Genomic DNA, 57,671 nt, shown 5'->3' with positions numbered 1-57,671 from the left:
CGTGGCGCGCTGACCTGCTGGAGCACCCCGCCGCGCATCACCGCCACCCGGTCTCCGAGCGACATCGCCTCGGCCTGATCATGTGTCACATAGACGGTGGTGACGCCCAGTTCGGCGGTGAGCTGGGCTATCTCGGCGCGCAGATGGCTGCGCAGCTTGGCGTCCAGATTGGAGAGCGGCTCGTCCATCAGAAAGGCGGAGGGCCGCCGGGAGATGGCGCGCCCCATCGCGACGCGCTGGCGTTCACCGCCGGAGAGCTGGCTCGGATAGCGGTCGAGCACACTCTCGATACCGAGCATCCTCGCGGTGGCCCGGACCCGCTCGGCGGTGTCCGCGCGGGGGTTCTCCAGCCGGAGCGGAAAGCCGATGTTGTCGCGGTTGGTCATATTCGGGTAGAGAGCGAAGTTCTGGAAAACCATCGCCATGCCCCGCTCCCGGGTCGGCATCAGATTGGAGTACTCGCCGTCGAGCAGCAGGTCGCCCTCGGTGATGTCCTCCAGTCCCGCGATCATGCGGAGCACGGTCGACTTGCCGCAGCCCGAGGGGCCGAGAAGCACCACGAACTCGCCGGGGGAGATATCGAGGGAGAAGCGGTCGACGGCACGCGTGGACCGGCCGTACACCTTGCTGACGCTGTTCAGGGAGATGGCGCGAGTCATGGGGTTCCGCCCGGGAGGGAGAGAGGGAGCGGCTGCGACGCCTGAAGTTAGCCGACTACGCGCGGTCAGGGAACGATTCTCACGAAGTCCCGGAGCGGAGGTACGGAACGGGCATCAGGTACGACGCGCGAAGAACCGGTTCGGCAACCGGTTTCCGTCTAGGGGGGACCGGCGGCGCCCCCGCGGCCCGCCGCCCGGACTCCGCGCACCGAGCCCGGCCGCCGCCAGCAGCAGCGCGCCGAGCATCACGAACGGCGCGGCCGTTCCGGCGACCCCCGCCACCAGACCGGCGGAGGCGGGCGCGGCGACCTGCCCGAGGCGGTTGCCGGTGAGCCGCAGCGCCAGGGCGGTGGAGCGGGCCTCGTCGGGAGCGGCCCGTACGACGGTGGTCATCGACAGCGGCTGGCCGGCCCCCAGACAGAACCCGAGCGCGCCGAGCACCAGGGCGAGGCCCCACACCGGCAGGGGCAGGGCGATGCCCGCGCACAGCGCTCCGCCGAGGGCGCAGGTGACGGTGAGCAGGACCGTACGGCCCAGCAGCCGCAGCATCGGCGGCATCACCAGCCGGCAGGCGATGGTGGCGGCGGCGCGCAGGCTGAGCAGCAGACCGATCGTGGCGGGCGCGATCCCGCGCCGCTCACCGATCACCGGCAGATAGGCGGTGAGGACGTCGGTCGTGGAGAGCACGGCCAGACTGATGAACATGCCCGCGGGCACGCCCCTGGTCCGCAGTATGCGGCGGACGGAGACCTTGGCGGAGGGCCCGGGATCGGCGGCGGAGGGCCCGGCATTGGCGGAGGGCCCGGGAGCCGTGGACCGCGCTCCCGCCGGGCGGGAAGGGCCACGGGGCTCTATCCCCCGGAGCGAGGTGAGGGCGACGGCGGCGGCCACCGCGGAGACGAGCAGGGCGAGGGCGCTCGTACGGGCCATGCCGTCGCCCTGTCCGGAGACCAGCAGTCCGGCGGCGACCGGTCCCGCGAGCTGGCCGAGGGAGGCGCCTATGGTGAAGTGGCCGAAGTCGCGGTCCTGTTCGGCCGGGACGCTGCGGCGGGCGACGACCGACTGGGCGCCGATGACGAAGCAGAGATGGCCGATGCCCATCAGCGCGCTCCAGACGCCCAGGGCGGTGAGCGAGCCGGCCGTACCGCTGAGGGCGCAGCCGGCCGAGATGAGGATCACCCCGGCCACCAGCAGCGGGACACACCGCCCCTGGTCGGTCCTGCGGCCCAGCGGTACGGCGGCGAAGAGCGGGAGCAGCGCGTAGACCGCGGTGATCACACCGATCGCGCGCTCGTCCGCGCCCATGGAGAGCGCCCGGTAGGAGACGGCCGGACGCGCCATCGACACCGCGCCCTGCGCGAAGGCGAACGCGATGACGAGACGCAGGAGCCAGCCCCGCCCGTCGGACACCGGGGCCGCGCGCGGTGCGGGCGCTCCTGGGGCGGGCGCTCCTGGGACCGGCGTTCGTGGCGCGGGTACGTCGGGTACGTCGGAGGCGGGCACCATCAGATGATGCCGGAGAGGATTCCGGCGCCGGGCACCGCCCGCGATGACGGCCGAGCGCCGCCGGTGACGACGCCAGGACCCGTTTCCGGGGGGCGGCCACCGGTCTCATCTCCAGGGGGCGGCCACCGGTCTCAGTCGAGTGTCCTGGCCAGATACGCGCGGAGCAGTTCCCGGGTCTCGGCCACGATGGCGGGGTCACCGGCCGGGTCCGTACGGAAGGCGAGCTGGAGCAGCGCGTCGGCGGCCTCGACGGCGACCAGGACCGTACGGCGCAGCGCCTCGGTGGGCGTCCGGCCGAGATGGGCGGCGAGCAGTCCGGTGAGACGGTCCACGACCCGGAGCCCGGGATCGGACTCCGGATCGGCCGGAGCGGTGTCCGGGCCCCGGGCCGCCGCCCGTGTCCCCAGCGGGAGTTGGGCGCCGAAGTCTACGAGCGCGAAGCCGGGCACGGTGCGCCTCATCGCGAGATATTCGTCCAGTACGGCGTCGATGGCGCCCCGCCAGTCGCGCGCGTCCAGCGAGGCCAGCCGCTCGGTGATCCGCGCGGCGTAGCTGTCGAGATTGCGCCGGGCGAGGGCGTCGGCCATCGCCCGCTTGTTGCCGAAGAAGCGGTAGACGGAGCCGATGGGGACGCCCGCGCGGGCGGCGACGGCCCGGGTGGAGAGCAGCTCGTATCCCGTCTCGTCGAGGAGTTCGGCGCAGGCGTCGAGGATCCGGGCGAGCCGCTCCGTACTGCGCCGCTGGACGGGGGCCCTGCGCAGTCCGCCGGCCGGTTCCGGGTGCGGGTTCGCTCGCGCTGTCGCGTCCGTGCGGTCGTGTGACACGGACTCCATGATGCCGCGTGGCCCCGTTGACGTGCCGCTGCGACAATCCTACGGTTGTCCATAGGATTACCGGGATCGCCTGAGCAGGGAGCGGACGCGGACGATGAGCGGCATCGAGCGGGCACGGAAGACGGCCGAGGACCTGGAGCACTCCCCCGGTTTCGGCAATGAACACACCTCGGAGGCCGTGCCCGGCGCGCTGCCGCTCGGCCGCAACGCGCCCCAGCGGGCGCCGCTCGGTCTCTACGCGGAGCAGCTCAGCGGCAGCGCCTTCACCGAGCCCCGCGCGCACAACCGGCGGTCCTGGCTGTACCGCATCCGTCCGTCGGCCGCGCATCCGCCGTTCGTCCGTATCGGCAACGGCTCGGTCAGAGGCGGCCCGTTCACCGAGACCGTCCCCGATCCCAACCGGCTGCGCTGGAACCCGCTGCCGGACCCGGCCCCGGGCACGGACTTCCTGGCCGGGCTCTGGACGCTGGGCGGCAACGGCGACGCGGCCCTGCGTACGGGTATGGCGGTCCACCTGTACCACGCCAACGCCGCCATGACCGACCGGGTGTTCAGCGACGCGGACGGCGAGCTGCTGATCGTCCCCGAGCGCGGCGGGCTGCTGATCCGTACGGAACTGGGCCTGCTCGCCGCCCGTCCGGGCGAGGTGGCGCTGATCCCGCGCGGGATCCGCTTCCGGGTCGAGCTGCTGGACGAGACGGCGCGCGGCTATGTCTGCGAGAACTACGGCAGGCCGTTCGTCCTCCCCGACCTCGGTCCGATCGGCGCCAACGGCCTGGCCAACGCCCGTGACTTCCTGGCCCCCGTCGCCGCCTACGAGGACATCGAGCGGCCGGTCCAGGTCGTCAGCAAGTACTGCGGCAACCTCTGGGCCGCCACCTACGGCCACTCGCCGCTCGATGTCGTCGCCTGGCACGGCAATCATGTGCCGTACGTCTACGATCTGCGGCGCTTCAATGTGATCGGCTCCATCAGCTACGACCACCCCGATCCGTCGATCTTCACGGTGCTGACCTCGCCCTCGGACACCCCGGGGCTCGCCGGGGTCGACTTCGTGGTCTTCGCACCGCGCTGGCTGGTCGGCGAGAACACGTTCCGGCCGCCGTACTTCCACCGCAACGTGATGAGCGAGTACATGGGCCTGATCGAGGGGGCCTACGACGCGAAGACGGCGGGCGAGGGGGGTTTCGTCCCCGGCGGCGGCTCGCTGCACAACATGATGTCGGCGCACGGACCCGACCGGGAGACCTTCGACCGGGCGAGCGCCGCCGAGCTGCGGCCGCAGAAGATCGAGGACGGTCTCGCCTTCATGTTCGAGACGCGCTGGCCGGTGACGGCGACCGCGCAGGCGGCGGAAGCCACCCATCTCCAGCGGGACTACGACCGGGTGTGGCAGGGTCTTGAGCGCCACTTCCGGCCCTGACCTCCGGGCCCCGCCCCGAGATTCCCAGTTGTGGAGTAGCCGGTGACCGCCTTCGCCCCCGACTCGCTGGTCCTGAATCGCAAGCTGCCGCTCTGGTACCAGGTCTCGCAGTCGCTGCGTGCCTCGATACTGGGCCGGCGCCCGCACGATCCGCTGCGGCTGCCGACCGAGGAGCAGCTCGCCGCGCACTACGGGGTCAGCGTGCTGACGATGCGTCAGGCCCTCAAGGAGCTGGAGGAGGAGGGGCTGATCAGCAGGCACCGCAGACGCGGCACCTTCATCGAGCCGGGTGCGCGGCGCGGTGCCCCGCGCCGGCTGCTCGGCTCGATCGACGCGGTCGTGGCACAGCAGTCGGGCGAGCGGACGACGGTCCTCGGCCATGGGCCCGCGCCCGTGCCCGGTGAACTCGCCGAGTACTTCCCGGGGCTGGACGAGATCGTCGCCTATCGGCGGCTGCGCTGCGACGGCGAGAGCGGTGAGCCGGTCAACTGGGCGGAGAACGCGGTCCGTCCGGAGATCGCGGCGGGTCTCGATGTGACCGATCTGGAGCGCTGGCCGATGACCAAGGTGCTGCGCGACGCCCTCGGTGTCCGGATCAGCCGGATCACGGACACCGTGGAGGCCCGGCTCGCGGACCCGGCCACGGCGGAACTGCTCCGGGTGCCGCTGCTCAGCCCGATCCTCCACTACACGGGCGTGACCTACGACGACCGGGGCCGGGTCGTGGACGTGGCCCGTATCCGTTACCGGGGCGACCGCTTCTCGTTCTCGGTGACGGTGGAGACGGACCTGGCGGGTGAACCGCGCGCACCCGGGCACGATTAGGGTCTTTCCGGGACGGGACAAGCCGGCCCTTTTCGGGATGGGACAAGCCGGCCCTTTCCGGATCGAACCGGCGCCGGACGCCTTCGCGGGGGCGGCGGATACGATGCCGCCGAGAGCGCACAGACCGACGGGAGGGGCGGTCCGCATGACGGCGACGCGGTCCGGGGCGACGGGCGGCAGCCCGCTGCTGGGCGATCTCCTGCCATGGTCGACGGCTCCGCTGCGGCTCGGCAGAGCCTGGATCCTGGCCCCGGACCAGTCGTCCCTCACCGCCCGCTGGGACCGGCTCATGGCAGCCGGGGGCGCTGAGCGCGAGGAGCTGTTCGGGCCGAGCCGGGCCCGTACCCCGTACAGCGCGGTCGCCGCGCTGCCGGGCGGGGCCGGCGGGACGGGCCGGTTCGTACGGGAGTCGGGGCGCTGTCCGGCGCCGCGCCGGGTGCTGCACGGACCGTTCGACGAGCAGTGGCTGATCCCGGACCACCGGCTGATCGACGCGGCACGCCCCGAGCTGTGGCGGGTCGCGGACGCCCCTCAGCTCTTCGCCGTCGAGCAGGGGTATGTGCCCCAGGCCGGGGGACCCGCGCTGCTGGTGAGCGCGCTGCTCCCGGACGGGCGTCCGCCGGCGGGCCGGCCGGGGCGCGTCCGGCCGCTCTACCGCCGCCCCGGCGGCGCCGAGCCCAATGTCACCCCCGGGCTGCTCGCCCTTCTCTCCGCACGTCTCGGCCATGAGGTCACCGCCGGGGAGCTGCTGGCCTGGGCCATGGCCGCGGCCGTCCCCTCCCCCGAGGGCCCGGTGGTCCCGCTGAGCGCCGATCCGGGCGTCTGGGCCGCCGGAACCGCGCTCGGGCGGCGGATGACCACGATCCAGCTCCGTGGGGCGCACGGCGGCGAGCGGCCCCGGCTGCCCGGCGGCCGGCGGCCCTATGTGCGCGCCGCGGTCCCCGACCGGCCGGAGACGATCGCATACGATCCGCGGGACGAGGCCCTGCTGCTCGGTACGGGCCGGATCTCGCCCGTACCCGCCGGGGCATGGGACTTCACGGTGGGCGGCGTGCGGACGCTGGAGCTGTGGTTCGAGGCCCGTACCGCGCCCGCGGCCCCCGGCACCCTTGAGGCGATCCGCCCGGCCGCGTGGCCCCAGGAGTGGACCTCCGACCTGCTCGAACTGATCACGGTCCTGGCGCTCCTCGCGGAACTGCGCCCGCTCCAGGAGGAGTTGCGCGCAGGCCCGGAGATCGGCAGGGAAGAGCTGTACGCGGCGGACATCCTCCCGGTCCCGCCGGCGGCGCGGCGCCCCGCCTCGGTGCTCGACCACCACGAGGAGGGCCCGGAAGGCCAGTTCGCCCTGATCTGAGCCGCGCCGATGGGGCCGACGCGGCGGGCCGGGGCCGGTGACGGGGAGTGGACACCGGCGGGGCCGCCGCGCGACGAGCGGGAATCGGGGAGGATTCTCCGTACGGGAAAATCACCGACGCGGTGCCGCGGGCCGTGGAGTGACGGGCGAGCGGAGGCGGCACCGCGACCGGATATCATGATCGTCCGGACGCGTTCCGGAACGTCGGGGCGTGCGACGTCCGGGCACCGGCCGGGCCGTATGGGTCAGCCGCGGCTGCCGAACAGCGAGCGGCGCAGACGTCGCAGCGGCGCGAAGAGTGAGACCCGCGCGCTCTTGCTGGTATGCGTCTCGGAGGCGTCCCGCGAGGTCAGCTCGCGCATCAGCAGCGTCGCCTCGGCCGTCTCCCTCTGTGGTACGGCGGGGCCGCCGAGCACCGAGAGATGGCGGTCGAGACGCGAACTGGTCGCGCTGCTCCCGCAGGTGATCGCAGGGACTCGTGCCCTGTTGTGTACCGTTATCTGCTTCATTTCACTCCCCACCCGTACGAGGGCACCCGACCCGGGCAGGGTAACCCTATCGCCCCCTCCCGACACTCGTGTATCCCGCCTTGGCAATGAACCGCACCCGTACGGGGATTGACGACCATGGCTCGATCCATCTTATTTCAGGGCGAGTTGGACAGTTCGCCACTCCGGTCACCCCGGACCCCGAAGCCCTCCGGCCCTGGACCGGCACGAGACCGACAGCGGCTCCGGGGCCCTTCGGAAGCGGCCCTGGACCCGGCGCCGGTCTCGTACGCGTCACGCCGCGGAGGTGAAGGCCGGCAGATAGCCGCCCGACTGACCGCCGGCGGTGGGGTGGTACGACTCGCCGATGTTGAGCCAGTTCACGCTGTGCAGCCAGGCCGAACCCGAGCAGATCTCATGCCCCGTGAAGGCTCCGGCGACATCGGCGAAGGCGAAGCCGTGATCGGCGGCCCGCTTGGAGGTCACCAGATTGAGATGGTCGGCGGCGGCGTTGATCGCGGCACGCTCGTTGTCGCTCAGCCCCACCACGCAGTTCCCGTTGAGCTGGTAGAAGCGCGGATATCCGAGGACGACCACCCGGGCGGAGGGCGCCTTCGATCTGATCGCCGTGTACACCGAGTTGAGGTTTCCGGGCAGCGTGTTGTCGACGAAACTACGGGCCTGCGCGACCCGGTTGAGACAGGTGGCCTCGGACTGGAGGACACAGGTCGTCATCACATCGACGAAGCCCGCGTCATTGCCGCCGATGCTGATGCTGACAAGGTCCGTGCCCGAGGTGAGCGGGCCGAGCTGACCGGCGGTCACATCACCCGTACGGGCGCCGGAGCACGCCGTGAACGCGAACGTCGAGGGCGAGTGCGCGGCCGCCCAGAGGGCCGGATAGGCCCTCGGGGTGCGCTTGCAGCTGCCGCTGGAGCTGTCGTAGCCGCCGGCACCGACGCCGGAGGAGTACGAGTCGCCCAGCGCCACATAGTCAACGGCGGCGACCGGTTCCGCGGCCTGGGCGGAGGCCGCTCCGGTGAGAGCGAGCACCGCGCCCAGAAGGAGCGAGGACGAGAACGCCGTGATGCGGGACAGTTTCATAGGACCTCCCTGAGCAGGATCTCTGCGTCAACTTTGTTACCAGGCGGTTCAGTTGACTGGAAGTGTCCATGCCAAAAAGATTTCACCGAGGTTTCCGGACACATCACCGGATCCCCCACAGTTCGTAAGAGATCGAATGGACCTGATCAGGGAGGTTACGGATGTGACTGTCGAAGTACGGCCAAAGAAGCCAAAAAGTGAGACGACGTCTCAGGTCTTGCCATACAGTCCGATTCATCAATACCGTCGTACATCCACCCGCATCGGTCCATCGGCATGGCGGCTCAAGGGGAGGGCTCAAGCGTCGCGATGGGTCCCGGGGCGGGGCGCGGTAGGGGGGTGCCGTGCTCGGTGACCTCACCAGGAGCTGTCCGACGCGTCACGCCGTCCGCCCACGGGTCAGGCGGGACGTACCGGACAGGACCTGGTGCCGAGTCGCGTGCCGCGCGGCCAGTACCGCAGCTCACCCGCTCAGCACGGAGTTCCGTACCGTCATGTCCGGGGTGAGAACCAACCCCCCTTTCGAACCGGAAACTCAGCCGGACCGCCCGGGGGCGGGCGGTCCACCGGACGAGAGGGAACGAGATCGTGAGCGCTTTTCTGCGCCCGGCGGTGCCGGGCGAGGATCCCTTGATCGGCGAACCGGAACGCGTCACGGCACAGCACTACCGGCCTGTCTCCTCGCATCTCGCCATCGCTCCGCCCGTGAGCGTGGTGATTCCCGCGATGAACGAGGCACGGAACCTTCCGTATGTCTTCAGAACACTGCCCGACTGGATCCATGAAGTCGTCCTGGTGGACGGCGATTCGAGCGACGACACCGTCCGGGTGGCCCGTGAGCTGTGGCCGGGGGTCAAGGTCGTCGCACAGCGCGGCAAGGGCAAGGGCGATGCCCTGATCAGCGGATTCGCCGCGTGCACCGGCGACATCATCGTGATGGTCGACGCGGACGGCTCGGCCGACGGCCAGGAGATCGTCTCCTATGTCTCGGCCCTGGTCTCCGGTGCCGACTTCGCCAAGGGCTCGCGCTTCGCCAACGGCGGCGGCACGGACGACATGACGGCGATACGCAAGCTCGGCAACCGCGTCCTGTGCGCCGTCGTCAACGCCAAGTTCGGCGCCCGCTACACCGATCTCTGCTACGGCTACAACGCCTTCTGGCGGCACTGCCTGGACGACATCACGCTGGACTGCACCGGATTCGAGGTCGAGACCCTGATGAACATCCGGGTCGTCAAGGCCGGGCTGAAGGTGCAGGAGATACCGAGCCACGAGTACGACCGGATCCACGGGGTCAGCAATCTGAGAGCCGTACGGGACGGTCTCCGGGTCCTGCGGGTGATCCTCCGGGAGAGGGGCGTTCCCCGGTCCGCCCGCGCGGCGCGGGCGACCCGGGTGACCCTCGCGGCACGTGCGGCACGGGCCGTGAGCGGCGGTCCGGTCGCGATGCGCGTCACGATTCCCCGGGGAGAGGTGTCTTGAACCACCGTCACCGGCCCTTCTCCGTGGTGATCTGCGTCTACACCGAGGAGCGCTGGGAGGACATCCTCGCGGCCGTCGACTCGGTACGGACCCAGTCGCTGCCGGCCCTGGAGACCCTGCTCGTGGTCGACCACAACACCGCGCTGCTGGAGCGGCTCGGCCGGGAGTACCAGGAGCACACGGCGCGCGGGGAGGTGCGGGTGCTCGCCAACGCGGGCCCCCGCGGCCTCTCCGCGGGCCGCAACACCGGGATCGCCGCCGCCCGCGGTGAGCTGGTCGCGTTCCTCGACGACGACGCCGTGGCCGAACACGACTGGCTGCGCTTCTTCGACGAGGCGTACGAGGACCCGCGGGTGCTGGCCGTCGGCGGACGGACGGAGCCCGCCTGGGCGTCGGGGCGCAGACCCGACTGGTTCCCCGAGGAGTTCGACTGGGTCGTCGGCTGTACGTACCGGGGGCTGCCCGCCGGAAAGGTACGGGTCCGCAATGTGCTCGGCGGGAACGCCTCGTTCCGGCGGACCGCGTTCGACGCCGCCGGGGGGTTCGCGACGGGGATCGGACGCGACGGCGACAAGCGTCCGCTGGGCTGCGAGGAGACGGAGCTGTGCATCCGGCTCACCCGGGCCGTACCGGGCGCGGTGATCCTGATCGACGACCGGTCGGTCATCCATCACAAGGTCCCGGCGGGGCGCCGCCGGTTCGGCTACTTCCGTACCCGTACCTACGCCGAAGGGCTCTCCAAGGCGCTGGTCGCCCGGAGCGTGGGGGCGGAGAAGGGGCTCGAATCCGAGCGCCGCTACACCACCCGCGTACTGCCGGCCGGGGTTGCGCGCGGGCTGCGTGACGCGGCGCTGGGACGCAGGGGCGGCGCGGGCCGCGCCGGGGCGATCGTGGCGGGTGTGACATCGGCGGCGGCCGGCTATCTGGTGGGCCGCTTCCGTACCCGTGGCGGGGGGATCACCTTCTCGTCGGGCCCGGTCGAACCGGGCCCGGCGGCGCGCACCGCCGTGACGGACCGGTGGACCGCACCGGACACGCTCACTCCGGTGGGCCGGGGCGCTCCGGCGGGCACGCCGTCTCAGGGCGCGCCCCATCCGGACCCGGTCACTCCGGACCCGGTCACTCCGCCGGGCGCGGCGGACCCGGTCACTCCGGCGGGCGCCACCGGCGAGAGCGTCCGCGACCCCCGGGGAGCCGCCGTATGACGAACGCTCCGACGGGCCCGGCGGCAGAGCGTCCGCCGGGCCCGTCCGGGCCACCGGCGGCCGTACCGATCCTCATGTACCACGCCGTCGGACACCGGCCCGCCCCCGCGACCCGCACCCTGTCCGTCTCGCCCGGCGCCTTCACCGAGCAGATGGAGCTGCTCCACGCACGCGGATTCACCCCGGTCACCACCGCACGGCTGGCCGGGGCCTGGCGGACCGGTGGACCGGTGCCGCCCCGGCCCCTGCCGCCCCGGCCGGTGCTGATCACCTTCGACGACGGTTACGAGGGTGTGCACCGGCACGCCCTGCCCGTTCTCTCCTCGTACTCCTTCGCCGCCACCGTGTTCGTCTCGACCGGGTGGCTGCGCGGACCGTACGACCTGGGCGGCGCACCGGACACCATGCTCGACTGGGACCAGACCCGGGAACTGGCCGCCGCGGGAGTGGAGATCGGCGGCCACAGCCACACCCATCCCGAGCTGGACCAGCTCGACGACGAGCGGCTCGGGTCCGAGGTCCTGCGCTGCCGGGAGATCGTCGCCGACGAGCTGGGCACGGCGCCCGGCTCGTTCGCCTATCCGTACGGCTACTCCAGCCGGCGGGTACGGCGTACGGTCCGCGCGGCCGGGTTCGCCCAGTCGGTCGCGGTGGGCAACGCGCTGGCCCGGCGCGGCCAGGGCCCGTACGCCCTGGAGCGGGTGACCGTACGGCGCGCCACCGGGATCGAGGAGTTCGGACGGCTGGTCGAGGGACGGGCGGTCGCCCGTACCTTCGCCGGCGACCGGGCGCTGACCAAGGGGTACGCCCTGGTGCGCCGCGCCCGCCGGGCGGTCGCGCTGGGCCGTACGGTGACCGCCGGCCGTCCATGACAAGGCAGGATCAACTGCCCTCCGACGTCCCGGCCGTACGGCGGCCACCGGCCGGGACCGGGCCCGGCGCGTCCGGCGCGGCCCGCCGCCGGAGTCAAAACACCGTGCATCGGCCGTCCCTGTGCCGGATCATGGGCGGCATGTCTGCCAAGCCTCAGGACGCACTGCCGATCCGGCTCACCGTCGACGACAGCGACTCGCCGTCGGATGTGGTCGACGCGCTGTTCCTCGGCCGCTTCGCGACGGGCGAGCAGCCGTACTCGCACAGTTCGACGATCGACCGGGTCAGGTCGGGCGTCACCCTGCTGCCGCCCGGCGCCGCCGTGCTGCGCTCCGCGCGCGACGACGACCGCAGCGCGACCCTCGCGGAGGGCGACGGATGGACGCTGCTCGTCTCCCGCTGGAACCGCGGCGCGGATGTCACCGTGACGGCCGTCACCCGTGAACTCGCCGAGAAGATCCATCAGCAGGCGACGGACGGCGCGCAGGACGAGCCGGAGCCCCAGCCCGAGAATGTGACGATGGGCTTCTGGTACGTGTCGCCCCGGCGCGGCCCGCACCGCACCACCCGGCAGATCGCCGCCGGTACCTGGGACGAGGTCAGGCCCAACTACACCGCGCCGGTGGCCGACGCGATGGACCGGCTGATGAAGGTGACCCCGGACGACATCGCGGGCCGGCTGCTCCTGCTGCACGGCCCGCCCGGCACCGGGAAGACCTCGGCGCTGCGTACGCTGGCCCGCTCCTGGCGCGACTGGTGCCAGGTCGACTGCGTACTGGACCCGGAGCGGCTCTTCAACGACGTCGGCTATCTGATGGACATCGCGATCGGCGAGGACGACGGCTCGGCCAAGGGCCGCTGGCGGCTGCTGCTCCTGGAGGACTGCGACGAGCTGATCCGGGGCGAGGCCAAGCACACGGCGGGCCAGGCGCTGTCGCGGCTGCTGAATCTCACCGACGGTCTGCTGGGGCAGGGCAGGAACGTTCTGGTGGGGGTGACGACCAATGAGGATCTGGAGCGGCTGCATCCGGCGGTGGTCCGGCCCGGCCGCTGTCTGGCCCGGATCGAGGTCGGTTCGCTGACCCGGTCGGAGGCGCTGTCCTGGCTCAGCAGGGAGGACGGCGACTGGGAGGCGTCGGTCGGCCGGGAGGGCGCGACGCTGGCCGAGCTGTACGCGCTGCGCCGGGGCAGCGGTCCGGCCTCGGTCCCGGCCCAGCAGGCGGGCTCGGACGCGGGGCTCTACCTCTGACGCCCCGAAGGCACCGGCGCTCCGACAGCGACCGACGCCCGGACAGTCTCCGACCGGCGCCGGGCTCTGCCGCCGGTCCCGGGACGGACGGCGCCGGGGGCGGGTCAGTCCGCGTAGACGGCGCGCACCGCCTCCTCGGCGGCGGCCAGCGCGGCGGCGCGGTCGAGCCCGAGGCGCCGCGCGCGCTCCGCGTACGCCAGCGCGGCGCTCGCGCTCTCGCGCTCGGCGGCGTCACCGGCGGCGGCGACGAAGGTGCCGTTCCTGCCCCGTGTCTCGATCACCCCGTCGGACTCCAGCGCGCGATAGGCCTTGGCGACGGTGTTGGCGGCCAGCCCCAGTTCCTCGGCGAGCCCCCGTACGGTCGGGAGCCGGTATCCCACGGGCAGCGCGCCGGAGCGCGCCCGCGCCGAGATCTGGGTACGGAGCTGCTCGTACGGAGCGGTCGCGGCGGCCGGGTCGATCACGATCTTCAAGGTCACGGACCGATTCTCCCCCACCGGAAACGGGCCGTGGAGAGCGGACTTCACGGATGCCCCCCGGCGGCCCGCGCACCGGCCCGGACATCCGTGGCGGGCAGCACGACCGCCCGGTCGGCGCCGTCCGGCACATGGCCGACCGGATCGCCGTCCTCGTGCCAGTGGATGACGAAGCGTTCACCCGCGCGGTAGGCCTCCAGACCGGCCCGGCAGTAGGCGACGATGTCGTCCGGCAGGGCGGACAGGGGGTGCCAGGAGAGACCGGAGCACTTGTCCGGCTCGCGGTTGTACGGCACACGGCCGGGCCGTCCGCCTTCCGGAGTCTGCCCGGCCGGCGTATCCGCCCTCGTGTCCGCCCCCGTTTCCGCCTCCGTTTCCGCGTCTGCTTCCGCCCCGGTCTCCGTCTCCACCTCCGCCTCGAAGAACCAGCCGATCCTGGCTCCGCCACCCGGTCCGCGGTGCTGCATGACCAGCGCGACCCGCAGCTCGTCGGGGGCCAGCTCGACGCCGATCTCCTCGTACGCCTCACGGATCATGGCCGTACGGACGTCCTCGCCGTCCTCCACATGCCCCGAGGGGCCGTTCAGCAGGCCGTCCCCGTATCCCGTGCCGGAGCGGCGGGCGAGCAGCACCTCGTCCCCCCTGCGCAGGATCAGATGGACATCGACCACCTCGGTGTGGCGGCGGATCCCGGACGGCCGGGCGATCAGCGCGTACCTCTCGTCGTCGACGGGGCGGCCCCAGAGCGCGGAGTCGGCCGAGAGCCGCTCATGGTGGACGCGCTCGGTGAGCGGGGCCAGGGCGGCGATGAGCCGGGACGCCGGCAGACCCGTGCCGGACCAGACGCCCTCGACCAGCACCAGCCGACCGTCCGGTCTCAGCAGCGAGGCCCAGTGCCGCAGCGTCTGCTCGGGATCCGGCAGCGTCCACAGCACATGCCGGGCGAGCACCACATCGAAGCTCCGCGGCGCCACCGGCGGCCGGTCCGCGTCCCCGACGAGCACCTCGGCGTCCGTGCCCGCCAGCTTCTCCCGGGCCAGCGCGGCCATGCGCGGTGAGAGATCGACGGCCGTCACCCGGTGCCCCCGCTCGGCGGCGAGCAGGGCCAGACTGCCCGTACCGCACCCGAGATCCAGCACCCGGGAGGGCTCGGGCGGCAGCCAGTGCGCCATCCGGCGGGCCCAGGCCGCGCGGACGGCAGGGTCCCGCAGTCCGTGATCGGGCTCCTGGTCGAAGGAGTCGGCGCGGGAATCCCAGTCGGTCGTGGTCATACCGCGATGGTGCCAGCCGCCACTGACAACGGCGGACGGGGGCGGAACGGGCGAGGGCGGCGCGGACGGCGGAACGGGCGAGCCGGATGCCTCGCCCCCATGGGGGAAGGGCGGGACATCCGGCTCGGGTCGGGCGGATACGAGGCCCTGGCGGATACGCGGGTCAGACCGACGCGGTGGGGCGACGGCGGGCGGCGATCAGTTTCCTCACCCCCGGCCAGACCAGCAGCAGCACGATCACCGCGTACACCGTCACCGAGAAGGGTGTGTTGACCAGACCGCTCACGCTGCCGCCGCTGATCTGGAGGGCGCGCCGCAACTGCTGTTCCGCGGCCGGGCCGAGGATGACACCGATCACGGCGGGCAGCACCGGCAGCCCGTACCGCCGCATCCCGAACCCGATCAGACCGATGATCAGCAGGATCACCAGGTCCAGCGCCTCGCCGCCGACCGCGTACGCGCCGACGGCCGCGAAGAAGAGGATTCCCGCGTAGAGATACGGCCTCGGGACGCGCAGCAGCTTCGCCCAGACCGGCGCGAGCGGCAGATTGAGCGCGAGCAGCAGCACCATGCCGACGAAGAGCGAGGCGATCAGACCCCAGACCAGGTCGGGTTCGCGTTCGAAGAGCAGCGGTCCCGGCTGGATGCCGTACTGCTGGAAGGCGGCCAGCATCACGGCGGCGACGGCCGTCGTGGGCAGTCCGAGGGTCAGCATCGAGACCAGCGTCCCGGCCGCCGAGGCGGAGGCCGCGGACTCGGGTCCCGCGACGCCCTCGATGGCGCCCTTGCCGAACTCGTCCTTGTGCTTGGAGAGCCGCTTCTCGGTGACATACGAGAGGAAGGTCGGGATCTCCGCGCCGCCGGCCGGGATCGCGCCGAACGGGAAGCCGATGACCGGGCCGCGCAGCCAGGGCAGCCAGGTGCGCCGGATGTCGTTCCGGCCGAGCCAGGGGCGGCCGACCGGGATCGCCTCACCGGTGGAGCGGCGCAGATGGGCGGCGACCCAGAGGGCCTCGCCGATCGCGAAGAGACCGACCGCGACGATCACCACATCGATGCCGTCGGCGAGTTGGAGCGTGCCGAAGGTCAGCCGCTGCTGACCGGTCATCTGGTCGAGGCCGACCAGACCGAGGGTGAGACCGATGAGCAGCGAGGCGAGACCGCGGATACGGGACGAGCCGAGCACAGAGGTGACGGCGATGAACGCCAGCACCATGATCGCGAAGTAGTCGGGGGCGCCGATGTCCACGGCGAGCGACGCCACGGTCGGGGCGAGGACCACCAGCAGGATCGTGCCGATCATGCCGCCGGCGAAATGCCCGCCCGCGGCGGCAGCCAGCGCCTGGGCGCCGCGGCCCGCCTTGGCCATCGGATTGCCCTCGATCGCGGCCACGACCGCCGCGCTCTCGCCCGGGGTGTTGAGCAGGATCGAGGTGGTGGAGCCGCCGAACATCGCGCCGTAGTAGATACCGGCGAACATGATGAACGCGCCGGTCGGTTCGAGTCCGTAGGTCACCGGGAGCAGCAGGGCGACCGCCATCGCGGGCCCGATACCGGGCAGTACGCCGATCGCCGTGCCGAGCAGCACACCGATCGCGGCCCAGAGCAGATTCATCGGCGTCAGCGCCGTGCCGAAGCCGTCCAGGAGGGAGTTGAGGGAGTCCATCGGTTACAGCACCCCCATCAGCGGGCCACCGGGAAGGGGGACACCGAGCAGGTTGTCGAAGACGAAGTAGGTGACGAGCGAGAGGCCCGCGGCGATCAGCGGGTCACGGTCGTAGTGGCGGCTGCCGAGCGCGTACGCCGAGCCCCAGAAGAGCAGGGCGCCGGAGACGGGGAAGCCGAGCGGTCCGATGAGCACGGCGTTCACGAGGAAGACCCCGGCGAGGAGCAGTACGGTCCGCCAGTCGGCGGGCTCGCTCAGATCGATGTCCTCGCCGCCCTCCGCCTCGCCCCGGCCGCCGCGCAGGATGTCGAGGGTGAGCAGTACGGCGACGGCGAGCAGGCCGATGCCGACGACGACCGGGACGGTCCTGGGGCCGACCGGGCCGCGCTGGGTGATGTCGACGTCCATGGTGAGCGCGTCGGTGAGGACGAGTACGCCGAGGACGAGCAGCAGCAGGCTGACACCGAGCTCGGAGTGCTCGCGCAGCCACGTTCCGCGCGAAGGGGCCGGTGTCTGCGGGGCTTTCGATGTCCCCGGGGTGCCCGCCGCACCGGCGGTTCCGGGTGCACCGGCGGTTCCGAGTGCACCGGCGGTTCCGGGTGTACCGGCGCTTTCGGGTGTACCGGACGTACCTGTCTCGGCGTTCACAGTCCCAGCTCCTTCAGGACGGAGTCCACACGCCTGTCCTCCTCGGCGAGGAACTCGCCGAACTCGTCGCCGGGGAGATAGGCGTCGTCCCAGCCGTTCTTCTCCAGGGAGTCCCGCCACTGGGGCGATCCGTGCAGCGATTCGAAGAAGGCGAGCAGCTTGTCGCGCTCGGCGTCGGAGAGGCCGGGCGGCGCCACGATGCCGCGCCAGTTGGTGAAGTCGGTGTCGAGACCGGACTCACGGAGGGTGGGGGCGTCGAGGCCGGGGATCCGCTCGGGCCCGGTGACCGCGAGGAGCCGCAGCTCACCGGCCTTGATCTGGTCGAGGTACTCGCCGAGGCCGGAGACCCCGAAGGCGACCTTGTTGCCGAGGATCGACGCGAGGAGTTCGCCGCCGCCGTCGAACGGGACGTAGTTGACGGTCTTCGGCGCGATCCCGGCGGCCTTCGCCATCAGCATGGGGGCGAGATGGTCGGGTCCGCCGGGCGAGGAGCCGCCGCCGACGGGCACCTTGGCGGGGTCGGCCCGCCAGGCTTCGAGCAGATCACCGATGGTCCGGTACGGGGAGTCCTTGCCGACGACGACGATGTCGGACTCCTCGGTGATCCGGGCGATCGGGGTGGTGTCGGCGAGCGTCTTGGGCGTCTTGTTGGTGTGGACGGCACCGACCACACCGAGCCCCATCGACATGGCGAGCTTGCCGTTGCCGTGCTCACCGACGAGCCGGGTGAGACCGACGGTGCCGCCGGCGCCCGGCAGGTTGAACACCTCGATGTTGTGGGTGAGTTCCCCGTCCTCGGCGTTCTTCGCCATGGTGCGGGCCGTGATGTCGTAACCGCCGCCGGGGGTGTTGGGGACCATGAACCGCAGGCCGGGAATCTGCGTGCCGGTGTCCGCGCCAGTGCCCGACGAGAGCAACGGCGGCCCCACCAGCACCAGTAGCGCCGACCCGAGCAGGGCCAGAGGGGTGCGCAATTGCACGTCTGCCGCCTTTCGGAAAGCTTGTGAAGTGGGCCACATGTTGCCTGTGCGTTAACAAGCTGTCTCGCTTCCGGAATCAACGGACGTTGTGGTCATTGAGGTCGCGGCTTAGCGTGTCGGCGTGACGAAAGTGCTGGTGGTGGACGACGACTTCATGGTCGCGAAACTGCACAGCCGCTATGTGTCCGCGCTGGACGGTTTCACGGTCGTCGGAGTCGCGCACAGCGGTGCCGAGGCGCTGCGCGCGGCCGAGCGGCTGAGGCCCGATCTTGTCCTGCTCGATATCTATCTGCCCGATATGGACGGTATCGCCGTACTGCGCGCGCTACGGGCGGCCGAGGAGCGGGACAGAAGCCGTCTCAGCGTCGACGCGCTGTTCATCACGGCGGCGCGGGACGCGGGGGTGATCCGCGCGGCGCTGCGCGCGGGTGCGCTCCACTATCTGATCAAGCCCTTCAACCAGGGCGCGCTCCAGGAGCAGTTGCGCCACATCGCCTCGCTGCGCACCCGTCTGGCGGGCCTGGGCGAGGCCCGCCAGGAGGACGTCGACCATATCTTCGGCACCCGCCCGCCCGGCAGCCGCTCCCTGCCCAAGGGCCTGGCGGCCCACACGGCCGACCTGGTGGAAGGCATCCTGCGCGAACACAAGGACGGCCTCTCGGCGACGGAGTGCGCGGACGCGGGGGCGCTGTCCCGGGTGAGCGCCCGGCGCTATCTGGAGTACTTCGCGGAGACGGGCCGGGCGGAGATCTCCCTCCGCTACGGCGGCACGGGCCGCCCGGAGCGCCGCTACCGCTGGACGGGCTGAGCCGTTCCCGTACCGGCCGCCGGTCTGGTGCCGGTGACCACCGTGGCGTACAGCTCCTCCGAGCGGGCCACGCGGGGGATCAGTCCGCTCTCCGCGAAGACCGCCACCGCCAGGGGGGCCTGGCGTTCGCTCGTCTCGACCAGCAGGGAGCCGCCCGGGGCCAGCCAGCCGGGCGCCGCCGCCGTCACCCGGCGCAGGACGTCGAGGCCGTCCGCGCCCCCGTCGAGGGCGACCCGCGCCTCATGTATCCGGGCCTCCGGGGGCAGCAGTCCGACCTCCTCGGTCGGTACGTACGGCACATTGGCGAGCAGTACGTCCACCCGGCCCCGCAGCGCGCCCGGCAGCGGGGCGTAGAGATCGCCCTCGTACACCCGGCCGCCGACGGCGGTGACATTGCGCCGGGCGCACCGCACCGCGGCGGGGTCGATGTCGGTGGCGTACAGCTCGGCCCGCTCCAGGGCCGCGACCAGCGCCGCGCCCAGGGCGCCGGAGCCGCAGCACAGATCGACCACGACGGCGCGCGGCGGGGCGAGGGCGGCGGCTTCCAGGACAAGGAACTCGGTACGGCGGCGCGGCACGAACACCCCGGGGTCCACGGCGATCCGCAGACCGCTGAACTCCGCCCAGCCGAGCACATGCTCAAGGGGCAGACCGGCGACCCGGCGGTCCACCATCGCGGTGAGTTCGGCCGTGGTTCCCGCGGTGGAGACGAGCAGACGCGCCTCGTCCTCGGCGAAGACACACCCCGCGGCCCGGAGCCTGCCGACGACGGTGGCGACGACGTCGGACGGAGCGGAAGAGGAAGAGGAAGAGGAAGAAGGGGAAGCTGACATGGGGAGCCTTTCGGAATGCCGATGGGCACTCCTGGCGGTCACCTATGTCCGATGGACCGCACGGCCGTGGGAGGGGAGCACCCGACCTGATACAGCGGTGATGGGTCTCGCCTCCTTCGGCAGGTCCGTTGACTGACGACAACGGCCCACCCTACCCGAGTCCGTACCGGCCCGGCCTGGCCCGACCGGGCGGCCGGCGACAAGCGGCGGGGCGCGAGCGGGCGGGGCGCGAGCGAGCGGCTTCCCCTGAGCGGCCCTGGCTAGGATCAGGGAGAGAAGTGGCGGAAGCGGGGGGAGCCACGCGTGAACGCGGGAATGTGGGACACGTTAAAACGGATCGGGCTGTTCCTGCTGTCCGGCGCACTGGCGGGCGGGGTGTTCGTCCTGTCGATAGTCGCCGATGACGCGAGCGGCGCCGCCAAATGGCGGTGGACCGCCGTGGGCACGCTCGTGGCCTTCTCCGTCGTGGCGGTGGCGGCGTACGAGAACCGTCGCGCCGAGATGGCCCGGCAGAAGACACACCGGCTGGCAGTGAAGGCCACCACGGATCTGGCCCTCGCCTACAACCTCGTCCTGGTCCCGACCACCGAGCGGCTCCGCGATCTGGTGGCCTCGTACGCGGCGGGCCACCCCATACCCGCCGGAGCCGGCCCCTCTCCGGCGGAGGACCAGTACCGCACGATGATCCTCCGGTCGGTACTGGAAAGCGCCGTGGTCCTCACGGCGGATCCCACCGCGTCCGGTCTGCCGAGGGCCCGCAGCGCCTACTACGAGAGGGACCCCACGACGGGCGACTTCAATCTGAAGGACCGGGACGGCAGGATGCCGCCTCCGCGCGTCAAGATCCCGGCCGTCGACATGGGCGGTGCCCATATGAATCTGCTTCTGACCAGCGGCACTTCGTTCCGGGCCGACGGTACGCCCGGGAAGGTGAGCCATCTCAACCCCGGCGGCGTCGAGTACAAGGCCGTCATCGCCGTGCCGGTCCGTGCCAACGGCCGGATGTTCGGTGTGCTGACCGTGGACGCCCCCGAGTACGAGGACTTCGTCCCCGCGCATGTCGACCTGATGACCACGCTGGGCAATGTACTCGCGGCCTCGCTCGCCCTGGGCGGGCCGTGATGAGCGCGCCTCCGCCCCCTCGACCGCGGCGCGTCCGCTGGCCCCTGCTCCGGCGCCGGCGCCGGCCGGAACCGGACCCCGAGCCCCGCTACGACCCGCGGCGGATCGAATCCTTCATGGCCGCCCAGGAGCTGCGGGCCCGTCTGCGGGACGAGGCCTCGCGGATCCTGGACGACCGGCTCGATCTCGCCAGGGAGGCCGCGCCCTGGAACGTGGCGACGTTCGGCACACTGACCGTGGCCTCCGTCGCCACCGCGGCCGTCCTGGCGCTGACCGGACTCACCTGGTGGATCGCCGCGCCTCTGGCCCTGGCCGCCGTGTGTCTCCGGTTCGTCGTGACCGCCGTGCGCGAACTGCGGGGCACGAGGCCCCGACGCGTATACCGCCCGGAGGAGTGACGGAGTCCGGCCGCGCCCCGGACCGTAACTCCGGCCGGGCCCCGGACCGTAACTCGGGCCGCGCACCGCGGGGGCCGGTCGCGCACCGCGGTGTGCCGGGAGCCGGTGGTCTTCCTGAGCCCACTCTTAGTCTCACCTTAAGTGCGGCATAAGGATCACCCTCACCTCGTCCGAGCAGCCGATTCCGGGGTGCTCAGGGGCTAGCTTGCTGATCGCCGGGGCGGCGTTCGACGGGGAGGTCGTCTGTCGCTCCGGCGCGTTCCCCAGCGCCGTTCCCAAGGAGAACCCGCATATGACCGCTCGCCGTACGGCCGCCGGAATCGTCGTCCTCGGTCTCGTCCCGCTCGCGCTGACCGGGCTCACCGCCGCTCCGGCCGTCGCTCATGGGTCGCTGACGGATCCGGTCAGCCGGGTCGCCGCCTGTTATGCCGAGGGGCCCGAGAGCCCGCGGTCGGCGGCGTGCCGGGCGGCGGTCGCGGCCAGTGGCACGCAGGCGTTCTACGACTGGAACGAGGTCAATATCGCGAACGCCGCCGGGAACCACCAGCGGCTGATCCCGGACGGAAAGCTGTGCAGCGCGGGCCGGGACAAGTACAAGGGGCTCGATCTGGCGCGCGGCGACTGGCCGTCCTCCGCGATGACGGCGGGCAACAGGACCTTCCGCTACAAGGCCACCGCGCCCCACAAGGGCTCCTTCGAGCTGTATCTCACCAAGGACGGCTACGACCCGGCCAAGCCGCTGAAGTGGTCGGATCTGGAGGCGAAGCCCTTCCTCAAGGTCACCGACCCGAAGCTGGAGAACGGCGAGTACGTCTTCAACGGGATCGTTCCCAACAAGTCCGGCCGCCATCTCATCTACTCGATCTGGCAGCGTTCGGACAGCCCCGAGGCCTTCTACACCTGCTCCGACGTGGTCTTCGGCAAGGACAACGGCGGTGCGGGCGGCGGGACTCCGGCAGCGCCCGCGCCGACGGCCTCCGCGCCCACCGACGAGGAGATCGCGGACGGCGCGGACAAGTCCACCGTCGAACACAACGGTCACGGTGACAACGGCACACACACCGACACCGACACCGCCAACACCGACACCGCCAACACTGACACCGACACCGCCGCCGCCGCCGACACCAGCACCACCGACGCCGAGGCCGACGGCAGCGACAGCGGCACCGCCGACGACAACGATGCCGAGGGCTACGGCGACACCAACTCCCCCGAGACGAAGGCCGTCGGCGCCGCCGCCGAGCAGCCCGCCGCCGGACAGCAGAACCTCGCCGAGACCGGCGGCTCCGGCGCCACCCCGTATCTCGCCATCGGTGGCACGGCGGTCCTCGCCATCGGCGCCTCCCTGCTGTTCGCCACGGCCAGGCGCAGGGCCGTACCGTCCGCACGGCACGGCCGCTGACATTTCCGCCGGCCGGCATCCCCGCCCGTCGGCGTCCTCCGCCGCCGGCATCCTCCCCGCCGGCGTCCCCGACGCGTCAGCCGATCACCGAGGCACAGGTGGTCGGCGTCGCTCGTGCCGGGTCAAGGGCGTTGGCCACCTCGTGGAAGGCGATCCTGTCGATCAGCCCGATCGCCACATGCTCGGAGAAGTCCACCGGGCACAGGTCCTGGAGCAGCACATTGCGCACATCGGGGCCGCTCAGGAACTGTGACCGGTAGGGGGTGACCACCTCGTCGTACCGGGTGGCGATCACGGTGTAGCGCACCCCGGGCACGGTGTCGCCGCCCGCGTTGAGCTTGGTGAGGAAGGCGGATCCGGCCACCTGGTCGGCGAGCGCGGGGGTCTTCTCGTTCAGCAGATGCTCCACACCGGGGAAGTACCGGAGCAGCCCGGTCAGTCCGAGCAGGGTGGTGCCGTGGTTGTCGGGGGCGATACCGACCAGGGCGTTCACCTTCGCCGCCCCGCCGAGGAACTTCAGATAGTGGCGCGGCATCATGCCGCCCTGGGAGTGGCCGACGATATCGGCCTTCGCGGCGCCGGTGGCCGCGAGCACCTTGTCGACATAGGCGGCGAGCTGTCCGGCCGAGGCGTCGATGGGGCCGAGGCCGTAGAACAGCGGTACGCCGGGGAGTTGACCGTAGTCGAGGGAGAAGACGCAGTAGCCCCGGTTCACCAGGTACGGGGCGAGGCCGAGCCAGTTGTCGATGGCGTTCGCGAAGGTGCCGTGGACGAGGACGACCGGGCGGGGATGGGCCCCGGAGGGCTTGCAGGAGTAGTCGTTCCAGCCGCTGCTCGACGCGGAGACAGCGGTGGAGGCCGAGGTGACAGCGGTGGAAGTCGCGGCGGTGGGGGTCGAGGGCGCGGCGGTGGGGGGCGCGGCGACGGCGGGGGTGGCCAGGAACGTGGCGGCCAGCAACAGCGCGGTCAGTGGCCCGAGCGCGCGTTTCCAGGGCAGCATCGTGCGATCTCCTTGCGGCTCAAGGGAAATGGCGATGTCTGTCAGCCCTGTGGCCCGGACCACAAAGATGGTGGGACTGAGCCAAGTTACGCACGGGTAAGGCGGGGAAGGGAAGTTACGCGTCGGTAAAAATCCCGGGCACCATGACCACGAGCACGGGCCCGGCTTCACACCAGGCTGCACACCAAGCCTCACGCAGGCTTCGCACCAGGCCTCACGCAGGCCTCATGCCGGCTTCGCTCGGGCTTCACCCGGTTTCAGCGGCGGGCCCGGTGAGGTTCCGTCAGCAAGGCGGCGGGATGTACGGCCTCCGGTCCGAAGCGGCGGCGGGCCCGGTCCGCGGCGGCTTCGGCCGCGCGGGCGCGGTCGTCACCGGGATCCAGGGAGAGCTGGCGGTGAGCGGCGCCGGCCGGTGACAGGCCGTCGGCCCGGATCACGAAGGCGCGGACCCTCGCTCGCTGCAACCCGAGGGCGGTCAGCAGACCCAGGGCCGCCGTGGCGAGGGCGGGCGAGTGGTTGGTGGGTTCCGGCAACGGACAGGTGCGCGTGGTGGAGCCGCGGTCCGCGTACCGCACCGTCAGGGTGAGCCGACGGGCGGCCTGGCCTTCACCGCGCAGGCGTTGACCGATCTGGTCGGCGAGTCCCAGGACGGCCCGGTGGTGCCGGACCGGATCGAGGCAGTCCCGGTCGAGCACGAGATCGGCGGCCAGATGGGCCGCCGGTTCCAGCGGTGCGACCGGACGGGGATCGTGGCCGCGGGCGCGCTCGGCGAGCGATCTGGCCGGGCCGGCGCCGAGCAGGCGTTGCAGGGTCGCCGCGGGTGTGTCGGCGACCTGGCCGATGGTGTGCAGACCGTACTTACCGAGCACGGCCGCTGTCGTACGGCCGATCCCGGGCAGTGCGACGGCCGGCCGGGGGCGCAGCCAGTCGGCGGTCTGTCCGGCGGGGACCCATGTGGTGTGTCCCGGCGCGGACTCGCCGGCCGCCATGGCGGCCACCATGCGGTTGCCCGCGAGCCCCGCGCTGCTCTCGATGCCGTACAGGCCCATCAGCCGCAACTGCGCCCGCTGGACCAGGTCGTAGGGAGACAGGCCGAAGTATCTGAGCGCGGAGGTCAGGTCGAGCTGGACGGCGTCGGGCGGCACCGCCTGGACATGGGGGGTGAGACCGGTCAGGAGGTCGATCGCGTCCGCGTACCGTCCTTCGTCCGGTACGGCGTGCAGATACAGATGGGCGACATGCCGTCGGCGCGTGGTCATCCCGCGCTCCCGGGGCTGCGGTGGCCGAACTTCTTCAGGTCGGCGGAGCGGGTGCCGGCCGGCTGGAGGTCGGCGTACGGATGCAGCCGCGCGCCCGTCGTACCGTTGGCCAAGGTGCGCCCCGGCTGCGCGGGGGTCGGTTGCGGACGGTCGGCCCCGAGCAGGGCGAGAGCGGCTTCCGGACCGTGATCACGGCGGGCGGCGGCGATCCGGTCCAGATCCCAGGCCATGGTGCCGACGACCGTACGCCGGGTGCCGCGCACCTGTACGGTGCCGCGGACCAGCAGCAGCCCGCTGTGGAAGACGGTGTACGCGCAGGCGGGGTGGGAGTCCTCGAAGAACGCCAGGTCGACCAGGCCGGAGCCGTCCTCCAGGGTGACGAAGATGACGCGCTTGCCCGACGCGATCGGCGGTGTCTGGGTGGCCGAGCGCACCCCAGCGACCAGCACCTGCCGCCCCTCCCCCAGCCCCGCGAGGTGCGCCGCGTCGGTCGCGCCGATCTCGCGCAGCAGCCGGTGGTGGTAGTCCATGAGGTGCCGGGAGACATCGATCCCGAGGGTGTGCAGCTCCGCGCCGAGCACCTCCCGCCCGGTCATCTCCGGCAGCCCCGCCGGCTCCTCCGCGCCGATCGCCTCGGCGGTGAGCGGCAGTTGCCCCTCGCCGGCGTTCCGGGTACGGGACTGCCGGTGCAGCTCGTCGATCCGGAGCAGCAGATCCCGTCGGCTCGACCGCCCGTCGTGCAGCTCCCGCAGCGCCCCGATCCCGGCGAGCCGCTCGGCGGTCGGCCGGCTGGGTCTGGCCCGCTGCCAGAAGTCCGGCAGCGATCCGTACGGCTGCCCGGCGGCGATCCGCGCGCACTCCTCCTCGCTGATGCCGTGCACCGCCGACAGCGCGAGCCGTACCCCCCATCGCTCCCCGTCGGTCCGCTCCACGGTGTGCTCCGTCGTGGAGTGGTTGACGTCGACGGGCAGGAGCGGGACACCTCGACGGCGGGCGTCGGCGACGATGACGCGCTTGGGCCACATCCCGGGGTCGTGCTCAAGCAGGCCGGCCAACAGGAAGGCCGGGTGGTGCGCCTTGAGCCAGGCGCTCTGCAAGGCCGGTACGGCGAAGGCGACCGCGTGCGCCCGGCAGAAGCCGTAGGCGCCGAAGGCCTCGACCGTCTTCCAGACCCGCTCGCGTACCGCCGCGCCGTAGCCGCGCGCGCGTGCCTCCCGGTGGAACCAGTCCTCGATCCCGGGCAGCCGGTCCTTGTCACCGAGCGCCCGCCGGGCGATCTCGGCCAGCGCGTGGTCGCAGCCGGTCAGTACCGACAGCGTCTCGATGACCTGCTCGTGCCAGATGGTCACGCCGTAGGTGTCGGCGAGCACCGGTTCGAGGTCGGGGTGGGCGTAGTCCGGGGTACCGCCATGACGTGCGGCGATGTACCGCTCAGGCATTCCCCCGGCGACCGGGCCGGGACGGAAGAGACTGATGTCGGCGATGACGTCCTGCGGGTCGCGGGGCCGCAGCCGCGACAGAAGATCCTGCTGGCCGGGCGATTCGAGCTGGAACAGCCCTATGGTCCGGCTCTCCTGGATGATCTTGAAGGCGAAGACATCGTCGAGCGGCACCTGCCGCGGGTCGTCCAGATCGATACGGTCGCCGGTCACCCGCTCGATCTCCTTGACGGCGTGGGCCATCGCGGACTGCATCCGTACGCCCAGGACGTCCAGTTTGATGTTGCCCAGGGCCTCGACCTCCTCCTTGGCGGCCATCGCCATCGGGTAGTCGCCCTGGGGCGTGGGCTGCACCGGCAGCCGGTCCAGGAGCGTCGCGTCGCTGATGATCACTCCGCAGGGATGCATGGCCATGCCGTGGACGAGCGAGTCGAGGCCCTCGGCGAGCTCCCACAGCGGCCCGTACCGATCCGCCTCGGCCGCCAGTGACCGCAGCTCGGGAAGTTCGGCGAGCGCACCGGTGATGTCCGATGCCCGCAGATGCGGGAAGCTCTTGGCGATCCGGTCGATGTCCGCCGGTGCGATCCCCAGCGCGAGACCGGTGTCGCGCAGGGCCCGGCGGGCCCGGTAGGTCTCGGGCATGGCGATGACCGCCACCCGCTCGGCACCGAACCGGGCGAGGATCGCGTCGTAGCACTCCAGTCTCCTGGCGGACTCCACATCGATGTCGATGTCCGGAAGCTGCCTCCGTCGCACGCTCAGAAAGCGTTCGAACAGCAAGCGGTGGTCGAGGGGGTTGGCCGTGGCGATGCCCAGCGCGTGGCAGACCATCGACCCCGCGCCCGAACCGCGGGCCGCGACCCGGATGCCCATCTCCCGGATGTCGCTCACGACCTGGCCGACCGCGAGGAAGTACGGGTCGTAGTTCAGCCGGGAGATCACGGCGAGCTCTTCGTCCAGCCGGGCGAGTGCGGCGGGGTCGCGGTCCAGGCCCCGCCGGACCAGGCCGGCCTCGCACCGCCGGCGCAGCAGCCGTGCCGAGCCGTCCGCGCCGGGCCCGGCGCCGAGCACCACCGGTTCCGGGAAGTGCGGCGTGCCCAGGCCGAGGTCCGCCGCGGGATCGACGGCGCACGCGGCCGCCGTGGCGGCGGTGTCCGCCAGCAGCCGGTCCGCCCGCCGGGCATCCGCTCCGGCGCATTCCGCGATCTGCCGCGCGATGCCGGCCATCGCCTCCTCGTCCTTGAGCCAGCGCTCCCCGCTGTCCAGAGCGCGCCGGTCGACGGGCCGCAGCAGCCGCGCGGCGTCCAGGACGTCGGCGAGCCGGTGCTGGTCGGGGTCGGCGTAGCGGACGGCGTTGGAGAGCACGGCGGTGGTACGGGTACGGTCGGCCAGCGCCAGGGTCCTGGCGGCCAGCCGCAGCGACCCCGGCCCGGTGCCGGACCGCCCGTGTCCGACGGCCTCCAGCCGGACCCCGCTCCCGAAGATCTCCCGCCATGGCGCCAGCAGCCTCACCGCGATCTCCTCCCGGCCCGCCGCCAGCGCCCGCACCGGCTCGGAGAGCGGTCCGAGCAGCACGATCAGACCGGCGCCGCCGTACTCGCGCAGCGCCTGCCAGGGCACCACCACGGGTGCCGCGCCGGACGCGGTACCGGCGTGCGCGGCCGAGGTGATGCGGCACAGCCGTGCCCATCCGGCCCGGTCCCGCGCGAGCAGCGTGAACCGCAGAGGCGGCTCGACGACATGGGCGCCGCCGCGCGCCGGGGTGCGGCGCCGCCGCGCCGGGGGAGGCGGCACAAGGGCCTCCACCGCCAGATCGACCCCGAAGACGGGCCGGACCCCGGTCTCCGCGCAGGCCCGTGCGAACCGCACGGCACCCGTGACGGTGTCCCGGTCGGTGAGCGCGAGCGCCGGCATGCCCCGCTCGGCCGCCCGTCGAACGAGTTGTTCGGGATGGGCGGCGCCGTAGCGGGCGGAGTAACCGGACGCGACGTGCAGATGGGCGTAGCCCGCCATGCCGCACCTCCATCACTCCACCCTATTTCAGCCATTTGCCCTATACATCCCTAGCACAATAGTTCGATTACTCTAACCCCGTCGTCCCCGGTCAACGACCCGGCCGCACGCGTGACCGCCCCGTAGGACCGCCACCGCGCCACTCGGACGGACGGCCGGAAACAGCCGCCTCCGCCACTCCCGCGCCCGGACAGTGGAGTTGGGACGACCGCTCCCCCGAGGGGGCCGCATCCGCCCGGCGCGAGACATTCGTCACCCCTGGACATACACCCCGGACGCACATATAAGCCCCGAACGGGTCTCCGCGCGCACAGCGGAAGGACGGGTCTCCGCGCACAGCGAAAAGGGCCCGGACCACTCGTGGTGGTCCGGGCCCTTCCGGTGGGCGCGCGGGGTGTCAGCCGATCTGCGCGCCGAATACGGCGAGCGCCTCCGTCACCGGCTGGAAGAACGTCACGCCGCCCGAGGAGCAGTCGCCGCTGCCGCCCGAGGTCAGTCCGAGCGCGGTGCCGCCCGCGAAGAGCGAGCCGCCGCTGTCGCCCGGCTCCGCGCAGACCGAGGTCTGGATCAGACCGTTGACGATGTCACCGCCGCCGTAGTTCACCGTGGCGTCGAGCCCGGTGACCTGTCCCTCGTGCACCTGTGTGGTGGAACCGCTGCGGGTCACCTGCTGGCCGACCGTCGCGTCGCCCGCCTGGCTGATCGGCCGGCTGGAGCCGTCGTAGAGATTGACCTCGCTCGGGTGCGCGACCTCGGCGGTGTACCTGACCAGGCCGTAGTCGTTGTCCGGGAAGCTGGACCCCTCGTTCGTCCCGATCACGGTGCCCTGCGCGTCGGACCAGGTCTGGATGGCCTCCGTGCAGTGTCCGGCCGTCAGGAAGTACGGCGCGCCGTCCTTGACCACGTTGAAGCCGAGCGAGCAGCGCCCGCCGCCGCCCGTGATGGCGTCGCCGCCGGCGACGAAGGGCTTGAACTCCCCCGCCGTCCTGCTGAGTCCGGCCGTGCCGCCGAGCCCTTCCACCACACCGCTGAGCTTGTCCCACGCCTCGCCCGTGACCGTACGGTCGGCCGTGACGACCACCTTGTTGGTCACCGGGTCGACCGCCCAGGACGTACCGGGGAAGGCCGCCCGGTCCGCGAGGGTCTGCCGGGCGCTCTTCAGTTCGGCCAGGGAGTTCTGGACCAGTCTGGCCCTGCCGCCGGCCTGGCGTACGGTCTCGGCCGCCCGCTCGTCGACGACATTCATCACCAGGGCCCCGGACCCGGCGTCGTAGTAGGAACCGGCGGCGGCGCCGCCCAGGTCCTCGCCGAGAGCGGAGGCGAGATTTCCGGCCGCCGTGGCCGTCAGTGTCTTGACGCTGAACCGCGGTGTCTCCTCACTGGCGTTCGCAGTCCGGAAGGTGAATCCCGCGACGGCCAGCGCGATCACGGCACCGCCCGCCATCGTGGCCCGTTTCCTCGATATGCGCCGATGATTCAAGGTCGACCTCCTGTGGGGGGCCGCGCCAGATCATGTGGGGTGACCTGGCACAGAGGATGAGGCGCCCACTATTCCGAGACCGACCGACCGCACACAAGGCCGACTTCAGGACGGGCGCACCACAAGTCGCCCGGGTGGCGGGCCTGTCGGACGGCCGAGGTCGGAGAGTGTCCGTTCCGTTCGCGAACACTCGGTGCGACTGCCGTGTCATCGGTGGGTGAGGACTAGTCCTGTCCTGAATCCGCCCTCACAGGAGCGCGGATCGGCCTTATGCAATCGGCTCCGGCCCGGGACAATCAACATGAACCGGGCTCCTGTACAGCTCTTGTACGGAGGGCACAGCTCTGTGCCGAGGTCATGGCCGAGGCGCATATGACAAAGGGGGCAGGAGTTGCGACGTCGGCTGCGCGCGGCGGACGGACGGCATCTGATGGTGGAGCGTCTGGGGGATCCGCGCGGCAGACCGGTCTTCCTGCTGCACGGCACACCGGGCAGCAGGCTGGGGCCCGCACCACGCGGCATGGTGCTGTATCAGCGGGGGATGCAGCTCATCGCCTACGACCGCCCGGGATACGGGGGTTCCGACCGGCTGGAGGGGCGCAGTGTCGCCGATGTGGCCCAGGACGTGGCGACGATCGCCGACGCCCTCGGGCTCGAACGGTTCGCCGTCGTGGGCCGCTCCGGGGGCGCTCCGCACGCCCTGGCCTGCGCCGCGCTGATGCCCGACCGGGTGACCCGTACCGCGGCGCTGGTCACACTCGCGCCGCGGGACGCGGCCGGGCTCGACTGGTTCGAGGGTATGGCCGCCTCCAACGTCCTGGAGTACACCACCGCGTCCAGGAACCCGGACGGCGTGGCCGCGCGGCTCATCCCGCGCGCGGACGCGATCAGGAAGGACCCGGCGCGGCTGCTGGACGATCTGCGCAGAGAGCTGACGGACTCCGACCGCATGGTGGTCTCCGACGCCGGGGTCAGAACGATGCTGCTGCGCAACTACCAGGAAGGGCTGCGGGGTTCGGCGTACGGCTGGATCGACGACGCCCTCGCCTTCTGCGGCCCCTGGGGTTTCGATCCCGCCGGGATCAAGGGACCGGTGCTGCTGTGGCACGGCGAGAAGGACGTCTTCTCACCGGTCGGCCACTCCCGCTGGCTCGCGGAGCGCATCCCGGGCGCGACGGTCGTACTGGAACCGGCCGCCGCGCACTTCGACGCCCTGCACGCCCTCCCCCGGATCCTCACCTGGCTGCTCCAGGACTGAACCCGGGGGCCGATCGTCCGGCCGCGGCCGGGCGGCCGGCCCCCGGCCGGGGTCACACCGCCAGCGGCTCCAGATCCCGGTACACCCTCCGGTCGTCCCGCGCGAACCGGGTCAGCGCGTGCTCCTCGCCCAGCAGCCGCACCAGTTCCTCGACCGTCTCCGCGCGCAGCAGCGCCGCCTCGTCCTTGCGCCCCAGCGCCCCCAGCGTCACACACATGTTGGAGGCGACGGCGAGCGTCTCGGGATGGTGCGAGCCCAGTGCCACCCGCAGCCCCGCGACGGCCCCGCGCTCGGTGACCAGCGCCTCGTCCAGCTCGCCCAGATCCGCCTTGGCGTTGGCGAGACCGACCGTGCAGAACAGCGTGTGCGGATGGTCGTCCCCCAACACCTCCCGCATGGTCCGCAGCGCGCCCTGGAAAAGCTGCTCCGCCAGTTCGGGAGCGCCGCAACCCCACTGGTAGACACCAAGGTTGTTGATCGCGGCGAGGGTGTACGGATGCCGCTCGCCCGGCACCCGGAGGTACTGGTCGACGACCTCCTGCGCCAGATCCCGGGCCGCCACCGGCTCCCCGGCGGCGAAGTGGTCGGCGGCCAGATTGAGATCGCAGGCGAGCGAGTCCGGGTTGGGCTCGCCACCGTACTTGGCGCGGTAGCGGTTGCGGGTGGCCGTGGTCAGCCGGCGCGCGTCCTCCAGCCGGCCGGCCCTGCGCAGCGACACGGCGAGGCTCTTGGCCGCGGCCAGGGTGCCGGGAAAGGCCCGCCCGAGCTGCTCCTTGTAGAGGGCGTACGTCCGGGTGAGCAGCGCGACCGAGTCCTCGTACCGGCCGATCTCCCGCAGATCGCGCGCCAGGCTGGTGGCGGAGGAGAGGGTGTACGGATGGTCCGGGCCGAGCACCTCGGTCCGCCGGTCGAAGACGTCCTGGTCCATCTCGCGCGCCTGCGCGTACCGCCCCACCATCCGCAGATTCAGCGCCCGGTTGTTGGCGGCGGCGAGCGTCCTCGGATGGGACTCGTGGAAGATCCCGCTGAACCCCTCGTGCGCCTCCTTCGCCAGAGCCAGCGCCTTCGCGTACTCACCGAGGGTGCCGAGGTCCATGGCCAGTCCGCTGGTGGTCATATACGTATGCGGATGGGTCGGCCCCAGCACCCTGCGCTGCCGGGTGAGGGTCTCCTCGTCCAGTTCGCGCGCCTCCACATAACGGCCCTGCGAGCGGAAGATGTTGGAGAGGTGGAAGCGCAGATACAGATACTGCGGATCGTCGCTGCCGAGCGTCTCGCGCCAGGTCGCGCGCAGTTCGTCGGCGAGCGCGAAGGCGGCCAGCAGATCGCCGCGCTTCCACAGATAGCGCACCCGGTCGATCATCAGCCGCCGGGTCTCGGGCCGCCGGCACAGACTCGCCTCGGAGGTGGCCAGATGGGGCCAGATCGTGGCGAACCGCTCCCAGGTGGCGGGGTTGTCGATCGGCTCGTCGCCGTCGGGCCTGGCGCCCGCGAGGATCCGGTGCACGGCGTCCCTGGCGTCCCGCTGCTCCTCCTCGCTCAGCTGCGCCCTGATGATCGCCTGGACCAGCCGGTGCACCTGGATGCTGTTGCCGACCTGGTCCACCTTGGCCAGCGCGAACCGGCCGATCTCCCGGATGACCCGGCCGAGGACCAGCGTCTCCTGGAGCGAGACGTCGTACGGCTTGAGCGCCTCGATCATCTCCTTGCTGTAGAGGAGGTTCGCGGAGATCGGTTCCGGGGCGAAGAAGGCACAGAGCTGGAGCAGCCGTACCGCCGCGGGTGAGCGGTCCTTGAGCCGCTCGATGGAGATGTTCCAGGTCGCGGCGACCGGTTCCGGATATCCCACGGGCTGGTTGAGCGCCAGCACGCTGGGGGCCTGCTGCGCGAGCTGGTCCAGATACTCGGCGACGGGTGTCGCGGTCTCCGCGATCCAGGCCGCGGCCTGCTCGACGGCGAGCGGCAGATCACCGACCGCGGTGGCCACCTTGTCGGCGTCCTCGGTGGAGAGTCCGGGCGCGCGGCGCTGGAGGTGTTCGATGGACTCCTCGCGCAGGAAGACATCGACGGGCAGCGCGTCGCCGTACTGCGACCAGCTCTGGTTGCGTGAGGTGACCAGGACGTGCCCGGGGCCGCCCGGCGGGAAGAACCGCTGGATCTGCTCGGGGTCGTCGGCGTTGTCGAAGACCAGCAGCCAGCGCGAGGAGGGCACCCCGCGCCGCAGCAGATCGACGGCCTCCCGCGAGGCGGCCGCCATGTCCTCGCCGCCCTGCGCCCCGAGCCGTACGGCCAGTTCGGCCAGTCCGGCCACCACATCGGCGGTCTGCTCGGACGAGATCCACCAGACCAGGTCGTAGTCGGCCATGAAGCGGTGCACATACTCCAGCGCCACCTGGGTCTTGCCGATCCCGCCGAGCCCGTAGAGGGTCTGCGGCTGCGGCAGCACCACGGCCATTCCGCCGCCGAGCTGGTCGCGCATCCGCTCCAGGACGAGGGAGCGCCCGGTGAATCCGGCGTTGCGGGCCGGCGCGTTCCAGATCTTGGGCACGGTGCCGGGGAAGCGGGGGCCGGGCGAGACCGCGTCGGTGAGCTGTACGGGCCGCTCCAGCGCGCGCAGCAGCGCCGTGGTGGCGTGCACCTCGTCCAGCCGGAAGAGGTCCACCGGGTTGCGGTCGATGTACGGGGTGGTGAGCCGGACGTCGCCGACCCGCAGCGGTACGATCCGGCGCCGGGCCCCGCCCGGGTCCTCGGACGCCGCGCGTGCCCATACCTCCACGGCCCGCGAGGACTTGAGATAGGCGCTGGAGAGCAGGACGACCGTACGGCTGGCGTTGTCGGCGGCCGGGTTCCCGAGGGCGGCCGGGCCCGCCGAGACATCGCGGGGGACGACCCGGAAGCCGGCCCGGGTGAGCACGGATTCGATCCAGTCGGCCCACATCCGGTTCTCCGCCACATAGCTGAGGAAGAGATCGGCGGGCAGGGTGGGCCTGCGCCGGGTGAAGGCGTCCCTGATCCGCAGTCTGGTCTCCTCGCCGACCGCGGGCATCGAGGTGATGGCACCCTCGGTGACATAGGTGGTCAGCCGCTCGAACGCGGAGAGCAGGGAGTTGCTGAGACCGGCCTCGTCACCGAAGGTCGCGAGGGTCTCCTCGTACGCGTAGTAGGGGCGGTACGGAATCTCCACCGCGCCCCAGTAGGCGGTGAGTTCCTCCCCGGTGAGCCCGCCGGGGAAGCGGTCGAACTTCAGCCGGGCCAGCGCGCGCCCCGCGTCCGCCTTCTCCTTCTCGCCCTCGTCGATCCGCATCGGTACGGGGAAGATCCGGATACCGCGGCCGCCGTAGCGCTCGTCGATCTGGCGGGCCACCGCGGCGGCTCCGTCGATGGACTGGTCGCTGAGCGTGAAGCAGTCGACCAGCACATCGGGCAGATGGACGGTGCAGATGTCGGCGATGTCGCTCAGACCGGTCCTGCTGTCGATCAGGACATAGTCGTAGTGGGCCTTCATGTCGTCGCGCAGGGCGTCGAAGAAGTGGCCGCCGCCGAGCCGGTCGTAGAAGTTGTCCCAGTCGAAGGTGGAGACGGTCGCGGAGTACTCGCGGTTCTGCTTGCCCGCGGAGACGAAGTCGAGTGTGCCGCCGGCCGGGAACTCCCAGCCGAGATGCTCCGGGGTCAGGGAGACGGCGTGCGGCTGGATACGCGCGTAGTCGCGGTGCCAGTCGTCGGGGCGCTCCACCGGGCTGGTGGCCGCCCAGGCGTACTCGGTGATCAGATCGATGACGCCGGTGGTGGCGCCCAGGGTGGAGGGGTCGAGGAAGGGGTGGAAGAACCGGTGCAGACCGGGTGCCTCCAGGTCCCAGTCGACGGCCAGGACCCGCTGCCCGTTGGCGGCGAGGATCCAGGCCGTGTTGGCCAGGGCCATGGTGCGGCCCGTGCCTCCCTTGTACGAGTAGAAGGTGACGATGCGTCCGTCACGACGTTCTGTCATCCGTGTCCTCCGCATCGGGCGCCAGGTCGTGCGTCTCGGGGATGTAGTGCGTCGTCGCGTACTCGGCGGCCATCGGGCCGCGCAGCCGCGGCCGTTCGGTGTGGCTGCCGCCCGCGGGCGGATAGACCGCCGCGTGTCTCAGATACTGCTGGGCCGCCGACTCGACCACCTGCGGCAGTATCTGGCCGAACGCCTCCATGCTGGGGACGCCCTTGGCGGCGGCCCGGCAGGCGGCCCGGCCCTGGCCCATCTTTCTCGGCATGGTCTGCTCCAACCGCTCGGCCAGTTCGGCCTCCTCGGCCCTGCTCTGCCGGTCGTCGCGGTTCCACGGGACGACGACGCTCACCCAGGGCCGGTGCTCGGCGTCGAACGCGGCGAGCCGCTCGCGCTGTTCCTCGTCGCGCAGGGCCCACCGGTCGACCAGCAGGATCTCCGGCCGGGTGGGCGACTGCTTGCCCTCCTGCGGTACGGACACCTCGTCGAAGGAGAGGATGTCCGCCTGGTAGTTGAGGGACCGCACCAGATCCCGGGTGACATAGGCCAGCGGCCGTACCGAGTCCGGGTGGTACGGATTCCAGTCCTGGGCCATTCCGCCGTAGTAGTGCGAGGCCCGGCCCGCCGGGAGGTCGTGGCGGGTGGGCGCGGCCACGGTGACCTGCATCGGGCGCGGTCCGCCGCTCGTGCCGAAGGCGCTGGGAGCGTTGCGGTAGTCGACCGGCCGCCCCGGGCCGACGGCGGCGGTGTCGGCGACACTGACAATGCGTTTGGCGAGTTCGTAGACGGCCCGTTCGTACTCCTCGGCGAATATCCGGAGTTTGATCAGACCGTAGAGCCCGTCGGTGACATAGCGGTCCCCGAAGTCCCGGTGATTGAACTGCAACCGCTCGGCGGGGCCCGGCAGTTGCCGGGGCGGCACCGGCACCCAGAGGGCCGGCACGATCGCCTCCGCGACGCGATTGCTCTTGGCCTGTTCATAGATGACCCGCTGGGCGAAGGCGAACCACTCCTTGCCGCACATCTCGCTGGCGAAGTAGCGCGGTGAGAAGAGCGGTACGAACACCCGGCAGGTCGCCAGCACTTCGGCCAGCCGTTCCGACCAGCCTTCGCCGGAGCGCATCTCCCGGTCGATGAAACCGGCCTGCGCCCCGGCCGGCAGATCCGTCATGGCCATCACATGGGCGCTCAGATCGCGGAAGAGCCGCTCCACCCACATGTCCGGATCCGGACCCCCCGCACCGTCCCTCGGCGTGTGCGCGTAACTGAGAAAGAAGTACGGCCGATGGTCAGCCGCCCGCTGGTGCGATGACGCTTGCACACGACCCCCGTCCTGTGTGAGCACTCACCCCCATGAAATCCCTGAAAGTCACGGGGATGAGCGAACCAATCATTCCGGAACCGAGCCCCTTCCTCCCCGTACCGTTCGGTCAATCAAGGCCGCTTTTCAGTCATCCACGACTCCGCGTGGGCGACGGCGTCCTTGATCGAGAACGACCTCGCGGTTGTCCCGCCGAGCTGTCCCTTCCGTTCCAGATCCCAGGGGAATGACGCCCCGATCGCCTCGAAATCACTGTCGTCGAGGTTCACGTCCTCATATTCCACCCACCGCGCGCTGTTGTCCGGCCCTTTCACCACACAGTGATAGGAGCGCAGAGGAGCGCCGATACGGTATTCGGCGAGATGGAATGCCGAACAGGCGGCGAAACCCACATTCACCATCAGCACACGCGCGTCCGCCGCGACGAGGGCGCCGAGCGGTGAGTCCTCCCCGAGATGGCTCTGGAGCGGATGGCCGGCCAGCAGTTCCGCCGCCCGCCGCCCGATCGCGGCGAAGGAGGTCTGCGGATGCGTGCTCCTGACGGCCCCGGGAGCGGTACGCACGGACTCCGCCAGCCGCCCCATCGCGGCGCAGGGCGTGGTCAGCGGGTCGAAGGCCGGCATCGTGGCCCGGAAGGCCGCCGCCTGCCTGCGGGTCAGCCCCTGGATCCGGGCGAAGTGGGCATGCGAGGTGTCGGAGTTCTCCTCGGTGAAGGCCGGCACGACCAGGGTGCCGTCGGGGCCCAGCGCCGTCAGCAGGGCCGTACGGAGGGTGTCGGCGTCCAGCCCGGTGTCGTGCAGGGACGCGTGGACGAGCAGGGTCGTACCGTCCGTGACTCCCAGCGCGGCCAGTTCCCCGGCCAGTTCCCCGGCCAGTTCGTCAGCCGGTTCCCCGGCCTGCGCGTCGGTCGTTGTCGTCTCAGCCACGGTCGGCCTCTTCCCGGAGTGTGGTCAGCAGGCTCTTCCCGCTGACGGTGAGTTCGGCCGCGTCCTCCAGCGTGTCCAGCGCGCGGCGTGCCTGGTCCCGGTACCGGGGGTCGTACGCGGCGAGCCCCACCCGTTCGTACGCGCCCGCCAGCAGCGCCGACAGCGGGACCGGCTCCTCCTGCCAGGGGGCCGGCCTGTGCCACTCGCCGTCCAGCGCGTAGAGATCCGTGACCTCGGTCAGCGCCCGCAGCCTGGCCCCGCGCGCGGCGCGCAGCAGCACGGGCGCCAGTTCCCCGGCGCCGCCGTGTACGGGGACCCCCAGCGCGCCGTAGCCGCAGCCGTTGCCATAGCCATGACCGGCGGCCGAGGGCCCGGCGGAGAGCGGCGAGCGCCCGGCGGAGAGCAGCGGGGTCAGTGTGGAGAGCGTCGCCCCGGCCTCGGCGGCCTGCTCCGGCACCCGCTCCCCGAGCAGCCCCCAGGCCGCCGCCAGCCGGTCGCTCCAGTCGGCCGCCTCGTCGGGGCCGAGCCCCGGATGGACCGGGACGCCGAAGCGGTCGCGGTACGGGTCGAGATCGTCGAGCGCGAGATCGGGCGCCCCGTCCCGGTCGAGCCGGCGCACCGGACGCCAGTACGGGGTGGCCTCGTCCAGGCGTACGACAAGCGGTTCCGCCGTGCCGGTCCGCACCACGAAGCCCCGCTCCGCCGCGCGCACCTCGGCCTCTCCGCGCTCGCCGGGACCGGCCGGCCGCAGAGTGCCCAGGGTGGGCAGATGGAGCCCGCCGCCGCCGTGCCCGTAGCCGATCCGTACGGGCAGGTCCAGGCCGCCCCGGACGACCGCGGCGGCCACATACGCCGGGAACCGGAGCGCGGTGGCGAGCGCGCCGGGCCGCTCCGCGCGCAGGGCGGCCACGGAATCGATCAGCCAGGCGCGGGTGTAGGGATGGGCGAGCACCTCGTCGAGGCCGTCGGAGTACCGCTCGACCGTGGCCGCCAGCTCCCAGGCCTCCTGCCAGATGTCACCGCCCCGGCCGTCGAGCTCGGCGTGCAGTCCGGCCAGCAGCGAGCGGGTCAGCTCCTGCTGGGTGTCGAGCAGTTCACCGGTGTCGGCGACGGCGGGCGGGACGAGCGAGGCGGCCGTACGGGACTCGATCCCGCGGATCAGCGCCTCCAGATCGGCGCAGTAGACCGAGGTGTTGCCGAAGCCTCCCGGGTCCCCCGCGCCGGTGTCCGCGGCGGCCGGTCCCGAGCGGTAGCGGTGCGTGTAGAGACCGCCGCCGCAGGAGCGTACGACCGGGCATCGCCGACAGGTCTCGCTGACGCCCGCGAGCCCGAGCTGCCGGGTCCGTACCCCGGGGTGCGCGGCGACCTCGTCGAAGGAGTGCGCGAAGACGTCGGAGCCGGTGGCCGCGGCGCCGTCGTAGGCGCTCTTGAGGGAGTCGACCTGCTCCAGTGTGCCGTCGGTCTCCACGACCACCAGATCGGTGGGGGCGAGTCCCAGCGACTCGGTGAGGCTGGGACCGCCGCTCAGGGTGGAGAGCACCGACTCGAAGAGCCGTACGGGCATCGGCCGGCCCCCGGCGTCCCAGCGGTCGAAGACGGTGAGCAGCCAGTCGGCATAGGCGGTGGGCGAACCGTCAGGGCGCGGCGGCGGTTCGTCCCAGGTGGCGTGCGGCAGCAGGAAGTCGATCCGCGGCGGGTCGAGCGCGGCCAGCGCGTCGTACACCGCGACCGGGTCGTTGGCCACGTCGATGGTGCACAGCAGCCCGAGATCGAGCGGGCGGTAGCGTTCCTGCCGCAGCAGGCCGACGGCCCGCAGGACCTGCGGATGGCTGCTGCGGCCGTCCGCGAAGCGGCGGTGGCGGTCGTTGGCCGCCTTGTCGCCGTCCAGGGAGATACCCACCCGGACGCCGAACTCCAGGAAGAGATCGAGATAGCGGGGGCTGAGCTGGAGCCCGTTGGTGTGGATCCGCAGATCGAGTCCGGCCACTCCGTCGAGGGCCCTGGTCAGTTCCTCGCAGACGCGGCGCAGCCGCTCCGGCCCCGCCAGCAGAGGCTCCCCTCCGTGCAGGATCACTGACACGGAGGGCAGGGCATGGGCCTTGGCATGCTCTGCCAGTCGCAGAGCCGTCCATGAGATCGCCTCGTCAGAGATCGCCTTGGGGCGGGTGCGCCAGCTCTGGTCGGCGTGTTCGTAGATATAGCAGTGGTCACACGCAAGATCACACCTGCTGTGGACCTTCAACACGATCTCGCGAAATGGGACCAGGGGTCCTGTCATTACGCCAGTCTAGAGGGCGGAATTGAAGCTCGAAACGCGCGCGGTGCGGTCGGTGGGCATGGGCAGTACACGTCCGAGCTTCTTGGCGACACCGGCGTCGCGTACGTCGATCTCCGCGAGGGGAGTCCTGTTCTTCTTCGCAGTGGCGAAGGTGACAGAGGTCTGATAGGTCACGACGGCCGTCCTTGGTGATGTTGTCCGAAGAGGAGACACCGCACCGTTGCAGTGTCAGCGGCTCGACTTTACTCTCATGAACTCGTGCGGCAACTCGGCACTCACGGCCGAGACGAAAGCGTTGCGAGGAATTCACGAGGCGGATCGGAACACACCGTTCCGTCTATCGGGTGACAACAAAACAGCAGACGGGGGCGCGCATGGCCGAGTTACGCGGACCACTGCACAGCATGGTCTTCCGAAACGCTGATCTGCCGGTTCTCTTCCATCACGCGGACGCCATCGCCATCGCGCGCCAGCGCCAGGCCGTCCAGGCGACCCGCCTCCAGCTCCTGCTGCTCGTCCTGGGCGCGGCGCTGGCGGTACTCCCCTGGGGCGGGAAGCTGGGGGGCTCGTTCCAACTCATCGGCGCACTCAGCGCGTTGGCGTACGCCGGAGTGCTTCTGCTCACCTTCCGCTCCGCCGGCACACGAGCAAAGTCGCATTGGCAACTCAACCGTTCCGCGGCCGAGTTCATCAAGTCGCTGTCGTGGCGGTACGCCGTGCACGGAGCGCCCTTCGACTCCGGTGCCACCGACGCGGCGGGACTGTTCACCACCCGGATGGAGGCGGGGCTCAACGAGCTGAAGAAGGTCGGCTGGGAGGATCCGCGTGACAGCTCGGGCGGTGCCCGGAGTGTCACGGGAGTGGTGGGACCGGTCGGGGATCTGGTCACGGGGCCCATGCGGCTGCTGCGCGAGAAGCCGTTCAGTGTGCGCAAGGAGACCTATGTCAGGGACCGGCTGATCGAACAGCGCAACTGGTACCACCGCAGAAGGGTGATCTCACGCCGTGCCACCACGCTCTGGTCGGTCACCATCGCCCTGCTGACCCTGCTGGCACTCGTCCTGGCCACGCTGCGGACCTTCTCGGTCACCGAATCACCGTCCGTACTGGGGCTGTTGTCGGCGTCGGCCGCCGCCTGTCTGGCGTGGAGCGAGGTACGGCGCCATCAGCCCCTCATCTCCGCGCACTCGCTGGTCGAGGAGGATCTGGCGGCGATGCACACGGCGATGGAGACGATGGTGACCGAGGAGCAGTGGGCGAACGCGGTGTACGAGACAGAGCGCATCGTCTCGCCGCAGCACACCGACTGGCTGGTACGGCACCGGAGTTGAGCCGGGGCGGCGGCGCACGGCCGGTGATGTCCGTTGTGACCGGCCGCTGTCCACGGCGACTGTCCACCGCCGCCGTACCCGGCCGTTGTGACCGGCCGCCCTGACCGCCGCTGTCCGAGCCTGCCCAAGCCATGTGCGGCTGTGCGCGGCTTCCTCAGGCGCGCTCGACGCCCTCGCACCAGATCACCGTCACGGGCTTTCCGCGCTCGCGGGCATAGCGCACGATGTCTCCCGTACCGCCCAGACCGCGGGCCGGGAGGCCGTCCCAGACCGCCAGCAGACGGTCGCAGTGGTCCGCGATATAGGTGCCCGCCGCGTAGTAGGCCTCGTCGGTGGAGTGCGGAAAGGCCATCCGCACCTCCAGCGTGGCCCGGTCCTTGAGCCGCCGGTAGCCGGCGAGTTCCGCCGGGTCCTCGAAGCCGTCCTCGTAGTCACCGCTGGGGATGACGGCGGTGAGCCGGGCGCCGCGGTCCAGGGCGAGGACCGCGAAGAGCTGGTCCGCGCCCGCGGCCAGACTCGACAGTGCCTCCAACGAGCCCTGGTGGCCGTGGAGTACGGACTGGATGGCGGCCCTGATGTGCGCGTAGGCCTCGGCCGGGATGTTTCTGTGACCGGTCACTCCGATACGTTTCACTGCTCCACAGCCCCCGTCCACCCTGTGGCCGACCACCCCGACAGTGTCTCAGAACCGCGCAAGACCGAACCCCCGCCCGGTGGACCGGACAGGGGTTCGACGGTGGTGACCGACGGCGTGCGGGGGGCGTGCGGGGCGTCAGTAGACGCTGACGCCGTAAGCGCTGAGCGCCGGAATGACCGGCTGGAAGTACGAGGTGCCGGAGCCGCCCGCGCAGCTTCCGCTGCCGCCCGAGAGGATCCCGATGGCGAGGGTGCCCGAGTAGAGCGCGCCCCCGCTGTCGCCCGGCTGGGTGCAGATATTGGTACGGATCAGTCCGTTGACGACCTGGCCACCGCCGTAGTTGACCGTGTTGTTGAGACTGACCACCACGCCGGAGCGGACACCGGAGACGGCGCCCCGGAAGGTGACGGGCATCCCGACCGTGGCGCTGGCCGCGCCGGTGATGTCGGCGGTGCCGACGGTACCGGGCACGGGGACCGCGGGATTGGTGTACCGCACGAGGCCGAAGTCACGGCTGGGGAAGGTGGTTCCGGCCGTGGCGCCGACGACCGTGGATCCCGAGGGGTCCGCGTACCAGGTCGAGGCGCCGCTGGTGCAGTGTCCCGCCGTCAGGAAGTAGAACGCGCCGCCTCCGGTGACATTGAACCCGACCGAGCAGCGCGCGCCCCCGGCGTAGACGGCGTCACCGCCGGAGAGCTGGGGGGAGAGCCGCCCGGCCGTACGCTCGAAGCGCAGCGCGCCCGCGCGGGGACCGGCGGCCCGCTCGATCGCGGCGATCCCCGCCGCGGAGACGGTGCTGTCCGCGGTGACGACGACCGTGCCGGCGCCGCGGTCGGCGCGCCAGGCGGTGCCCGCCACCCCGGCGCCCTGGACCGCGTCCCCGAGGGCGGCGAGCCCGCTCCCGGCGGACACGCCCGCGGTCCCCGCTGCGGTAGCGCCCGTGACGGCGTTGGCGGCGGGGACCGCGAGTGCCACGGCGGCGGCGAGTCCCGTGGCGACGGCGAGCAACCTGGTACGTCTGGTGGTGCCGGCGCGGCGGATGGTGCGCTTGATCCTCACTTGGCGTTCCTCCCGGGGGGAATCGAGGGCCCTCCGTGGGGTACGGGCCCGTGAGGCGCGGCCGGGGGCGGCCATCCGTCCGGGACGGAACGGGCGCCCCCCGCCGGCGCTGCTCGGGAGTATCGAGTGACCCGGCTCCCGGCACAAGGGCGGCTTTTGGCCGCGCCCCGGCAGCCGCCCCCGGCGCCTCGCCCGGTCAGCCGGCGAGGGTGCGTTCGCCCGCCGGGACCGCGATCGGCAGGGTGTTGCCGGGCGGCGGGAACGGGCAGATGAAGTGGTCCGCGAAGGCGCACGGCGGCAGCAGGGCGCGATTGAAGTCGACGGTCACCGTCCCGTCCGCGGCCGGAGCGGCCGGGCGCAGGAAGCGGAAACGGAAGCTGCCCTTCCCGCTGGTGGTGTCGGCGAAGACCGCCCAGAGCGAGCCGTCCGGCTCCACCGCGACCTGGAGGGTGTGTTCCGTACCGCCGACGGTGAAGGCGATCTCACCGCCCAGGCCGAGACCCCGCTCCCGGCCGTCGGCGTTCTCGACCAGGACGGTCCGGCTCTCGTCGTACGGGCGGAACCGGCCCCGCAGCTCCCACTCCGTGTCGTACGCGGTGGCCTCGATCCCCTGGAACGCGCGCCGCGCGGGGGATCCCGGATCGACGTCGCGCACCGCCCAGAGTCCCTCGCGGCGCAGCACCATGAGCCTGCGCTCCCCGGCCGCGATCCGGGACGCGTCGAACGGACCGCTGTCGGCGGCCAGCCGGATCTCCCCGGTGAGCGGCCCGCCGTCGGCGGTGAGTCCGTCCCCCTCCGCCGCGGTCAGCACCACACGGTCACCGTCGGCGTCCTCGCGCCAGAGCCCGGGAACTCCCGGCAGCCGTCCCCCGGGATGATCGGCGAGCCAGTGGGTGCCGACGAGCGAGAGCGGTCCGTACACCGCCGCGACCGTGGCGGTCCGGTGCTCGTGCCAGCTCCGCCACTGTCCGGTGGCGTCGTCCGTCCCCCTGTCCGCGTCCTCGCCCGCGCCCGTACTCACGGTCGTGTTCGTCTCCGTCGTCATAGCGTTCAGCCTTTCTGTGCCGGATCGGGAAGTCCCAGATGAGAACGCAGGGTTTCGCCCTCGTACTCCGTGCGGAAGGCCCCGCGCTCCTGGAGGAGCGGTACGACCCGTTCCACGAAGTCGTCGAGACCGCCGGGCGTGAGATGCGGAATGAGGATGAACCCGTCCGCCGCGTCCCTCTGGACGAAGGTGTCGAGCGCCCCGGCGACGGTCTCCGGGGTCCCGATGAAGGACTGCCGCGCGGTGGTCTCGATGACGGTCTGACGGATGGACAGGCCCTTGGCCTCCGACAGCGCACGCCACTTGGCCGCGACGGCGAGCGGGTCCGCGACCCTGACCCGGCCCTGGACGAGTCCCGAGTCCGGGTCCGGGTCGGTCCGGGGCAGCGGGCCGTCCGGGTCGTACGCCGAGAGGTCCCGTCCCCAGACCCGCTCCAGCGCGAGGATCGCGTTCTGCGGGGAGATCTGCTGTCCGCGGATCTCGGCGGCCCGCTCCTGCGCCTCCGCGTCGCTGTCCCCGAGGACGAAGGTGACCCCGGGCATGATCTTGAGATCGCCCGGCCTCCTGCCGTACCTCGCCAGCCTGGCCTTGATGTCGGTGTGGAAGGCGCGGCCCTCCTCCAGCGTGCCGTGGCGGCTGAAGACCACATCGGCGGCGGAGGCGGCGAACTCACGGCCCTCGTCCGAGTCGCCCGCCTGGATCACCACGGGATGGCCCTGCGGGGAGCGCGGGACGGTGAACTCCCCCTCGATCCCGAACTGCGGTCCCGAGTGGGCGAAGGGCCGGGACGTGCCGTACGGGGAGCCGGGCGCGGCGGGTGTCCAGGAGTCCCACAGCTCACGGGCGGTCGCGACGAACTCGGCGGCCCTGGTGTAACGGTCGGCGCGGTCGAGATAGCCGCCGCGCCGGAAGTTCTCCCCGGTGAAGGCGTCGGACGAGGTCACCACGTTCCAGGCGGCCCGTCCCGCGCTGAGATGGTCGAGGGTGGCGAGTCTGCGGGCCAGTTCGTACGGCTCGTTGAAGGTGGCGTTGACGGTGGCGGCCAGCCCGAGCCGGTCGGTGACGGCGGCCAGCGCGCTCAGCACGGTGAGGGACTCGGGACGGCCGACCACGTCCAGATCGTGGATCAGACCGTTGTGTTCGCGCAGCCGCAGCCCTTCGGCGAGGAAGAAGAAGTCGAACTTGCCGCGCTCCGCGGTACGGGCGAGCTTCTCGAAGGAGGAGAAGTCGATCTGGGACCCGGAGCGCGGGTCGGTCCAGACGGTGGTGCTGTTGACCCCCGGGAAGTGGGCGGCGAGATGGATCGGCTTGCGGTCGGCGGTCATCGGACTCCCCCGGCGGTCGTGTACTGGTTGGCCGGGCGGGCGAGGCCGAGGTGTTCGCGGAGGGTGCCGCCCGGATGGAAGGTACGGAAGCGGCTGCGGTGCTGGAGCAGCGCCACGGTGCCGTTGACCAGCCGTTCGAGATCCCGGCGCGGTTCGGCGGGCGTGAGGTGGAAGCCGTCCACGGCACCGGCGCCGTGCCATCCGGTGATGAGTTCGGCGAGGCCCCCGGGACCGCCCCGGTAGTGCGGTCGCGCCGCGCGCGCCGTGGTGCGCGGCCCGCTCGCCGGGCCCGGGTCCAACGGGCGCTCGCCGTCGCCGAGATGGACGGTGAGCGCGGCCAGCACCCGCAGGGCGTCCGGGTCACGGCCGTGGGCGGCGGCGCGCGTCCGGAGCCGTTCGCGCAGTGCCGCCGCCTCCTCGGGACGGCCGGCCCGCACCAGCACCACATCGGCGTGGCGCGCCGCGGTCTCCCCGCTGTGGCCGGCGGTCCCGTCGATCACGGTGACCGGGTGGCCCTGTGGCGGTCTCGGCACGGTGGACGGGCCGCGGACACGGAACCCGGTCCCCTCGAAGTCGGCGTAGTGCAGCTTGTCGCGGTCGATGAAGCGCCCTGTCGACATGTCACGTATCTCGGCGCCGTCCTCCCAGCTGTCCCAGAGCCGGGCGCTCACCTCGGCCACCTCACCGGCCTCGCGCCACAGGGCGGCGGCGGGGGCGGCCCGGCGGCGTCCGAAGAGCCGGGCCTGCGCCGGGGTGTCCGACACATCGACCAGCCAGCCGGCCCGGCCCCGGCTGACCCAGTCCAGGGTCGCCAGGGCCGTGGAGACATGGAACGGCTCGGTGTGGGTGGTGGTGACGGTCGGCACCAGACCGACGCGCTCGGTGGTGGGGGCGACCCGGGAGAGTACGGCGAGCGCGTCGAGGCCGGGGCGGGCGAAGGAGTCCTGGAGGGTCACGAAGTCGAGGGCGCCGTGCTCCGCGAGCTGGGCGAGTTCGACGTACCACGCGGCATCGAAGTGCGGCGGACCGCCGATCTCGGCGGCGAGATGCAGGGGTCGGGTGGCGGACATGACGGGCTCTACCTTTCGGCTTCGGACGGGCCGCTCCGGGCTCGTCCGGCGGTTGAGGACACGGCGTGCGGACCGTCCGGCGGCACGGGGCCCGGACCCTCCGGCGGCGCGGTGTGCGGCCGGCCGGTGGCGGACACGGGCCCGGCGCGGAAGGACAGTTCACCGAGGAGGGTGAGCGCGGCCCGCGCGGTCGCGTCGTTCTGCCGGAACGCCGGTCCGCCGGTCCGGGGCCGGGTGAAGGCCCCGCTGGAGCGGGCGGTGGTGTACGGGCCGAGCGCGAAGCGCCGGGGATGCGGACGCCCGTCGCGCTCCACGAGCCGTCCGTCGCCGGGGTCGACCCTGACCAGACCGGCCCCCGCGGTGACGGCGGCCCCCTCCTCGTACAGCGCGCGCAGCAGCGGACTGCGGGTGCGCTCCGGCGAGGGGTCGGGGAGCCGGGCCTCGACCAGGGCGCGTGCCTCGACGTACGCACCGGGCACCCCGGCGCTGCGGGCCCGGAAGACGCCCTGCCGCTCATCGGCCTCGACCGTCATGTCCGGGCCGAGGAAGCGGACCACACCGGCCCGCGAGAGCGCGAGCAACTGGCGCAGCCGGGGGCCGGGCGGGCCCGAGGCGAGATAGCTGAAGAAGCCGTGCCACCGGTCGTCCATGTCCCCGAGGTCGCCGAGCCGGATGAGCTGCCCGTAGACCGAGAGGAGCCCGTAGAAGACGGCCAGGTCCGCGCTGTGGGACGGATCGTGCCTGCGGACGAGATCGGCGGTGATGTACGCGCGCAGCGCGGGCTGGAGGGCGTCGTACGAGGGGAAGCGCACCCCGTCCAGCGGCCGGTCGAGGGCGGCCAGATCGAGCCGGTCGGCGGGGTCGGGTACGGCGCCGGCGACCAGGGCGTCCAGCTCCGGACTGCCGGGGTCGGCCGCCGCGTACTTCTCCTCGAAGTCGGTCCAGCCGACGCGGGTGCGCTCGGAATGGGCGCTGAAGAGCCGGTGGTAGTGGGCGAATCCGAGTTCCTTGTCGATCAGCGGCCGCAGATCGCGTTCGTAGTCCGGCGGGCCCGGTCTGCTCAGCAGTTCGTCGATCTGCGCGGGTCCCAGGAAGCGGGGCAGCGGGGCCCGTTCACCGTCCGGCCCGTAGCCGATCTTGGAGTGGTACGGGACTCCGCGCCGCGACCCGACGTAGAGGACCGGTTCCCGTCCGGAGGGGTGGTACACCAGCTCCCCGCCGCCCTCGCCGCCGGCGCTCCCTCCGCCGGCGCTCGTGTCGTCGGCACCCGCGTCGTCGGCGCTCCCCGAGTACCGTCCGCCGCGTCCCTCGGTCAGAAGCACCATCAGATCGACGAAGGCGAGTCCGAAGCCCCGGACGAGTACGGCTTCACCGGCGGGCAGTTCGGAGAGATCGCTGTCGGCGGTGAAGTCGGGCGGCAGGTGGATCAGCCGGTGGCGCCGCGCGAACGCCCGCAACTCCCGCTGGCGCGCGTCGGGTTCGCCGTCGAGATGGCCGAGGGTGAGCACGACGAGATCGGCGAGCAGCGGCTCGGCGCGGTCCTCCAGCCAGACACGCTGGCGTCCGCCGCGCGGGCCGCTGACCCGCAGCGCGTGGGTACGGTGCCGATGAAGTGTCACACTTGGTGGCAGGGCGGCCACGGTCTGTTCGTACACCCAGCTCAGATAGGCGCTCTGCACCTGTCTGCTGGGAAAGCTCTGGCCGGTCAGCGCGGTTATCGCCGCCCGGAGTCCCGGCTCGGCCCGCTCGGAGTCGGCGGGCAGCGGTATCCGGCCCTCCCGCACCTCCCGGGCCCACTCGTGCAGCGCGGGTCCCGGCCGTACAGGCCCGTCCAGGACGACCGATTCGTCGGTGTACATCGTGACGTCCTCGGCCATGGAGTTCATCCACAGCAGCGGTGACTGGTCACGGCGCCAGATCCGCCCGGCGCCCGGCGGGTACGGGTCCACGAGATGGATGTCCAGCGGCAGTCCGCCGTACAGGGACGGCGCGTTGGCGGCGAGCCGCTCCAGAAAGCCCGTGCCGCGCGGACCCGCCCCGATCACCACGAGGGAGGGAGTTACGGCCGGAGGACGGGCAGTACCCGACGACACAGGTGACACAGGCATGCGAAGGCTCCGTGGATGCGGTGATCGAACACGGGATGTGCCTTCACAGACAGCGCGGGCGGACCGAGCCCCTCAGCGGGATCCACCACGACTCCGAGGCTAAGCGGTGTGTACGGCCCGTTGTCAAGCTCGTCCGGACTGTGAGCCCGCGGTCTCCCTCGGTTGACGTGGAAACGGATGCCTGTTCCACTTGGCCCATGAATCGGCAGCAGTGGCTGGTCACACGCTCCCACATCGACTTCGGTCGAGTGTGGTCCTCTTCCTGTTGAGCTGACACCCTGCACGGCCCCGCAGTCCCGGCGCTCACGCGCCGTTCCGCGTGCCTTCACACACAGAGCGTCACGCTCGACCCCCCTCGCCCCGCGTTACACCCCGGTTCCCGTCACCCACCGTTCCCAGCCGTCACCGTTCTCCGCCGTCACCGTTCTCCGCCGGAATCGACCGTTCTCAGCAGTCACAACCGCAGCAGTCACAGCAGTTGCCGTCACAGTCGCAGTCGCGGCAGCAGCCCTCCCGCTTCTTGCGCGACCACGGACCCTCGTACTCCTTCGCGCAGCACAGCTTGCAGGTGCAGCACAGCCCGACGAAGACCGCGCAGCCGGCCCAGAAGCCGCGTCTGCCGGGCCTCGGCGGCTCCGGCACGGGGCCCGGCATCCCGCCAGGGCCACCGGGCCCGCCCGGTATGCCCGGATGTCCGCCGCCGTAGGGATTGTTCGAGCCGTAGGGCCCGTACGCTCCCGCGCCCTGGCCCGCGTACGGGTTGCCCTGCGGGGGCGGACCGCCCGGACCGCCATGGCTGTCGCGCCCCTCGTACGCGTGGTGCGAGCCGTTCCCCTCGCGTGTGGTGTGCCCTTCGCGCCGGCCGTGATCCCCGTGGCCGCAGACCGTCGTACCGAAGGCGCGGTCGACGGACACGCGCAGTTCGTGCGCGAGCAGCACATGGGCCAGCCGGTCGTCGGTGAAGTCCGCGTCCCGCAGCGCGAGCCTGATCCCGCGCACCGCGTCGTCCGCGAGCCGCCGGGCCTCCGCCTGCGAGGTACCGGTCGCGGTGAGCGGGTTCCAGGCACCCGACGCCTCGTCAGCTCCCTGGTCCTCCACGGCGTCCAGCAGATGCGCGAGCCGTCCGAAGAGCCGGCCGGCCTCGGCGAGCGGCGCGCTGTTGCCGGGTCTGCCCGCCAGTACGGCGGTGTGCGCGAAGGCGGCGGCCGTGGCGGTCTCGGTCGGTTCCGTGACGGTGAGCAGCGGGGTGCCCGGACCGGCCAGCGCCTCGATCTGCGGCTGCCGGTCGACCGCGTCGACCAGCACCGCCGTGTCGAAACCCAGCTCGGCGCCGGTCCGCGCGCCCGCCCGGTCCCAGCCGGTGGCGACCTTGCGCGCGGCGGCGGCCAGCGGCCTGCGCTTCAACAGCCCGTCCCGGTCGGCGATGTGGTCCCGTACCTTCGCCGAGGCCAGCACCAGGGAGACGGCGGCGGCCAGACGCGCGCCCTCACCGCGCGCGACCGGCGCCGTCCGCATACCGCGCAGCGGGCAGGGTCCCGCCGTCCGGCGCCGCCCGTCGGTGCGTTCGAGCTGAGCCTCCGTCAGAACCGAGACGATCAGCCCGTCGTAGTTGGTGACGATCCTGGAGAACTGACCGTGGTCCGAGCGAAGTGCCAGGCAGAGGCCGCAGAGATGGGCCATCCACTCGGTCTTGAGACCGTCGGTGAGACGGTGAGAGCACGGTCTGACGATTCCGAACATGACTGACCCCCCGAAAAGTCACCCGATGGTGCGCGGGGCATCGTACCGGGCACTCCGTTCACCCGTACGTCCCCAGCATCACCCATCTGGCCGGAAGTTCATATTTTGCACCTCGTCAGGGCCCCTACGCTGGAAGAACCTTGACGAACCGCCACATCTTCTGCACCAGTACCGTCACGAATCGCCTGCGCGCCGACTATCCCCTTGGCGCTCAATCCGCATCATGGACGACCATAGGGGCAGGGAACGACATGTGACCGCGGTGAAAGGAGGCGTCCATGGGATCGGTGCGCAAGGCGAGCGCCTGGCTGGGCCTCGTTGAGGACAACGACGAGCGTTACTACGACGACGAGTACGCCGAGAGTGCGGAGAACGGCGACACCTGGAAGACCGATCCGCGGGTGCGGGTCGTCTCCCAGACCGCCCAGGAGCGTGACCGCAGAATCGCCACCGTCTCCCCGGAGAGCTTCCGGGACGCCCGGAACATCGGCGAGCTGTTCCGCTCCGGTGTCCCGGTCATCATGAACCTCACCGCCATGGAGGCCTCCGACGCCAAGCGCGTGGTGGACTTCGCCGCCGGACTGATCTTCGGACTGCGCGGTTCGATCGACCGGGTCGCCACCCGGGTCTTCCTGCTGAGCCCGGCCGACACGGAGATCGTCACCGGCGACTCGGCCGGCCGCCCGCAGGACGGCTTCTTCAACCAGAGCTGAGCAGGGCGCTCATCGGTTCACCGAGGCGCGCGCCTCACCGGGGTCACCGGAAGGCGTCAAGACCGGTGAGCGCCTTGCCCAGGACCAGCTGATGCATCTCGACGGTGCCCTCGTAGGTGAGCACCGACTCAAGATTCGTCGCATGGCGCATCACGGGGTACTCCAGCGAGATCCCGTTGGCGCCGAGGATCGTCCGCGCGGTCCGGCAGATCTCGATCGCCTCCCGCACATTGTTGAGCTTGCCGAAGCTGATCTGCTCGGCGCGGAGCCGGCCCGCGTCCATACGCCGCCCGAGATGGTGGGCGAGCAGGATCCCCTTGTGCAGTTCGAGGGCCATGTCGGCCAGTTTGGCCTGGGTGAGCTGGAAGCCGCCGATCGGCCGTCCGAACTGCTCACGTGAGACGGCGTACCGCAGCGCCGACTCGAAGCTGGCGCGCGCGGCGCCCATCGAGCCCCAGACGATGCCGTACCGGGCGTGGCTCAGACAGCTCAGCGGGCCGCGCAGTCCGGTGGCACCCGGGAGCACGGCGTCGGCGGGGAGCCGTACGTCGTCGAGGACCAGCTCACTGGTGACCGAGGCCCGCAGCGACCACTTGTGCCCGATCTCGGGGGCCGAGAAGCCCGGGGTGTCCGCGGGGACGAGGAATCCCCTGATACCGCCGCCGTCGCCGCTCCCGCCGCCGTCACCGCCGTCGGTCCTCGCCCAGACGACGGCGACACCCGCCACCGAGCCATTGGTGATCCACATCTTGCGGCCGTTGAGCACCCAGTCGCCGCCGTCGCGCTTGGCGTACATCCGCATCCCGGCCGGGTCGGAGCCGTGGTCGGGCTCGGTGAGCCCGAAGCAGCCGATGATCTCGCCCGCCGCCATCCCGGGCAGCCACCGCCGCCTCTGCTCCTCGGAGCCGTAGCGGTGGATCGCGTACATGGCGAGCGAGCCCTGGACGGAGACGAGCGAGCGGATCCCGGAGTCGGCGGCCTCCAGTTCCAGACAGGCGAGCCCGTACTGGACGGCGGTGGCGCCCGCGCAGCCGTAGCCCGTCAGGGACATACCGAGCGCGCCGAGCCCGCCCAGCTCCCTGGCCAGCTCCCGGATCGGCAGCTCGCCGCGCTCGTACCACTCGGCGATCCCCGGCAGCACCCGGTCCGCGGCCCAGGCGCGCACGGTGTCGCGGATCGCCAGATCCTCCGGGCCGAGCAGATCGTCGATACCGAGGGGGTCGCCGGGGTCGAAGGGCGGGAGCTTCGCGGCGGACGGTGCGGACACGGAAGGACCTCCGGCGGCTCATGGAACGCGGACCGGCACAAACTAGCAGCGCTAGCATGCCACCGCCCTCGCCGGACCCGGCCAGGACCCGGCACCGACCGGCCCCGTCCCCGGCGAACCGGCCCGGCCCGTCCCCCGGCGAGGGGACGCTAACCGCGTCCGCGGCCCGCCGGGAGAGGAGCCCCGGTGGCGGCGCGGGGATCCGCACGCGGATCGGCACGCGGATCGGTCCGCGGGTCGGCACGCGGGTCCGTCCGTGGGTCCGAGGAGGCGTGGGGCTCCGGTGTGCCGCTCGGGCGGGACCCACGCTGCTCCGGTGGCTTACGGAGCTGCGGCGCCCGCGTCCTCGGCTGTCCCGGCTGCTGCCGGCGGGGCTCCGGAACCCCCTCGGCGGCGGGCGCCGGGCACTCCATGGTCCTCGGCAGCCGCAGCGCGGCCAGCGCGCCGAGCAGCAGCAGTCCCGCGCTGACCAGCAGCGTGACATGCAGCCCGTGCACGAACGACTGGCGGGCGGCGGTCCGCAGGGTGGCCCCGGCGGGCCCGCCGAGCCGGGCCGCCACCTGATACGCCTCACCGAGCGAGTCGGCCGCGGCCGAGCCCGCGCCCGCGGGAACGCCCCTGACCGAGGAGACCGCGGGCGCGTACGCCGCGTTCATCACACTGCCGAGCAGCGCGATCCCCATGCCCGCGCCGAGCTGGTACGACGTCTCCCCTATGGCTGCCGCCCCGCCCGCCTGATCGGCGGGAGCCTCGCTCAGCATCGACTCGTACGCGCCGAAGAGCGTGGTCTGGAGTCCGAAGCCCAGCAGGACGAAGCCCGCGGTGAGCAGACCCGGCCGGTCGTGCTGGCCCATCAGGACCAGCAGCAGCACGGCGACCGCGGTGAGGACGAAGCCCCAGGACACCATCCGGCGCGGCCCGAGCCGGCGCAGGGTGGCCGATCCCGTGATGCCCGCGGCCATGGCGGCGAAGGTGAGCGGCAGCAGCCGCAGTCCGGTCTCCAGCGGGCTGAGCCCCAGCACGAGCTGGAGGTACTGGACCGCGATCAGCTCCAGACCGACCAGGGCCAGCATGGCGAGGACGATGCAGCCGACGGAGGTGGAGAACGTGGGCCTGGCGAACATCCGCATGTCGATCAGCGGATGCTCGCGGCGGCGCTGTCTGCGGACGAAGAGGATCAGCAGGGCCGCGCCCGCACAGAGCGGGCCGAGCGTCGCGAGGCCCAGCGACCCTTCTCCGGCGCCGAGGCGCTTCACCCCGAACACCACCCCGAGCACCCCGGCCGCGGCCATCAGCGCGCCCAGTACGTCCCAGGGACCGTCACCGCAGCCCTTCGACTCGGGCAGCAGCACCCGGCCCAGCGGCAGCAGGACCGCCAGCAGCGGGAGATTGATCAGGAAGACCGAGCCCCACCAGAAGTGTTCGACGAGGAAACCGCCGAGGACCGGGCCGACGGCGGCCCCGACGGCCGCGACGGCCGTCCAGACACCGATCGCGACGGCCCGCTCCCGCCGGTCGGGGAAGACGGCCCGCAGGATGGAGAGCGTCGCGGGCATGATCATCGCGCCGCCGACACCGAGCAGGGCGCGTGCCCCGATCAGCACCATGGGTGAGCCGGCGAAGGCCGCGAGGGCCGAGGCCGCCCCGAAGAGTCCGTAGCCGATCAGCAGGACGCGTCTGCGCCCGATGCGGTCGCCGAGCGTGCCGAACAGGATCAGCAGCGAGGCGCAGACCAGCGGATACGCGTCCACGATCCAGAGCAGCTCGACACCGCTGGGCCTGAGGTCCCCGGTGACGGCGGGCACGGCGACATGCAGGACCGTCGCGTCGAGCGCCACCAGCAGCAGGCTGACACAGAGGACGAACAGGACAACCCAGCGGTTGGCACCGGCAGCCGCGCGCAGCCGCGCTCCGGCCGTGGTGGTCCCGGACATCTGAGTACCTCCCAATGCGTCCCTCGCGCTCGGTGGGCCGACGGGGACATGGGTCCCGCGGGGCGGCCCGGCATCGACGGGCGAGTGAGCCGACAGCGTACGCGAGTGAACGCGAGTGACGCGTGGTGGATCACTCACCGTCCCGACCAGGCAGTGTGGCGTACGCCACGCCGCACCGGCCAGGACCGCGGGCCCCGGGCGTGCGCGAGCGGCAGGGAAATTCTGTGCGACGCCACGGTGAACTATTTCTGTTCTGCAGAAAGACAGTTCCCGGAAGGGTGTGTCGGTGAATAGGGCCGAAGGTCACTTGGATTTTTCGGAACCACCCCGAATAAACGGTCCTTCGAGGCGTACTCCACATCACATCGTCATCACGAAGGGACGTGATGGACCGGTTCACTCACTCACTCGCTGTAACGTCCATTGTGTGCGTACCGACATCTTTGCCCGCCTGGACCGGGAGCCGGAGCCGCCGAAGATAGAGATCCCGCGGATGAGCCGCACCCGCACGGCTCTCTTCGGCGGGACATTGGCGTTCTATCTCGCCATCGTCGTCGCCGTGCTCGTCACCTCCTCACTGGTGACCCTCGACTGGAAAGTCATGCTGTTCCGGCCCTATCAGCAATGGCCGGATCTGCATGCCTTCCTCGACTACTTCGTGGTGCTCGGCCAGCGCGGCCCGACGGCCGTGATGATCGCGGCCTGGCTGGGCTGGCGCTCCTGGCGCCAGCACACGGTCCGCCCCCTGCTGGCGCTCGGCACCGCCCTGCTGCTGCTCAATGTGACCGTCGGCGCGGTCAAGCTCGGGCTCGGCCGGCTCGGCCCCCACTACGCGACCCGGATCGGCTCGGCCGAGCTGTTCGCGGGCGGCGATATATTTCCTTCGGGACACACCGCCAACGCCGTCGTGACCTGGGGAATCCTGGCCTATCTGGCCACCACGCCACGGGCCAGGCGCTATCTGTCGGTCCTGTCGGCCGTGGTGGCGCTGGGCGTCGGCGCGACCACCGTCTACCTCGGTACGCACTGGCTGAGCGATGTCCTGCTCGGCTGGGCCGCCGGTCTGCTGATCCTGCTGGGACTGCCCTGGTTCGAGCCGCTGATCGGCCGTGCGGAACCGGCCATTCTCTCGGTGCGCGACCGCTGGCTGGACAGCCGTCGCCGGCTCCCGGCCGCCCCGGTCGCGGCCGGCGGCCCGAGACCCGCCCCGGTCCCGCAGGGCGCCTCCCCTCAGGGCGACGAACCCCCACGCGAGTCCATCGGAGCAGGTCACAGTCGCGCCGTGAACGCACGGAGCACCACGCAGCTCACCCAGTCCCGGCCGTACGCGGTGCGCTCCGAGCGCACCCCGACGGCTCCGGCGGGCAGCCGCCGCCCGCCGAACTCCCGGCCGGTCACGGGCGGCTGAGAGCGGGCCGGGGACGGTACGCACAGCCCTCCCTCGGCCCCTTCCGCCTCCCCGGCGCAGACGAAGGCCCCGGCCACCAGGCCGGGGCCTTCGTACGTGCACGGGACTTCCCTGCGCGGGGCCCTGCACGGGCCCCGCGCGGGGCAGCGGGCCGGGGCGGGGAGCCGGGGCAGGGTGCGGCGGGGCGGGGCGGGGCGGGTGGCTCAGCCGAGCCAGCAGCGGATGACCCTGCCGTCGTCGACCTCGAAGTTGAGCCGGCCGGCCACGAACTCCATCGTGATGATCGCGCCCGGCGGCAGGCTTCTGACCGTTGTCCAGCCGCGTCTGCGGGCCCGCCTCTCGGCGCTCTCGGCGTCAAGTCCGACATAGGACTCGGGGGCGTCGTCGGGCTGTCGGTGCTGACTCGGTATCGGTGCCATAACACTCACCGTAGGCGCCGCCGGGCGGTGAAGGAAGCCGGGCGGATACCGGCACAGGGCGCTTCCCGTCTCTCAGCGGTCACGCTTGTGTCACAGGATCACGCGATCGGCCGAACGCCAACAACTTCACTCTTACGGGCAGTTCGCGGTCCGCCCCGAAGTAATTCCATGAGCCCGAAGATCACATGAATTGCGCCTTCTCGAATTCGCCACGGCGGACGGCGCACGGGGCCTCCGGACGGAATTGACGGGGTGTGGAGAATTCACGATTTCCCCGCACAATCCACCGGGCGGCCACATGTCCCTCCGGGCACACCCGAGGGGCGCGGTCCCAGGGGACGGCGGGTGGTGCCGCCCTCGGGGTCACATCGCGGCGGACATGCGCGCGGGGTCCGGTCGTACGGCCACTGCCGCGGCCGGTGCCACGCGGCCGCGGCTCGGCCCCGGCGCACGGAGCGCGGACCCAGGACCGTACGGCCACACGCCAGGGCCGCACCGCCGGCGAGCCCGGTCCACCGAAGCAGCAACGAGTTTCAGCCACCCCATTGGTTCACTGATTTCCCGATTTGTCGACCTGTACATCTACTGACCTGCGGTTCCGTGGACCGGGCCAACTTCCCTACACCCGACGGGTGTTGGCATGGGATGACTCGTTCCGGAGCCCGTTCGGCCCTTTGCGCCGGATGGTTCGATTCCGTACGTATCCGCGCGTGACCCGGGCCACGGCTCGTCCGTTGTCTTCTTTACGAGCCGGGAACAGCCCGGCCCCACGCACCGAGTTCGAGGAGCCACCCGTGCCGCGCATGCTCGACGTCAGCGAGGACGTACGCGCCGAGATCGGCGACGAAGAAGCCGACCGGCTGCTCGCCGGCGAGAACTCCCCGGGAAGCTACGACTGCACCTCCTGCCGGACCCCAGGCGACTCCGAGCAGGAGCGGACCAGCACCGTGCTCTTCGTCGGCGAGGAGACCGCCGTTCTCGCCTTCGCCCACGCCACCTGTATCCCCTCCCAGGTCGTCCAGGTCGCCGAGGAGCAGCTCCAGGGCGCGGTCCGCTCCATCACCGGCGGCGAGCAGCCGGAGAGCTCCCGGCCCGGCCCCGGCGCCGGCGGCGGCCAGGCCGTCCTCGGCGTCACCAGCGGACTGGTGCTGATCGAGGGCGATCTGCACCCCGCCCTGGTCGTCGAGCCCACCGCGCCGATCGCCCGTCCCGGCTCGGACACCACCACCGACGAGTTCCTCACACTCCTGATCGAGCAGGGTTTCCGGCCCGTCTCCGATCTGAACACGCTGCCGGGCGCCCTTCCCGGCTGGTCGGTGCTGCTCGCCATGGGCCAGCTCCACGCCGTGCTCCAGCCGGGCACCGGCGGTGGCAGCCCGGTCGCCTGGTGGCAGGCCCATCAGCCGCTCCAGGTCACCGAGGGCTGGCGTGCCGCGGCCAACAAGTCGCACACCGTACTGGTCTTCGCGGCGCCGGTGGGCTCCATCGGCCAGCAGCCACGGGAGGACCTGCTGCGGGACGCCCTGGAGAAGGCCGCGGCCAACGGCCGGCTCGTCGCCGCCGCGATGCCCCTGGCCGGCACATGAGCGAGGCCTCCAGCACCACGCTCCGGCTGCTGCTCCGGCAGCCGGCGGCGAATTCCCAGGACAGCAGGCCGCATCCGACGGATGAAAGGGTCGTTGGCTCCTATGTGCACTCATACGACCCCTCCCGCCAGCAGTACCAGAGTCAGATCCCGTCCATGCGCCCCGCGCAGGACGTAGTGGACGGGTTCTCCACGACGCCGATCTACGACGCGCTGTACTCGGAGTTCCGCCGGTCCTTCAGGGCGCTGCCCGGCGATCGGAGCAATGAGGAGAATCTCGGGTTCACGGCCTTCGGCACCGGGCTGCACGCCGCTCACGGGGGGTACGGGCACACGCCCTACCCGGGCTCCTGGCAGCGCGACCCCCGGCAGCCCGCGGGACGCCATACCCCGGCGGCCCTCCCCCCGGGGCCCCGCAGGGGCGTCTGACCGCCGGAAGCGGTGGGGCCCGGCGCGGAAGATCCCGCGC

The 57,671-nt window shown here is 71.8% G+C and carries 46 protein-coding genes and 1 pseudogene (1 of these 47 running past the window's edge); 17 read left to right on the top strand and 30 right to left on the bottom strand.

Going from position 1 to position 57,671, the window contains the following annotated elements; translation table 11 throughout:
• The 3 genes from ACWGDX_RS15335 to ACWGDX_RS15325 form a co-directional block, all read right to left on the bottom strand.
• On the bottom strand, positions 1-659 hold the 5' portion of the coding sequence (locus ACWGDX_RS15335) for an ABC transporter ATP-binding protein (protein WP_453625763.1). The gene continues 697 nt to the left of window position 1, outside the view; the window shows 659 of its 1,356 coding nt (coding positions 1-659); it begins with the start codon at positions 657-659; its stop codon lies beyond the left edge, outside the window.
• Between the two features lie 114 nt (positions 660-773).
• A complete protein-coding gene (locus tag ACWGDX_RS15330; RefSeq protein WP_453625761.1) occupies positions 774-2,069 on the bottom strand; it encodes an MFS transporter in 1,296 nt (431 codons plus the stop codon).
• A gap of 227 nt (positions 2,070-2,296) precedes the next feature.
• Complete coding sequence (locus ACWGDX_RS15325; RefSeq protein WP_453625759.1) at positions 2,297-2,989, bottom strand: TetR family transcriptional regulator; 693 nt, start codon at positions 2,987-2,989, stop codon at positions 2,297-2,299.
• A gap of 103 nt (positions 2,990-3,092) precedes the next feature.
• On the opposite strand from ACWGDX_RS15325, the gene hmgA reads away from it, so the two are divergent.
• The 3 genes from hmgA (at position 3,093) to ACWGDX_RS15310 (ending at position 6,600) form a co-directional block, all read left to right on the top strand.
• Positions 3,093-4,421, top strand: a complete 1,329-nt coding sequence (gene hmgA / locus ACWGDX_RS15320; protein ID WP_453625757.1) for a homogentisate 1,2-dioxygenase — start codon at positions 3,093-3,095, stop codon at positions 4,419-4,421.
• Positions 4,422-4,463: 42 nt separating this feature from the next.
• Entirely contained in the window at positions 4,464-5,246 is a 783-nt protein-coding gene (locus ACWGDX_RS15315; protein ID WP_453625755.1) for a GntR family transcriptional regulator, read from the top strand.
• A gap of 145 nt (positions 5,247-5,391) precedes the next feature.
• Complete coding sequence (locus ACWGDX_RS15310) at positions 5,392-6,600, top strand: type ISP restriction/modification enzyme (RefSeq protein WP_453625753.1); 1,209 nt, start codon at positions 5,392-5,394, stop codon at positions 6,598-6,600.
• A 245-nt stretch (positions 6,601-6,845) separates the two neighbouring features.
• Here ACWGDX_RS15310 and ACWGDX_RS15305 read toward each other — a convergent pair whose 3' ends face one another.
• Together ACWGDX_RS15305 and ACWGDX_RS15300 are read right to left on the bottom strand one after the other, a co-directional pair.
• Positions 6,846-7,109: a hypothetical protein gene (locus ACWGDX_RS15305; RefSeq protein WP_384777790.1), complete on the bottom strand. Its 264-nt coding sequence runs from the start codon at positions 7,107-7,109 to the stop codon at positions 6,846-6,848.
• A gap of 273 nt (positions 7,110-7,382) precedes the next feature.
• Positions 7,383-8,192 (bottom strand): SGNH/GDSL hydrolase family protein, encoded by an 810-nt coding sequence (locus ACWGDX_RS15300; RefSeq protein WP_453625751.1) that lies wholly within the window; start codon positions 8,190-8,192, stop codon positions 7,383-7,385.
• 588 nt (positions 8,193-8,780) lie between these two features.
• Here ACWGDX_RS15300 and ACWGDX_RS15295 point away from each other — a divergent pair.
• The 4 genes and pseudogenes from ACWGDX_RS15295 (at position 8,781) to ACWGDX_RS15280 (ending at position 13,001) form a co-directional block, all read left to right on the top strand.
• Positions 8,781-9,674 (top strand): glycosyltransferase family 2 protein, encoded by an 894-nt coding sequence (locus ACWGDX_RS15295; protein WP_453625750.1) that lies wholly within the window; start codon positions 8,781-8,783, stop codon positions 9,672-9,674.
• A pseudogene (locus ACWGDX_RS15290) lies at positions 9,671-10,657 on the top strand (glycosyltransferase); the annotation flags it as partial. The gene ACWGDX_RS15295 and the pseudogene ACWGDX_RS15290, both read left to right, overlap by 4 nt.
• Before the next feature lie 218 nt (positions 10,658-10,875).
• Entirely contained in the window at positions 10,876-11,751 is an 876-nt protein-coding gene (locus ACWGDX_RS15285; RefSeq protein WP_453625748.1) for a polysaccharide deacetylase family protein, read from the top strand.
• 140 nt (positions 11,752-11,891) lie between these two features.
• Positions 11,892-13,001 carry a DUF5925 domain-containing protein gene (locus tag ACWGDX_RS15280; RefSeq protein WP_363079312.1) on the top strand — a complete coding sequence of 370 codons (1,110 nt, stop codon included), beginning with the start codon at positions 11,892-11,894 and terminating at the stop codon, positions 12,999-13,001.
• A gap of 104 nt (positions 13,002-13,105) precedes the next feature.
• Here the strand turns inward: ACWGDX_RS15280 and ACWGDX_RS15275 are convergent, their stop codons facing one another.
• The 5 genes from ACWGDX_RS15275 to ACWGDX_RS15255 all read right to left on the bottom strand — a co-directional run bounded on the left by ACWGDX_RS15275 (position 13,106) and on the right by ACWGDX_RS15255 (position 18,042).
• Positions 13,106-13,480, bottom strand: coding sequence for a GntR family transcriptional regulator (locus tag ACWGDX_RS15275; protein ID WP_383033884.1), 375 nt, complete (start codon positions 13,478-13,480; stop codon positions 13,106-13,108).
• 44 nt (positions 13,481-13,524) lie between these two features.
• A complete protein-coding gene (locus ACWGDX_RS15270; protein ID WP_453625745.1) occupies positions 13,525-14,748 on the bottom strand; it encodes a methyltransferase domain-containing protein in 1,224 nt (407 codons plus the stop codon).
• A 163-nt stretch (positions 14,749-14,911) separates the two neighbouring features.
• A complete protein-coding gene (locus ACWGDX_RS15265; protein ID WP_453625744.1) occupies positions 14,912-16,414 on the bottom strand; it encodes a tripartite tricarboxylate transporter permease in 1,503 nt (500 codons plus the stop codon).
• A 3-nt stretch (positions 16,415-16,417) separates the two neighbouring features.
• A complete protein-coding gene (locus ACWGDX_RS15260; RefSeq protein WP_453625868.1) occupies positions 16,418-16,900 on the bottom strand; it encodes a tripartite tricarboxylate transporter TctB family protein in 483 nt (160 codons plus the stop codon).
• A gap of 158 nt (positions 16,901-17,058) precedes the next feature.
• Positions 17,059-18,042, bottom strand: a complete 984-nt coding sequence (locus tag ACWGDX_RS15255) for a Bug family tripartite tricarboxylate transporter substrate binding protein (RefSeq protein WP_453625742.1) — start codon at positions 18,040-18,042, stop codon at positions 17,059-17,061.
• A gap of 154 nt (positions 18,043-18,196) precedes the next feature.
• Here ACWGDX_RS15255 and ACWGDX_RS15250 point away from each other — a divergent pair, with 154 nt between their 5' ends.
• The gene (locus tag ACWGDX_RS15250) at positions 18,197-18,850 is read left to right on the top strand and encodes a response regulator (protein WP_405987661.1); all 654 of its coding nucleotides are present in this window, start codon (positions 18,197-18,199) and stop codon (positions 18,848-18,850) included.
• Here the strand turns inward: ACWGDX_RS15250 and ACWGDX_RS15245 are convergent.
• Positions 18,832-19,683, bottom strand: a complete 852-nt coding sequence (locus tag ACWGDX_RS15245; protein ID WP_453625740.1) for a putative protein N(5)-glutamine methyltransferase — start codon at positions 19,681-19,683, stop codon at positions 18,832-18,834. The two genes, ACWGDX_RS15250 and ACWGDX_RS15245, sit on opposite strands and share 19 nt — an antisense overlap.
• A gap of 303 nt (positions 19,684-19,986) precedes the next feature.
• Here ACWGDX_RS15245 and ACWGDX_RS15240 point away from each other — a divergent pair, with 303 nt between their 5' ends.
• The 3 genes from ACWGDX_RS15240 (at position 19,987) to ACWGDX_RS15230 (ending at position 22,608) form a co-directional block, all read left to right on the top strand.
• A complete protein-coding gene (locus ACWGDX_RS15240) occupies positions 19,987-20,805 on the top strand; it encodes a GAF domain-containing protein (RefSeq protein WP_453625738.1) in 819 nt (272 codons plus the stop codon).
• A gap of 116 nt (positions 20,806-20,921) precedes the next feature.
• A complete protein-coding gene (locus ACWGDX_RS15235) occupies positions 20,922-21,203 on the top strand; it encodes a hypothetical protein (protein WP_453625736.1) in 282 nt (93 codons plus the stop codon).
• A 292-nt stretch (positions 21,204-21,495) separates the two neighbouring features.
• Positions 21,496-22,608: a lytic polysaccharide monooxygenase gene (locus ACWGDX_RS15230; RefSeq protein ID WP_453625734.1), complete on the top strand. Its 1,113-nt coding sequence runs from the start codon at positions 21,496-21,498 to the stop codon at positions 22,606-22,608.
• A 76-nt stretch (positions 22,609-22,684) separates the two neighbouring features.
• Here ACWGDX_RS15230 and ACWGDX_RS15225 read toward each other — a convergent pair whose 3' ends face one another.
• The 4 genes from ACWGDX_RS15225 to ACWGDX_RS15210 all read right to left on the bottom strand — a co-directional run bounded on the left by ACWGDX_RS15225 (position 22,685) and on the right by ACWGDX_RS15210 (position 29,799).
• Positions 22,685-23,608 carry an esterase/lipase family protein gene (locus ACWGDX_RS15225; RefSeq protein WP_453625733.1) on the bottom strand — a complete coding sequence of 308 codons (924 nt, stop codon included), beginning with the start codon at positions 23,606-23,608 and terminating at the stop codon, positions 22,685-22,687.
• Between the two features lie 257 nt (positions 23,609-23,865).
• Positions 23,866-24,867 carry a DNA polymerase Y family protein gene (locus tag ACWGDX_RS15220; protein ID WP_453625731.1) on the bottom strand — a complete coding sequence of 334 codons (1,002 nt, stop codon included), beginning with the start codon at positions 24,865-24,867 and terminating at the stop codon, positions 23,866-23,868.
• Entirely contained in the window at positions 24,864-28,319 is a 3,456-nt protein-coding gene (locus ACWGDX_RS15215) for a DNA polymerase III subunit alpha (protein WP_453625729.1), read from the bottom strand. The genes ACWGDX_RS15220 and ACWGDX_RS15215 overlap by 4 nt, the downstream gene beginning before the upstream one ends.
• Positions 28,320-28,716: 397 nt before the next feature.
• A complete protein-coding gene (locus tag ACWGDX_RS15210) occupies positions 28,717-29,799 on the bottom strand; it encodes a S1 family peptidase (protein WP_453625727.1) in 1,083 nt (360 codons plus the stop codon).
• A 391-nt stretch (positions 29,800-30,190) separates the two neighbouring features.
• Here ACWGDX_RS15210 and ACWGDX_RS15205 point away from each other — a divergent pair, with 391 nt between their 5' ends.
• On the top strand, positions 30,191-31,057 hold the full coding sequence (locus ACWGDX_RS15205; protein ID WP_382848947.1) for an alpha/beta fold hydrolase: 867 nt from the start codon (positions 30,191-30,193) through the stop codon (positions 31,055-31,057).
• A 52-nt stretch (positions 31,058-31,109) separates the two neighbouring features.
• On the opposite strand, the gene fxsT is transcribed toward ACWGDX_RS15205, so the two are convergent.
• The 5 genes from fxsT to ACWGDX_RS15180 form a co-directional block, all read right to left on the bottom strand.
• Positions 31,110-35,042: an FxSxx-COOH system tetratricopeptide repeat protein gene (fxsT, locus tag ACWGDX_RS15200; RefSeq protein ID WP_453625725.1), complete on the bottom strand. Its 3,933-nt coding sequence runs from the start codon at positions 35,040-35,042 to the stop codon at positions 31,110-31,112.
• Positions 35,026-36,381, bottom strand: coding sequence for an FxsC protein (gene fsxC / locus ACWGDX_RS15195; protein WP_453625723.1), 1,356 nt, complete (start codon positions 36,379-36,381; stop codon positions 35,026-35,028). Before fsxC ends, fxsT begins: the two co-directional genes overlap by 17 nt.
• Before the next feature lie 89 nt (positions 36,382-36,470).
• Positions 36,471-37,232, bottom strand: a complete 762-nt coding sequence (locus ACWGDX_RS15190) for an aminoglycoside N(3)-acetyltransferase (RefSeq protein WP_453625866.1) — start codon at positions 37,230-37,232, stop codon at positions 36,471-36,473.
• Between the two features lie 43 nt (positions 37,233-37,275).
• Entirely contained in the window at positions 37,276-39,561 is a 2,286-nt protein-coding gene (fxsBH, locus tag ACWGDX_RS15185; RefSeq protein WP_453625721.1) for a radical SAM/SPASM protein FxsBH, inactivated beta-hydroxylase extension form, read from the bottom strand.
• Between the two features lie 9 nt (positions 39,562-39,570).
• Positions 39,571-39,735, bottom strand: a complete 165-nt coding sequence (locus ACWGDX_RS15180; protein WP_106409647.1) for an FXSXX-COOH protein — start codon at positions 39,733-39,735, stop codon at positions 39,571-39,573.
• Between the two features lie 230 nt (positions 39,736-39,965).
• Between ACWGDX_RS15180 and ACWGDX_RS15175 the strand changes: the two genes are divergently transcribed.
• Positions 39,966-40,892: a DUF4231 domain-containing protein gene (locus ACWGDX_RS15175; protein ID WP_453625719.1), complete on the top strand. Its 927-nt coding sequence runs from the start codon at positions 39,966-39,968 to the stop codon at positions 40,890-40,892.
• Positions 40,893-41,046: 154 nt separating this feature from the next.
• Here ACWGDX_RS15175 and ACWGDX_RS15170 read toward each other — a convergent pair whose 3' ends face one another.
• The 7 genes from ACWGDX_RS15170 to ACWGDX_RS15140 form a co-directional block, all read right to left on the bottom strand.
• The gene (locus tag ACWGDX_RS15170; protein ID WP_363079331.1) at positions 41,047-41,526 is read right to left on the bottom strand and encodes a hypothetical protein; all 480 of its coding nucleotides are present in this window, start codon (positions 41,524-41,526) and stop codon (positions 41,047-41,049) included.
• Positions 41,527-41,664: 138 nt separating this feature from the next.
• Positions 41,665-42,588, bottom strand: coding sequence for a S1 family peptidase (locus ACWGDX_RS15165; RefSeq protein ID WP_453625717.1), 924 nt, complete (start codon positions 42,586-42,588; stop codon positions 41,665-41,667).
• Between the two features lie 196 nt (positions 42,589-42,784).
• Entirely contained in the window at positions 42,785-43,609 is an 825-nt protein-coding gene (locus tag ACWGDX_RS15160) for a DUF1684 domain-containing protein (protein WP_453625864.1), read from the bottom strand.
• A 29-nt stretch (positions 43,610-43,638) separates the two neighbouring features.
• Entirely contained in the window at positions 43,639-44,958 is a 1,320-nt protein-coding gene (locus tag ACWGDX_RS15155; protein WP_453625715.1) for an NtaA/DmoA family FMN-dependent monooxygenase, read from the bottom strand.
• Positions 44,955-46,028, bottom strand: a complete 1,074-nt coding sequence (locus ACWGDX_RS15150) for an LLM class flavin-dependent oxidoreductase (protein WP_453625713.1) — start codon at positions 46,026-46,028, stop codon at positions 44,955-44,957. The genes ACWGDX_RS15155 and ACWGDX_RS15150 overlap by 4 nt, the downstream gene beginning before the upstream one ends.
• Positions 46,029-46,036: 8 nt before the next feature.
• Positions 46,037-48,136 carry an FAD/NAD(P)-binding protein gene (locus tag ACWGDX_RS15145; protein ID WP_453625711.1) on the bottom strand — a complete coding sequence of 700 codons (2,100 nt, stop codon included), beginning with the start codon at positions 48,134-48,136 and terminating at the stop codon, positions 46,037-46,039.
• A 447-nt stretch (positions 48,137-48,583) separates the two neighbouring features.
• Positions 48,584-49,876, bottom strand: coding sequence for a DUF5685 family protein (locus ACWGDX_RS15140; RefSeq protein WP_453625709.1), 1,293 nt, complete (start codon positions 49,874-49,876; stop codon positions 48,584-48,586).
• Positions 49,877-50,154: 278 nt separating this feature from the next.
• Between ACWGDX_RS15140 and ACWGDX_RS15135 the strand changes: the two genes are divergently transcribed.
• Entirely contained in the window at positions 50,155-50,589 is a 435-nt protein-coding gene (locus ACWGDX_RS15135) for a cell division protein SepF (protein ID WP_453625707.1), read from the top strand.
• Positions 50,590-50,632: 43 nt separating this feature from the next.
• Here the strand turns inward: ACWGDX_RS15135 and ACWGDX_RS15130 are convergent, their stop codons facing one another.
• A complete protein-coding gene (locus ACWGDX_RS15130; protein ID WP_453625705.1) occupies positions 50,633-51,856 on the bottom strand; it encodes an acyl-CoA dehydrogenase family protein in 1,224 nt (407 codons plus the stop codon).
• A 149-nt stretch (positions 51,857-52,005) separates the two neighbouring features.
• Positions 52,006-53,790, bottom strand: coding sequence for an MFS transporter (locus ACWGDX_RS15125; protein WP_453625703.1), 1,785 nt, complete (start codon positions 53,788-53,790; stop codon positions 52,006-52,008).
• Between the two features lie 427 nt (positions 53,791-54,217).
• On the opposite strand from ACWGDX_RS15125, the gene ACWGDX_RS15120 reads away from it, so the two are divergent.
• On the top strand, positions 54,218-55,198 hold the full coding sequence (locus ACWGDX_RS15120; RefSeq protein WP_383033930.1) for a phosphatase PAP2 family protein: 981 nt from the start codon (positions 54,218-54,220) through the stop codon (positions 55,196-55,198).
• 203 nt (positions 55,199-55,401) lie between these two features.
• On the opposite strand, the gene ACWGDX_RS15115 is transcribed toward ACWGDX_RS15120, so the two are convergent.
• Positions 55,402-55,617: an I78 family peptidase inhibitor gene (locus ACWGDX_RS15115; RefSeq protein ID WP_453625701.1), complete on the bottom strand. Its 216-nt coding sequence runs from the start codon at positions 55,615-55,617 to the stop codon at positions 55,402-55,404.
• Between the two features lie 794 nt (positions 55,618-56,411).
• On the opposite strand from ACWGDX_RS15115, the gene ACWGDX_RS15110 reads away from it, so the two are divergent.
• The gene (locus tag ACWGDX_RS15110) at positions 56,412-57,203 is read left to right on the top strand and encodes a hypothetical protein (RefSeq protein WP_453625699.1); all 792 of its coding nucleotides are present in this window, start codon (positions 56,412-56,414) and stop codon (positions 57,201-57,203) included.
• Positions 57,200-57,631 (top strand): hypothetical protein, encoded by a 432-nt coding sequence (locus tag ACWGDX_RS15105; RefSeq protein WP_453625697.1) that lies wholly within the window; start codon positions 57,200-57,202, stop codon positions 57,629-57,631. The genes ACWGDX_RS15110 and ACWGDX_RS15105 overlap by 4 nt, the downstream gene beginning before the upstream one ends.
• Positions 57,632-57,671: the final 40 nt, after the last annotated feature.

The sequence above is a fragment of the Streptomyces sp. NPDC055025 genome (genome assembly GCF_053608565.1).
The sequence above is the reverse complement of the archived record's forward strand: the minus strand, read 5'-3'. Positions and strand labels throughout refer to the sequence as shown.

What these genes read in the sequence shown, in the direction of transcription:
- hmgA (WP_453625757.1), top strand. Translation starts at nt 3,093, where the DNA reads ATGAGCGGCATCGAGCGGGCACGGAAGACGGCCGAGGACCTGGAGCAC.
- ACWGDX_RS15310 (WP_453625753.1), top strand. Translation starts at nt 5,392, where the DNA reads ATGACGGCGACGCGGTCCGGGGCGACGGGCGGCAGCCCGCTGCTGGGC.
- ACWGDX_RS15305 (WP_384777790.1), bottom strand. Translation starts at nt 7,109, where the DNA reads ATGAAGCAGATAACGGTACACAACAGGGCACGAGTCCCTGCGATCACC.
- ACWGDX_RS15300 (WP_453625751.1), bottom strand. Translation starts at nt 8,192, where the DNA reads ATGAAACTGTCCCGCATCACGGCGTTCTCGTCCTCGCTCCTTCTGGGC.
- ACWGDX_RS15285 (WP_453625748.1), top strand. Translation starts at nt 10,876, where the DNA reads ATGACGAACGCTCCGACGGGCCCGGCGGCAGAGCGTCCGCCGGGCCCG.
- ACWGDX_RS15280 (WP_363079312.1), top strand. Translation starts at nt 11,892, where the DNA reads ATGTCTGCCAAGCCTCAGGACGCACTGCCGATCCGGCTCACCGTCGAC.
- ACWGDX_RS15270 (WP_453625745.1), bottom strand. Translation starts at nt 14,748, where the DNA reads ATGACCACGACCGACTGGGATTCCCGCGCCGACTCCTTCGACCAGGAG.
- ACWGDX_RS15265 (WP_453625744.1), bottom strand. Translation starts at nt 16,414, where the DNA reads ATGGACTCCCTCAACTCCCTCCTGGACGGCTTCGGCACGGCGCTGACG.
- ACWGDX_RS15250 (WP_405987661.1), top strand. Translation starts at nt 18,197, where the DNA reads ATGGTCGCGAAACTGCACAGCCGCTATGTGTCCGCGCTGGACGGTTTC.
- ACWGDX_RS15245 (WP_453625740.1), bottom strand. Translation starts at nt 19,683, where the DNA reads ATGTCAGCTTCCCCTTCTTCCTCTTCCTCTTCCTCTTCCGCTCCGTCC.
- ACWGDX_RS15235 (WP_453625736.1), top strand. Translation starts at nt 20,922, where the DNA reads ATGGCCGCCCAGGAGCTGCGGGCCCGTCTGCGGGACGAGGCCTCGCGG.
- ACWGDX_RS15230 (WP_453625734.1), top strand. Translation starts at nt 21,496, where the DNA reads ATGACCGCTCGCCGTACGGCCGCCGGAATCGTCGTCCTCGGTCTCGTC.
- ACWGDX_RS15225 (WP_453625733.1), bottom strand. Translation starts at nt 23,608, where the DNA reads ATGCTGCCCTGGAAACGCGCGCTCGGGCCACTGACCGCGCTGTTGCTG.
- ACWGDX_RS15220 (WP_453625731.1), bottom strand. Translation starts at nt 24,867, where the DNA reads ATGACCACGCGCCGACGGCATGTCGCCCATCTGTATCTGCACGCCGTA.
- ACWGDX_RS15215 (WP_453625729.1), bottom strand. Translation starts at nt 28,319, where the DNA reads ATGGCGGGCTACGCCCATCTGCACGTCGCGTCCGGTTACTCCGCCCGC.
- fxsT (WP_453625725.1), bottom strand. Translation starts at nt 35,042, where the DNA reads ATGACAGAACGTCGTGACGGACGCATCGTCACCTTCTACTCGTACAAG.
- fxsBH (WP_453625721.1), bottom strand. Translation starts at nt 39,561, where the DNA reads ATGACAGGACCCCTGGTCCCATTTCGCGAGATCGTGTTGAAGGTCCAC.
- ACWGDX_RS15175 (WP_453625719.1), top strand. Translation starts at nt 39,966, where the DNA reads ATGGTCTTCCGAAACGCTGATCTGCCGGTTCTCTTCCATCACGCGGAC.
- ACWGDX_RS15155 (WP_453625715.1), bottom strand. Translation starts at nt 44,958, where the DNA reads ATGACCGCCGACCGCAAGCCGATCCATCTCGCCGCCCACTTCCCGGGG.
- ACWGDX_RS15150 (WP_453625713.1), bottom strand. Translation starts at nt 46,028, where the DNA reads ATGTCCGCCACCCGACCCCTGCATCTCGCCGCCGAGATCGGCGGTCCG.
- ACWGDX_RS15145 (WP_453625711.1), bottom strand. Translation starts at nt 48,136, where the DNA reads ATGCCTGTGTCACCTGTGTCGTCGGGTACTGCCCGTCCTCCGGCCGTA.
- ACWGDX_RS15140 (WP_453625709.1), bottom strand. Translation starts at nt 49,876, where the DNA reads ATGTTCGGAATCGTCAGACCGTGCTCTCACCGTCTCACCGACGGTCTC.
- ACWGDX_RS15135 (WP_453625707.1), top strand. Translation starts at nt 50,155, where the DNA reads ATGGGATCGGTGCGCAAGGCGAGCGCCTGGCTGGGCCTCGTTGAGGAC.
- ACWGDX_RS15125 (WP_453625703.1), bottom strand. Translation starts at nt 53,790, where the DNA reads ATGTCCGGGACCACCACGGCCGGAGCGCGGCTGCGCGCGGCTGCCGGT.
- ACWGDX_RS15115 (WP_453625701.1), bottom strand. Translation starts at nt 55,617, where the DNA reads ATGGCACCGATACCGAGTCAGCACCGACAGCCCGACGACGCCCCCGAG.
- ACWGDX_RS15105 (WP_453625697.1), top strand. Translation starts at nt 57,200, where the DNA reads ATGAGCGAGGCCTCCAGCACCACGCTCCGGCTGCTGCTCCGGCAGCCG.